At 70.7% G+C, this 57671-nt stretch carries 47 protein-coding genes (2 of these 47 only partly in view); 22 read left to right on the forward strand and 25 right to left on the reverse strand.

Translation table 11 applies throughout. From position 1 onward, the window contains the following. Both AB0K21_RS17390 and AB0K21_RS17395 read left to right on the forward strand, forming a co-directional pair. Positions 1-315 carry the end of a transglycosylase SLT domain-containing protein gene (locus tag AB0K21_RS17390; protein ID WP_343977691.1) on the forward strand. Its footprint begins 414 nt before the window's first position, so the window shows 315 of its 729 coding nt (coding positions 415-729); its start codon lies off the left edge, out of view; it ends in the stop codon at positions 313-315. Positions 316-375: 60 nt separating this feature from the next. Continuing rightward, complete coding sequence (locus AB0K21_RS17395) at positions 376-2352, forward strand: glycosyltransferase family 2 protein (RefSeq protein ID WP_343977688.1); 1977 nt, start codon at positions 376-378, stop codon at positions 2350-2352. A gap of 27 nt (positions 2353-2379) precedes the next feature. On the opposite strand, the gene AB0K21_RS17400 is transcribed toward AB0K21_RS17395, so the two are convergent. The 9 genes from AB0K21_RS17400 to AB0K21_RS17440 all read right to left on the reverse strand — a co-directional run bounded on the left by AB0K21_RS17400 (position 2380) and on the right by AB0K21_RS17440 (position 14577). Beyond that, positions 2380-3729, reverse strand: a complete 1350-nt coding sequence (locus AB0K21_RS17400) for a tannase/feruloyl esterase family alpha/beta hydrolase (protein WP_364150971.1) — start codon at positions 3727-3729, stop codon at positions 2380-2382. A gap of 8 nt (positions 3730-3737) precedes the next feature. Then, on the reverse strand, positions 3738-4760 hold the full coding sequence (locus AB0K21_RS17405; protein ID WP_343977682.1) for an alpha/beta hydrolase: 1023 nt from the start codon (positions 4758-4760) through the stop codon (positions 3738-3740). 20 nt (positions 4761-4780) lie between these two features. After that, on the reverse strand, positions 4781-6100 hold the full coding sequence (locus AB0K21_RS17410; RefSeq protein WP_343977679.1) for an MFS transporter: 1320 nt from the start codon (positions 6098-6100) through the stop codon (positions 4781-4783). A 279-nt stretch (positions 6101-6379) separates the two neighbouring features. Further along, complete coding sequence (locus AB0K21_RS17415) at positions 6380-8422, reverse strand: helix-turn-helix domain-containing protein (RefSeq protein ID WP_364150976.1); 2043 nt, start codon at positions 8420-8422, stop codon at positions 6380-6382. A gap of 272 nt (positions 8423-8694) precedes the next feature. Next, positions 8695-9438: a 3-hydroxybutyrate dehydrogenase gene (locus tag AB0K21_RS17420; protein WP_343977893.1), complete on the reverse strand. Its 744-nt coding sequence runs from the start codon at positions 9436-9438 to the stop codon at positions 8695-8697. Between the two features lie 173 nt (positions 9439-9611). After that, positions 9612-9998: a tautomerase family protein gene (locus tag AB0K21_RS17425; RefSeq protein ID WP_364150979.1), complete on the reverse strand. Its 387-nt coding sequence runs from the start codon at positions 9996-9998 to the stop codon at positions 9612-9614. Between the two features lie 205 nt (positions 9999-10203). After that, positions 10204-11595 carry a class II fumarate hydratase gene (locus AB0K21_RS17430; protein ID WP_364150982.1) on the reverse strand — a complete coding sequence of 464 codons (1392 nt, stop codon included), beginning with the start codon at positions 11593-11595 and terminating at the stop codon, positions 10204-10206. A gap of 64 nt (positions 11596-11659) precedes the next feature. Continuing rightward, on the reverse strand, positions 11660-13294 hold the full coding sequence (locus AB0K21_RS17435) for a protein kinase (protein WP_343977667.1): 1635 nt from the start codon (positions 13292-13294) through the stop codon (positions 11660-11662). Positions 13295-13329: 35 nt separating this feature from the next. Continuing rightward, the gene (locus AB0K21_RS17440; protein WP_343977664.1) at positions 13330-14577 is read right to left on the reverse strand and encodes a serine/threonine-protein kinase; all 1248 of its coding nucleotides are present in this window, start codon (positions 14575-14577) and stop codon (positions 13330-13332) included. A gap of 423 nt (positions 14578-15000) precedes the next feature. Between AB0K21_RS17440 and AB0K21_RS17445 the strand changes: the two genes are divergently transcribed. After that, positions 15001-16251: a PQQ-binding-like beta-propeller repeat protein gene (locus tag AB0K21_RS17445; protein WP_364150987.1), complete on the forward strand. Its 1251-nt coding sequence runs from the start codon at positions 15001-15003 to the stop codon at positions 16249-16251. Between the two features lie 332 nt (positions 16252-16583). On the opposite strand, the gene AB0K21_RS17450 is transcribed toward AB0K21_RS17445, so the two are convergent. Then, positions 16584-18236, reverse strand: a complete 1653-nt coding sequence (locus tag AB0K21_RS17450) for a fumarate hydratase (protein WP_343977658.1) — start codon at positions 18234-18236, stop codon at positions 16584-16586. A gap of 251 nt (positions 18237-18487) precedes the next feature. Between AB0K21_RS17450 and AB0K21_RS17455 the strand changes: the two genes are divergently transcribed. Then, positions 18488-18835 (forward strand): hypothetical protein, encoded by a 348-nt coding sequence (locus tag AB0K21_RS17455; protein WP_364150990.1) that lies wholly within the window; start codon positions 18488-18490, stop codon positions 18833-18835. Here AB0K21_RS17455 and AB0K21_RS17460 read toward each other — a convergent pair. Beyond that, a complete protein-coding gene (locus AB0K21_RS17460) occupies positions 18762-19691 on the reverse strand; it encodes a DMT family transporter (RefSeq protein ID WP_364150993.1) in 930 nt (309 codons plus the stop codon). The two genes, AB0K21_RS17455 and AB0K21_RS17460, sit on opposite strands and share 74 nt — an antisense overlap. A 67-nt stretch (positions 19692-19758) precedes the next feature. Between AB0K21_RS17460 and AB0K21_RS17465 the strand changes: the two genes are divergently transcribed. Continuing rightward, positions 19759-21288, forward strand: coding sequence for a PLP-dependent aminotransferase family protein (locus tag AB0K21_RS17465; protein WP_364150996.1), 1530 nt, complete (start codon positions 19759-19761; stop codon positions 21286-21288). Here AB0K21_RS17465 and AB0K21_RS17470 read toward each other — a convergent pair. After that, positions 21241-22377: an MFS transporter gene (locus AB0K21_RS17470; protein ID WP_364150999.1), complete on the reverse strand. Its 1137-nt coding sequence runs from the start codon at positions 22375-22377 to the stop codon at positions 21241-21243. The two genes, AB0K21_RS17465 and AB0K21_RS17470, sit on opposite strands and share 48 nt — an antisense overlap. Before the next feature lie 257 nt (positions 22378-22634). Here AB0K21_RS17470 and AB0K21_RS17475 point away from each other — a divergent pair, with 257 nt between their 5' ends. Continuing rightward, a complete protein-coding gene (locus AB0K21_RS17475) occupies positions 22635-23240 on the forward strand; it encodes a DUF1707 domain-containing protein (RefSeq protein WP_364151002.1) in 606 nt (201 codons plus the stop codon). Positions 23241-23308: 68 nt separating this feature from the next. Here AB0K21_RS17475 and glpX read toward each other — a convergent pair whose 3' ends face one another. Continuing rightward, positions 23309-24343, reverse strand: coding sequence for a class II fructose-bisphosphatase (gene glpX / locus AB0K21_RS17480; RefSeq protein ID WP_343977640.1), 1035 nt, complete (start codon positions 24341-24343; stop codon positions 23309-23311). An 82-nt stretch (positions 24344-24425) separates the two neighbouring features. On the opposite strand from glpX, the gene AB0K21_RS17485 reads away from it, so the two are divergent. Both AB0K21_RS17485 and AB0K21_RS17490 read left to right on the forward strand, forming a co-directional pair. Then, the gene (locus AB0K21_RS17485) at positions 24426-25031 is read left to right on the forward strand and encodes a TetR/AcrR family transcriptional regulator (protein WP_343977637.1); all 606 of its coding nucleotides are present in this window, start codon (positions 24426-24428) and stop codon (positions 25029-25031) included. 38 nt (positions 25032-25069) lie between these two features. Further along, positions 25070-25603, forward strand: a complete 534-nt coding sequence (locus AB0K21_RS17490; protein ID WP_343977634.1) for a DUF4245 domain-containing protein — start codon at positions 25070-25072, stop codon at positions 25601-25603. Positions 25604-25616: 13 nt separating this feature from the next. On the opposite strand, the gene AB0K21_RS17495 is transcribed toward AB0K21_RS17490, so the two are convergent. Continuing rightward, complete coding sequence (locus AB0K21_RS17495; RefSeq protein WP_030910800.1) at positions 25617-25847, reverse strand: exodeoxyribonuclease VII small subunit; 231 nt, start codon at positions 25845-25847, stop codon at positions 25617-25619. Between the two features lie 137 nt (positions 25848-25984). On the opposite strand from AB0K21_RS17495, the gene AB0K21_RS17500 reads away from it, so the two are divergent. Then, entirely contained in the window at positions 25985-26455 is a 471-nt protein-coding gene (locus AB0K21_RS17500) for a GNAT family N-acetyltransferase (RefSeq protein ID WP_364151008.1), read from the forward strand. Here the strand turns inward: AB0K21_RS17500 and xseA are convergent. Both xseA and AB0K21_RS17510 read right to left on the reverse strand, forming a co-directional pair. Further along, entirely contained in the window at positions 26433-27641 is a 1209-nt protein-coding gene (gene xseA / locus AB0K21_RS17505) for an exodeoxyribonuclease VII large subunit (RefSeq protein WP_343977625.1), read from the reverse strand. The two genes, AB0K21_RS17500 and xseA, sit on opposite strands and share 23 nt — an antisense overlap. Before the next feature lie 27 nt (positions 27642-27668). Next, positions 27669-28874, reverse strand: a complete 1206-nt coding sequence (locus tag AB0K21_RS17510) for a hypothetical protein (protein ID WP_364151012.1) — start codon at positions 28872-28874, stop codon at positions 27669-27671. A gap of 112 nt (positions 28875-28986) precedes the next feature. On the opposite strand from AB0K21_RS17510, the gene AB0K21_RS17515 reads away from it, so the two are divergent. Continuing rightward, the gene (locus AB0K21_RS17515; RefSeq protein WP_343977619.1) at positions 28987-29955 is read left to right on the forward strand and encodes a 4-hydroxy-3-methylbut-2-enyl diphosphate reductase; all 969 of its coding nucleotides are present in this window, start codon (positions 28987-28989) and stop codon (positions 29953-29955) included. A 79-nt stretch (positions 29956-30034) separates the two neighbouring features. Here AB0K21_RS17515 and AB0K21_RS17520 read toward each other — a convergent pair whose 3' ends face one another. Then, entirely contained in the window at positions 30035-30559 is a 525-nt protein-coding gene (locus tag AB0K21_RS17520) for a DUF6542 domain-containing protein (protein WP_343977617.1), read from the reverse strand. Positions 30560-30687: 128 nt separating this feature from the next. After that, a complete protein-coding gene (locus AB0K21_RS17525) occupies positions 30688-31992 on the reverse strand; it encodes a DNA recombination protein RmuC (RefSeq protein ID WP_343977889.1) in 1305 nt (434 codons plus the stop codon). 246 nt (positions 31993-32238) lie between these two features. Between AB0K21_RS17525 and ychF the strand changes: the two genes are divergently transcribed. The 11 genes from ychF (at position 32239) to AB0K21_RS17580 (ending at position 48934) form a co-directional block, all read left to right on the forward strand. Then, the gene (ychF, locus tag AB0K21_RS17530; RefSeq protein WP_343977614.1) at positions 32239-33327 is read left to right on the forward strand and encodes a redox-regulated ATPase YchF; all 1089 of its coding nucleotides are present in this window, start codon (positions 32239-32241) and stop codon (positions 33325-33327) included. A gap of 585 nt (positions 33328-33912) precedes the next feature. Next, positions 33913-34944 (forward strand): conjugal transfer protein, encoded by a 1032-nt coding sequence (locus AB0K21_RS17535; RefSeq protein WP_343977611.1) that lies wholly within the window; start codon positions 33913-33915, stop codon positions 34942-34944. A gap of 151 nt (positions 34945-35095) precedes the next feature. Then, positions 35096-35371 (forward strand): hypothetical protein, encoded by a 276-nt coding sequence (locus AB0K21_RS17540; RefSeq protein ID WP_037970213.1) that lies wholly within the window; start codon positions 35096-35098, stop codon positions 35369-35371. A 47-nt stretch (positions 35372-35418) separates the two neighbouring features. Next, positions 35419-37818, forward strand: coding sequence for a TcpE family conjugal transfer membrane protein (locus AB0K21_RS17545; protein ID WP_364151018.1), 2400 nt, complete (start codon positions 35419-35421; stop codon positions 37816-37818). 118 nt (positions 37819-37936) lie between these two features. Further along, positions 37937-40429, forward strand: a complete 2493-nt coding sequence (locus tag AB0K21_RS17550) for an ATP-binding protein (RefSeq protein ID WP_343963864.1) — start codon at positions 37937-37939, stop codon at positions 40427-40429. After that, positions 40426-42738: a type IV secretion system protein gene (locus tag AB0K21_RS17555; RefSeq protein WP_364151022.1), complete on the forward strand. Its 2313-nt coding sequence runs from the start codon at positions 40426-40428 to the stop codon at positions 42736-42738. Before AB0K21_RS17550 ends, AB0K21_RS17555 begins: the two co-directional genes overlap by 4 nt. A gap of 2 nt (positions 42739-42740) precedes the next feature. Beyond that, a complete protein-coding gene (locus AB0K21_RS17560; protein ID WP_343976157.1) occupies positions 42741-43406 on the forward strand; it encodes a hypothetical protein in 666 nt (221 codons plus the stop codon). A gap of 13 nt (positions 43407-43419) precedes the next feature. Continuing rightward, the gene (locus AB0K21_RS17565) at positions 43420-44517 is read left to right on the forward strand and encodes a bifunctional lytic transglycosylase/C40 family peptidase (protein ID WP_343976160.1); all 1098 of its coding nucleotides are present in this window, start codon (positions 43420-43422) and stop codon (positions 44515-44517) included. Positions 44518-44678: 161 nt separating this feature from the next. Beyond that, positions 44679-45077, forward strand: a complete 399-nt coding sequence (locus AB0K21_RS17570; RefSeq protein ID WP_343976163.1) for a (deoxy)nucleoside triphosphate pyrophosphohydrolase — start codon at positions 44679-44681, stop codon at positions 45075-45077. A gap of 107 nt (positions 45078-45184) precedes the next feature. Then, complete coding sequence (locus AB0K21_RS17575) at positions 45185-47305, forward strand: hypothetical protein (protein ID WP_364151027.1); 2121 nt, start codon at positions 45185-45187, stop codon at positions 47303-47305. A gap of 117 nt (positions 47306-47422) precedes the next feature. Next, positions 47423-48934, forward strand: coding sequence for a hypothetical protein (locus tag AB0K21_RS17580; protein ID WP_364151030.1), 1512 nt, complete (start codon positions 47423-47425; stop codon positions 48932-48934). Between the two features lie 166 nt (positions 48935-49100). On the opposite strand, the gene AB0K21_RS17585 is transcribed toward AB0K21_RS17580, so the two are convergent. The 7 genes from AB0K21_RS17585 to AB0K21_RS17615 form a co-directional block, all read right to left on the reverse strand. After that, complete coding sequence (locus AB0K21_RS17585; RefSeq protein WP_343976171.1) at positions 49101-49862, reverse strand: succinate dehydrogenase/fumarate reductase iron-sulfur subunit; 762 nt, start codon at positions 49860-49862, stop codon at positions 49101-49103. 2 nt (positions 49863-49864) lie between these two features. Continuing rightward, on the reverse strand, positions 49865-51757 hold the full coding sequence (locus tag AB0K21_RS17590) for a fumarate reductase/succinate dehydrogenase flavoprotein subunit (RefSeq protein WP_343976174.1): 1893 nt from the start codon (positions 51755-51757) through the stop codon (positions 49865-49867). 9 nt (positions 51758-51766) lie between these two features. Then, positions 51767-52552: a hypothetical protein gene (locus AB0K21_RS17595; RefSeq protein ID WP_343976177.1), complete on the reverse strand. Its 786-nt coding sequence runs from the start codon at positions 52550-52552 to the stop codon at positions 51767-51769. Between the two features lie 323 nt (positions 52553-52875). Next, the gene (locus tag AB0K21_RS17600; RefSeq protein WP_343976180.1) at positions 52876-53325 is read right to left on the reverse strand and encodes a response regulator; all 450 of its coding nucleotides are present in this window, start codon (positions 53323-53325) and stop codon (positions 52876-52878) included. After that, positions 53318-54931, reverse strand: coding sequence for an ATP-binding protein (locus AB0K21_RS17605; RefSeq protein ID WP_364151034.1), 1614 nt, complete (start codon positions 54929-54931; stop codon positions 53318-53320). The genes AB0K21_RS17600 and AB0K21_RS17605 overlap by 8 nt, the downstream gene beginning before the upstream one ends. Beyond that, positions 54928-56082 carry a SpoIIE family protein phosphatase gene (locus AB0K21_RS17610; RefSeq protein ID WP_343976186.1) on the reverse strand — a complete coding sequence of 385 codons (1155 nt, stop codon included), beginning with the start codon at positions 56080-56082 and terminating at the stop codon, positions 54928-54930. Before AB0K21_RS17610 ends, AB0K21_RS17605 begins: the two co-directional genes overlap by 4 nt. 157 nt (positions 56083-56239) lie before the next feature. Further along, the gene (locus AB0K21_RS17615; protein WP_343976189.1) at positions 56240-57172 is read right to left on the reverse strand and encodes a LysR family transcriptional regulator; all 933 of its coding nucleotides are present in this window, start codon (positions 57170-57172) and stop codon (positions 56240-56242) included. Positions 57173-57409: 237 nt separating this feature from the next. On the opposite strand from AB0K21_RS17615, the gene AB0K21_RS17620 reads away from it, so the two are divergent. Continuing rightward, positions 57410-57671 carry the 5' end (the start) of a succinate dehydrogenase cytochrome b subunit gene (locus AB0K21_RS17620; protein ID WP_364151231.1) on the forward strand. The gene runs 461 nt beyond the window's last position, so 262 of the gene's 723 nt are visible here — the first part of the coding sequence; the start codon lies at positions 57410-57412; the stop codon falls past the right edge of the window.

Here is a 57671-nt window from a genome sequence, read left to right on the forward strand (position 1 = left end):
CCGGGCACCGCCAACCCGACCGGCAACAGGGCACTGGGCAAGCAGATGCTGGAGTCCCGGGGCTGGGCCGACCAGTGGGGTTGCCTGGAGAAGCTCTGGATGAAGGAGAGCGGCTGGAACGAGCGCGCCATGAACACCTCCAGCGGCGCCTACGGCATCCCCCAGTCCCTCCCCGGCCACAAGATGGCCAGCTCGGGAAGCGACTGGCAGACCAACCCGGCCACCCAGATCGAGTGGGGGCTCACCTACATCAAGGGCCGCTACGGCACGCCCTGCGGGGCCTGGGCCCATTCCCAGGCCAAAGGCTGGTACTGAGAGACCAGGACTCGGCAAGTCTGACCGTCTCCCGGCCCCGGGCATCGCACCCTTGGCCGCATGGATGTGAAGGTCAGCGTGGTAGTGCCGGTGCACAACCCCGGTGATGGCGCCGACGCCTGTATCCGGTCGGTGCTGGAACAGTCGATGGCCTCCGACGACTACGAGGTGATCTTCGCCGACGACGGCTCCGACGACGGGATCCAGCAGCGCCTCGACGCCGTGGCCGCGGTGCGGTCGAACGTCAAGGTGCTCCACCTTGAGCGGACCGGCTCGCCGATGCGCGGCCGCAATGTCGCCCTCATGGTGGCCAGGGGCGAGTACGTCTACATGCTCGGCCAGACCGACCGCCTGGAACGGACGGCCCTGGAGCTGATGTACCGGCGTGCCGTGGAGACCGAGGCCGACATCCTCATCGGGCGGCTGGTCGACGACCGGAAGCCGCCCTCCCCGGTCTTCGACGTCAACCGTGAGCGCGCCGACGTGGTCAAGGACCGGCTGCTCACGCTGCTCACCCCGCACAAGCTGTTCCGCAGGGCCTTTCTCGACGACGAGGCGCTGAACTTCTCCGACCCCGGCGGGCGCCTGGCCGAACAGGCCTTCGTCGTCCGCGCCTACCTGCGGGCCAAGGTCGTCGTGGTCATGGCCGACCAGGTCTGCTGTCACGTCGCCGAGCGGCCCGAGCCGCAGGAGGACCCGTACGTCTGGGCCGCCGAGCTGCGCGAGCTGCTCGACATCATCGACGACGAGGTCCCCGAGGGCCGCAGACGCGACCGGATGTACGCCCAGTGGTTCCGTACCGCGGTGCTGCGGCGGCTCGGCGGGGGTGCGTTCGCCACCTCCTCCCTGGGCCGGGCGGCCACCTTCACGACCCTGCGCGAGCTGGTGGTCCAGCGCTTCCCCCCGCGCCTCGACCTGCTGCTGCCGGTGCAGTTGCGGGCTCGCGCCGCGCTGCTGCGGGCGGGCAGGCTCGACCAGCTCGTCATGCTGGCCGGAGCCAGCCAGGGCATCCACCTCCAGGCCGACCTGACGGACGTCGTCTGGGACGACGGCGTGCTCACCATGGGGCTGACCGTGGAGATCATGCAGTCCGACGGCACCCCGATGCGCTTCATCCCCTACGGGGAGGACGGCCTGCTCTGGGAGCCTCCGGTGCCCCTGGACGGGCTCCGCCTCCCCCCCGAGATGGCCGACGTCAGCCAGGCCGCGGCCAGGGCGCGGTTCGAGGTGTACATCAGACACGAGGAGACCGGGGTCGTCTACTTCCTGCCGGTGGAGTGCTCGATGATCCGCTGCCGGCACCGCAACGGGGTCAGGCTCCAGGTCACCGGCACGGCCCGGCTGGACGTCGACTCGGCGGCCGTGGACGGCCCGCTGCCGCCGGGGCTCTGGGAGATCCACGTACGCATGTACGGGGGGGCTCAGCAGGCCCGTACCCGGGTGACCGGGTCCCCGTTGAACTGCACCGGGGTGGTCGCCGACTACTCCAAGCGGCTGGTCGTCCCCTGGTGGTCGGACCGGGGGGAGCTGGGGATCTGCGTGGAGCCCCGCTCGTTCTCCGAGTCGATCGTCCTGGTCTCGCCGGGTACGACGGTCATCAGGCAGCGCAAGTACGTCTTCGTGGTCGTGCCCGTGCCGTACGTGCCGCCGAGCGGGGGGCCGCCCGTGGAACTGGTGCTCCGCCAGACCACCGGCAGGGAACGCGAGGTCGCCGCGCCCGCCCTGGTCGAGCCGGGTGTCCCCGGGCAGCTCGCCGGGAGGCTGATCGCCAAGATTCCGACCCGGCTGGCGTACCGGGAGGGGTTCCTCGCGCCGGGCGCCTGGGCGCCCTTCCTACGGGTGGACGGCAAGGAGACCGGGCTCCGCTTCAAGATGGAGATGAACCGCGGCGGGCGGGTGGAGATCCTCAAGTCCGCCGCGGCCCGGCCCCCCGAGCCCTGGTACCCGCTGCTGAAACGCCTCGCGCTGCGGATACCGGGGGTCAGGAACGCGGTCCGGGTCACCAAGACGGTGCAGCGCCGCTACATGCTCAGCTGAGACGGTGACCCGTACCGCACGGCCACGTCAGGCGCCGAGCCGGCACTCGTTGGGCAGGTCACCGCCGGAGGGCCTCGGCAGGGTCGCGCTCGGCGGCGGGTTCTGCCCGCGCTCCACCCAGCCCTCCATGGCCTCGAACGCGCTGCGGAAGCACGGCAGCAGCGGGCGAAGCCTGTCGGGGTAGGCGGCGTAGAGGCTGTCCACATGGGTTCCGTCGGTGATCCGGTAGTACCGGAACGGCCGGTGCCCGCCGACCATCTCCGCGTAGACGTCACCGGAGCGGGAGATCGGCAGCAGCGTGTCCAGCGTGCCGTGGATCGTGATCAGCGGCTTGCCGATCCGGCCGGTGAGCCCGATCTTCCGCACCGCCGCGTACGGCTTGCGCGCGTCGTAGTCGTAGTCGGCGTCGCAGGCGGGGGTGCCCGAGGCGCAGAACGGGGTGCCCGCCTCGGTGTCGCCGTCGAAGGCGGGGTCGAGCTCCTCACGGTAGACGCGCTGGGTCAGGTCCCAGTAGTACTGGTAGTGGAAGGGCCACAGGAACTCCGACCCGCGTGCGAACCCGGCGTCGTACATCGCCTGGGTGTCGCCCGCCGGGTAGGCCCGCAGCGCCGGAGGCAGGTAGTTGAGCAGGTTGTCGCCCTTGACCCGCCAGAGCGTGCCCTCCCAGTCGATCCCGCCGTCGTAGAGCCAGGCCCGGTTCTCCAGCTGCCAGCGGACCAGGTATCCGCCGTTGGAGATGCCCGCCGCGTAGGTCCGCTTCGGAAGCCTGCCGTAGCGCTGCGCGACGACGGCCTTGGCCGCGACCGCGACCTGCGTGACCCGGTCGTTCCACTCCGCGACCGCGTCGCCGGGCCTGCGGCCGTCCTGGTGGAAGGTGACGCCGACGTTGCCCTTGTCCGTCACGGCGTAGGCGTAGCCCCTGGCCAGTGCCCAGTCGGAGATGGTGAAGTCGTTCGCGTACTGCTCCCTGTTGCCGGGGGTGCCCGCGACCACCAGCCCGCCGTTCCAGTCGTCGGGCAGCCGGAGCACGAACTGCGAGTCGTGGTTCCAGCCGTGCGTCGTGTTGGAGGTCGAGGTGTCGGGGAAGTAGCCGTCGACCTGGATGCCGGGCACGCCGGTGGGGTTGACCGCCCCCGCCGGGTGTAGACCCGCCCAGTCGGCCGGGTCGGTGTGCCCGGAGGCGATCGTGCCGGCCGTCGTGAGGTCGTCCAGGCACGCCTTCACCTGGTGCTCGGCCCCCGGCACCAGCACCCGGTCCAACCGGGCGCAGTGCGCGGGAGAGGACCCCGCACTCGCCGCGGGACCGCCCGCCAGCAGGGCCGCGAACAGGGCGACGGCGAGTGCTCCAGCCCAACCGCGACGTGATGGTGCTGCCATGGACACTGTCAGCTCCGCTTCAGATGGTTCATGAGGGCGGTGCGGAACTCTTCGGGGCGCTCGATGTGGGGGCTGTGACCGGTGTCCAGGACGATCTCGGTGTACGGGCCGTACCGTTCCAGGACGGCGCGGGTCTGGGCGACCATCGGCTGCGCCGGGGTGCCGGGGGAGCCGGGGACGACCCCCAGGGCGCCCAGATGGGCCAGGTCGAACAGCGAGGTGTCGGAGACGATCACGTCGGCCTCGCCCCTGATCCACAGGATCGGCGGCTTCGGGTCGATCGTGTGCAGGTCGTCGAGCCGGAAGTTCGGCGGCGAGAAGGAGTTGAGCACGCCCCGCGTGCCGGGACGCACCCCCGGCCACTCCTCCGACGCCACCACGTCGCCCGGGTAGTGGTCGTCGCCGACCCTCGTGGAGAGCATCGACGCGACCAGGGCGTCTTCGTCCTTGATCACGGTGCCGGGCTTCACGTACGTGGTCCGCATCACGTTCCTCGGTGATGCCGGGGAGTCGTCGGAGGTGTCCCCCGCCGCGAGCAGCTTCACGAAGTCCGGGTTCGCCGACCCGCCGCCGGCGCCCGTGCCGTCGGGGTGGTTCAGCGCCCCGTCGAGGCCGTGCGTGCCGCCGAAGCCGTACGGGGAGACCGGGTTGACCAGCGTCACGCTCCGCACGCCGGCCGGCCGGTCCCGCAGCGCCTGCAGCACCACCCCGCCGCCCATGCTCCAGCCGACCAGGTGCACGTCGTCCAGCCCGAGGGCGTCGATGAGGGCGAGCACGTCGTCCGAGTAGTCCCGCAGGCCGCGGGTGGCGTCGACCGGGGCCGGCTCGGTGTCGCCGAAGCCCCGCAGGTCGACGGCGAGCGGCCGGTGGCCCGCCTCCGCCAGGGCGAGCAGCGTGTCCCGCCAGAAGGCGGAGCTCGACACGTTCCCGTGCACGAGCAGCACCGTCTCGCCACTCGCCGTTCCATCGGCGGCGGACAGCACGTTCTGGGTGATGCGGGCGGTGGGTACCCGCCGGTTCTCGATGCGCATCGGATGCCTCTCCATCATGTTCAGCGGGTGGTCGGGGCCTCGTCGCGGGCGCCGAGGGTGACGAGGTCACGTCCCCGGGTCTCACGTGAGACGTACACGGTGATCAGGGTGAGTACGGCGGCTCCGACCACGTACAGCATGACCGGCAGCGACGACTCGTAGGCGCTCAGCAGGGCCACCGCGATCAGCGGGGCCAGGCCGCCCGCGATGATCGAGGCGAGCTGCGAGCCGATCGACACGCCCGAGTAGCGCATCCTGGTGGCGAACAACTCGGAGAAGAACGCCGCCTGCGGGCCGTACATCGCACCGTGCAGGATCAGCCCGACGGTCACCGCCAGGGTGACCGCGGCGAAGTTCTTCGTGTCGATCAGAGGGAAGAAGGCGAAGGCCCACAGGCCCACTCCGGCGGCGCCGAGCAGGTAGACCGGGCGGCGGCCGAGCCGGTCGGAGAGCGCCCCCCACAGCGGGATCGAGACGAAGTGGACGGCCGACCCGATCAGCACCGCGTTGAGCACGACGGGCTTCGTCAGCCCCGCCGACGTCGTCGCGTAGACCAGCACGAACGCGGTGAGGATGTAGTAGGAGACGTTCTCCGCGAAACGGGCGCCGATCGCGGTGATCACGTCCCGCCAGTGGTGCCTGAACACCTCGACGATCGGCATGGACGGGGCGGGCTCGGCGTTGGCGACCGCCTGCTGGAAGACCGGCGACTCGCTGATGGACAGCCGGATCCACATGCCGACCAGTACCAGCACGCCGGAGAGCAGGAACGGCACCCGCCATCCCCAGCTCAGGAAGGTCTCGTCCGTCTGGATCGCGGCCAGCGCCGCCAGCACGGCGGTGGCCAGCAGGTTGCCGCCGGGGGCGCCCGCCTGCGGCCAGGAGGCCCAGAAGCCGCGGCGCTCCGCGTCGCCGTGCTCGGAGACGATGAGCACCGCGCCTCCCCACTCGCCCCCGAGGGCGAAGCCCTGGACGAGCCGGAGCAGGGTCAGCAGCAGCGGCGCCACCATGCCGATCGCGGCGTGGGTCGGCAGGCAGCCGATCAGGAAGGTGGCCCCGCCCATCAGCAGCAGGCTGAACACCAGCAGCTTCTTGCGGCCGACCCGGTCGCCGTAGTGCCCGAAGACCAGCGCGCCCAGCGGGCGGGCCACGAAGCCCACCGCGTAGGTCAGGAACGCCAGCAGGGTGCCGGTCAGCGGCTCCGACTCGGGGAAGAAGAGTTTCGGGAAGACCAGGGCGGCGGCGGAACCGTAAAGGAAGAAGTCGTACCACTCGATCGTGGTGCCGATGAGGCTGGCACCGACGATCTTTCCGATGGGGCTTCGGGTTTTCTCTGCCATCTCACTCACCAGGGGGAGTCGCTGTTGGGGGGATTCCGGCTACCGTACGTAGTGACCGGCGTCACTCCTATGGGGATGACAGCCATAGCCGACAAGCGTCCTATGTGGGTGTTCGGAGCCGCCGCGCGGTACACCCGGGACGGGCCACGACGCCGTACGGGCAGGGCCTGGCGCGGCCGTGGCCGACCATCGGGCCGAGGCCGGGGCCGGGATCGGGCAGGGCGTGACCGGGTGGCCGCCGGCCCGGTTTCGACCGCCGAGGTGGGTGCGGCCGCGGGATCAGCCGCTGAGGCGGTGCAGGCGGAGGGCGAGTTGGATCTCCAGGGCTCGGTCGGGGGCCTGCCAGTCGTCGCCGAGGAGCTGGCCGATCCGATCCAGGCGCTGGGTGACCGTGTTGACATGGATGTGCAGGGCCTCGCTCGTACGCGACAGCGAGCCGCCCACGCCGAAGTACGCGGCGAGCGTCCGCACCAGCGCGGTGCCCTTGCGGGCGTCGTAGTCGATCACCGGGCCGAGCGTCGAGGTGAGGAACGCCCCGATGTCGCGTCCCTCGCCGACCAGCAGTCCGACGAAGCCGAGCTCTCCGGCGTCGGCGCCGTCTCCGGCCCGCCCCAGGGCCACCAGGGCGTCGGCGCAGCGCTGGGCCTCCCGGTGCCCTGCGGCAACCTCCGCGGCGCCGCGTACCGGGCCTCCGGCGCCCGCCGTGGCCGGGTGGCCCAGCGAGGCGCTCAGTTCGGCCGCCACCCGCTTCGCCAGGGGGCCGGGCCGGTCCCCCGGCAGCAGCAGGACCACCTCGTCACCGCGCTGGGCGGCCAGGCCGTGGTGCAGGGCCGCCTGGGAGGACGCCCAGAACGCGGCCCGCTCCCGCCCGCCGCCGTGGCGGACCACGACCACCACGTGGTCGGCGTCCAGGTTCACCCCCACCCGCCGGGCACGGTCGGCCAGGCCGGCGAGGGCGGGCCGCGAGATCAGGTCGTCGAGCAGCTCGCCCCTGACCCGGCCCTCCGCCTCGGCCACCGTACGCCGGAACAGCAGCAGTAGCGCGGTGACCAGCGCGGCCCGCTCCAGGATGCGATGATCGGCGTCCGACATCCGCACGCCGTTGCGCAACACCAGCGTGCACAGCGGTTCCGTGCTCACCTCCACCGACGCGACCAGCAGGTTCCCCCGCCACACGGTGCGCCCGAGTGCCCTCGACGACCGTGCGGCGTCCGCGATCACATCCGCCGCCTTCCGCGGCGGCTGTCCGGCGCCCTCCTTGCGCCCGGCGCCGGACCTCCTGGCCGGCTTCCGCGCCGACCTCTGTGCGGATCTCTGCTCGGACTCCGCCCGGTCGAGCGTCTCCTCGTCCAGCGTGCCCTCCAGCACGCTCGCGTCCCCGGCGATCGGGCGTCCGGCGTCGTCGAGCACCGTCAGCGAGCCGCCGAGCACCTCCGTCACCACCGCCGCCACGTCCTCGACCCCGCCGCCGCGCAGCACCAGACCGGTCATCCGGTCGTGCGCGAGAGCAGCGCGTTCCACCGCCTGGCTGTGCGCGTTCACCTGCCGGCTGGCCTCGCTGAGCTCCTCCAGCGCGTTCCTGGTCTCCTGCAGCAGCCGGGCGTTGTCGATCGCCACCGCCGCGTGCGCGGCCAGCGAGCCCAGCAACACGACCTCGTCCTGGGTGAAGGGCCGCACGCTCCGGTTGGCCGCGAACAGCACTCCGATCACCCGCGTGCCCAGCTTGAGCGGCACGCCGAGGATGGCGACCAGCCCCTCCTCAAGCACCGCGTCGTCGATGTCGCTCTTGTGCCGGAAGCGCGCGTCGGCGAAGTAGTCGGCGGTCGAGTACGGGGTGGCGGTCTGGGCCACCAGCCCGCCGAGACCCGCGCCCATGGGCAGCCTCAGCGCCCGGAACTTCGCCGAGACCGATCCGTCGGTCACCCGCATCCAGGTGTCGCCCCGCTCGGGGTCGTGCAGCGTCATGTAGGCGGCATCGGTGCCGAGCAGCTGCCTGGCCCGGTGCACGATGGCCTCCAGGACGGCGTCCAGATCCCGCAGTCCCGCGAGGTCGCCGGCGGTGTCGAAGAGCGCGGACAACTCCGCCTCACGCTTCGCCCTGCGCCGCAGCAACGCCCGTACCTTCAACGCGGTGAGCTTGGCCTCCTCCAGCTCGGCCAGTGCCTCCGCGCCGATCCCGGCGCTCCTCGCCGCGAGAACGGGTCCCTCGAACTCGACCGCCGACGCCTCCCTGGCCAGCAGCTCAAGGAAGACGGTATTGAATGCGACGCTGGCGCGTCGCGGTTCGGACGCTCTTGTCTGGCTCCTTCCCTCGTCACTCATCCGCTTCGCTCTGTGTTGTCGGCGACGCTGCGCGTCGCGGTGAGGCCGCTCTTGTCCGGCTCCTTCCCTCGTCACTCATCCGCTTCGCTCCTTCGTTCCTCAGTCCAGTCCCCGGCGCGGCCTCACGGCTGGTCCCTTGGGAGCGGATCATTTGGCCCGTCCCTTATGTCGCGTTCTTGTGCGTTGTTTGCGACGCTAGCGCGTCGAGGTGAGGACGGTCTTACCTGGAACCCTTTTCTTCTCAGCCCGGTTCCGGCACGGTCTCATGGGGGTCAGCGGGCGGTCCAGCCGCCGTCCAGGGGGAGGGAGACGCCGGTTATGGAGGAGGCGTGCGGGCCGCAGAGGTAGGCGACGAGTTCGGCGACCTCCGCGGGTTCGATGAGCCGTTTGATGGCGGCGGGGGCGAGCATGATCTGCTCGACCACCTCGTCCCTGCCGATGCCGTGGGTTCCGGCCTGGGCGCCGATCTGGTTCTCCACCAGGGGGGTGCGGACGTAGGCGGGGCTGACACAGTTGGAGGTGACGCCGTGCGGGGCGCCCTCCAGGGCGATCACCTTGGACAGCCCCTCCAGGGCGTGCTTGGCGGTGACGTACGCGGACTTGTAGGGCGAGGCGCGGAGCCCGTGGACCGAGGAGATGTTGACGATCCGGCCCCAGCCGCGCTCGTACATTCCCGGCAGCGTCTCCCTGGCCAGCAGGAAGGGCGCCTCCACCATCACCTTGAGTATTTTGGAGAACACCTCGGGGGGGAACTTCTCGATCGGGGCGACGTGCTGGAATCCCGCGTTGTTCACCAGGATGTCCGTGCCGGACGGGATCGCCCGGGTGAAGTCCGGTGCCGACAGGTCCGCGACGACGGGTGTTCCCGAGATCTCCGCGGCGACCTTGGCCGCGGCCTCGGCGTCGATGTCGACCACCAGTACGTGTGCTCCGGCCGCGGCCAGCCGGTGCGCGCAGGCGCGCCCGATCCCGCTGCCCGCCCCGGTCACCACGGCTCGCCGACCCGCTAGGTCCATCATGCTGCCGAATCTAGGCAATGACCTGAATCCCAGCCCATGTCGCCCACCCCCACACTCCATTCCCGGTATATGTGGCCTGACTCCGTCTTCCCGCCCGGTTCGGGGAGATGCCGACGGGGGGCGGAGTACGAACCTCCCGGGGCGGCCACCGCCGAGGGGAGGGCGGCGTCTCAGATGGTGACCGGATACATGAGCGTCAGCTCGTCGCCGGGGAGACCGCGGATGCCCCAGTTGACCTTGGGCGACTCCAGGATCACGATCTCCAGGTCCTCGGCGGGGAGATCGAGTGCCTCCCCGGCCCTGGCGAACAGGGTGCGGATCAGCGCGCGCTTGGCCTCGTCCGACCGGCCGCCGAAACAGACGATCTCCACGATGAGGTACCGCTCGCTCCGCTGCGGGCAGACCAGGTCCTCGGCGTCCAGCAGCAGGAAGCGGTGGAACCGCTTGTCCTCGGGGAGTCGCCAGACGTCCACCAGGCAGCCGTGGACGGTGTCGGAGATCTCCTGACGCCGGCCGGACCACACGTCCCGGCGGCCGTAGAACTTGATCTGGGTCATGTTCCGCAGTCTCGCAGGTGACCGGGTGCACGGCGCAGGCCGGGTCGCGGCTCCGGGCGCCGTCCCGCGAATCCCGCCGTGGCGTGGGCCGGCCAGGCGGTGTCTCGCGAGGCGGGGAGGGAGCAGCGGCGTGCCGCGCCGACCCGCGTGACGCGGCGGGACGCGTCCGGGCGGCCGCGGCGAGCGGAGGCGCGGTGGGCGGGAGCTAGGACGGAGGCCGGGTCATGGACAGCACGTCGAGCAGGTCGTCGAGCCGTTCCTCGGTGAGGGCGCCGTTGGCGACGTGGCCGCGCTCGATGACGACCTCGCGGATGGTCTTGCGCTCGGCCAGGGCCTGCTTCGCTATCTTGGCGGCCTCCTCGTACCCGACGTAGGGGTTGAGCGGGGTGACGATCGACGGCGAGGACTCCGCGTACTCGCGCAGGCGGTCGACGTTGGCGGTTATGCCGTGCACGCACCGGTCGGCCAGTAGCCGGGAGGCGTTGGCGATCAGCCGGATGGACTCCAGGATGTTGCGCGCGATGACCGGGAGCATCACGTTGAGCTCGAAGGTGCCCGAGGCTCCGGAGAAGGCGATGGCCGCGTCGTTCCCGACGACCTGGGCGACGACCATGGTCACCGCCTCGGGGACGACCGGGTTGACCTTGCCCGGCATGATCGACGAACCGGGCTGGAGGTCGGGCAGGTTGATCTCGCCCAGTCCCGCCCGGGGGCCGGAGCCCATCCAGCGGAGATCGTTGGCGATCTTGTTGAGCGAGACCGCGACCGTACGGAGCTGGCCGGAGAGCTCCACGATGGCGTCCCGGGCCCCCTGGGCCTCGAAGTGGTCGGGAGCCTCGGAGAACGGCAACCCGGTGGCCTCGCGCAGCTTCTCGATGACCTTGGCCGCGAAGCCGGGAGGGGTGTTGACGCCGGTGCCCACCGCCGTACCGCCCAGGGGCAGCTGGGCGAGGTGCGGGAGCGCGCCGCGCACCCGCCCGATGGCGTTGTCGATCTGCGTGGCGTACCCGCCGAACTCCTGGCCCAGCGTGACCGGGGTGGCGTCCATCAGGTGCGTGCGCCCCGCCTTCACCACGCCGTCGAACTCCAGCGACTTGTCCCGCAGCGCGGTGGCCAGGTGCCTCAGGGAGGGGATCAGGTGGTACGACACCTCGGTCATGGCGGCGACGTGGATGGAGGTGGGAAACACGTCGTTGGACGACTGCGAGGCGTTCACGTGGTCGTTGGGGTGGACGGGGCGGCCCAGCCGCTCCTCGGCGAGGGTGGCGATCACCTCGTTGGCGTTCATGTTGGAGGAGGTGCCGGAGCCGGTCTGGAAGACGTCGACGGGGAACTCGCCGTCCCACTCGTTCTCCGCGACGTCGGTGGCGGCCTCGGCGATCGCCTGCGCCATCTCCTTGTCGAGCACCCCCAGCTCGGCGTTGACCTCGGCGGAGAGGGCCTTGATCAGGCCGAGTGCGGAGATGTGCGGAACCTCCAGCCCGCGCCCGGAGACGGGGAAGTTCTCCACCGCCCGCTGGGTCTGCGCCCGCCACTTCGCGCCCGCAGGCACCCGCACCTCGCCCATCGAGTCATGCTCGATCCGATACTCGCTCATACGTCCAGTCTGCGTCCCAGGGAGGGAATCAAACCGGCGGGTGCTGGTCCTTACCGGGGAGCACTCAGGAGAAGGCGGCCACCACCAGGATCATGATCACTACCAGTGCGATCGCGGCCACGCCCATGAGGACGAGGATGCCGATCGGGGGCTTTTTCGAGGGGGCCTGCCGCTCCCCGGGAGCACCGGGGGCACCGGGGATGCCGGGGACCTGCCGGCCGTTCTGACCCGCGATCGCGAACAGGTCGGTGCCCAGGCCGGGAGAGCGGCCGAAGGCGCCGTCGGCGGACTCGGGCCCCGGCGGGCGCCAGGGCTGCGAGAACATCGGGGCTCCCGGGTCGGCGGGTCGGTTGCCGGGGGGCGGGCCGTGTGGCGGGAGGGCGGCGGGGGCTTCCGGGCGTCCGGGGACGGGCGCCCCGAACTCCGGATCGACCGGGGGGAAGCCGTGCGGCGGGGTGGCGGAGAGATCAGGCTTTCCGTCGTCGAGGAATCCGTGCTCGTTTTCCTGCCGCCCGAAGGCGCCCGGGCCGCGACCGGCGACCGCGGGTCCCCGGGCGACCGGAGTCCCAAGACCGGGAGGGCCCTGCCGCCCCGGGGCCGGCCTGCCCGGCTCCGCGGGGGGCGGGCTGTCCGGGTAGGGCGAGGTGGTCGGGCGGCCGGGGGCCGCGGCGGAGGGAGGGGAGGCGGGAGGTTCCGCGGCGGGCGCCGTTCCGCCGGGGATGCGCAGGCCGCCCTTGGGACGGATGACCACCATGGTGCGGTCGGCGTCGAAGCCGTCGGCGTCGTCCTCCTCCGCGTCCGGTGCGAGGGGTGTCTCCGGGGCGGGAGGGGACGGTGCGGGGGCGGGGACGGCGGGGATGGAGTCCACGAGGTGCGAGGGGGTGTCCGCCACGGCCCGGAGCATCGCGCCCGCCTGAGCGGCCGTCAGCCGCGCCGTGTGGTCCTTCTCCAGCAGCTGTTCGAGCACCGGGCGCAGCGGCCCCGCCTGGGTCGGCGGGTCGACCTGCTCGCTCATCAGCGCGGCCAGGGTCTCCGCCACCGAGGCCCGCTCGTAGGCCGGGCGGCCCTCGACCGCGAAGTACAGCGTGGCGCCGAGGGACCACAGGTCCGACTCGGGGCCGTTGTGCTCGCCGCGGGCCCGCTCGGGCGCGGTGTATCCGGGAGAGCCGATCACCATGCCGGTCTTGGTGAGGCTCGTGTCGCCCTCGGCCTTGGCGATGCCGAAGTCGGTGAGAACCACCCGGCCGTTCTCGGTGATCAGCACGTTGCCGGGCTTGACGTCGCGGTGCAGCACTCCCTGGGCGTGGGCCGCGCGAAGCGCCCCCAGCAGGTCGGCCCCGATCTCGGCGACCAGGCGGGGCGGGAGCGGCCCCTCCTCCTCGATCACCTGTTCCAGGGAGCGTGCCTGCACGAGCTCCATGATGATCCAGGGGCTGCCGTCCTCGACGATGGCGTCGTGGACCGTGGCCACCGAGGGATGACTGATGCGGGCGGCCGTGCGACCCTCGCGGATCATCCGCTCCCGAAGTTCGGCGCGTTGCGCCTCGCTGAGGCCGGGCTCCTGACGGATCTCCTTGATCGCTACCTCACGGCCGAGGGAACGGTCATGGGCTTTCCAAACTGTGCCCATCGTGCCCCGGCCGAGCGGCGCGATCAGCTCGTAACGGTCCGCGAGCACGCGCATCTGCTGTTCCGGCATGAGAAGAAGATAGCCATTCCACCTTGAGAAGCGCTTTACCCGCGCTTACGGAGTTCCCTCGGCCAGAGAAGACGCGGGAGCATCAACCTTATAAGGGGTGTCATAAAACGGACAAATGGGCGATAGGTTGGCGAAACCTCCGCCGGCTTTCTGTGTACCCCCTCACCCGGGCGCCGGTGCGCGCGAGGCTGGGACACCGGTGCCGACATCGGTCCGGACGGCGGCGGGGCCGACATGGGAGACGAGAGCCGCGGCGCCGACGTCGGCGTCGGCACCGAGCCGAACCGGTGCAGCCCGCGGTGCTGGGAACGACGGCTGAACGGCGGAACCGGGGTCCCGCCGGACCCGCCCACGGGGGGCCTGCCGTCGGGGCGCCTGGCGGGCCTGATGTCGGGCCTGACGTCGGGCCGTGCGGGCCTGCCGTCGGGCCGGGCCGGAGGCATGGTGAAGGAGTCCTCGACCAGCCCGCCGGCCGCCACCCGGGCGAGCATCAACGAGGCCCGTCCCGTGTCGAGCCGGGCGTTCGGGTCGATCGTGAGGAGACCCCGCAGCACCGGCGTCAGCGGGCCCGCCCGCTCCATGGGGATCGGCTCGCCGCTGGTCAGCGCGGCGAGCGCGGCGGCGGCCGTACGGCGGCCGTGCAGGCCGCGGCCCTCGACGGCGGTGTAGAGGGTCGCGCCGAGTGACCACAGGTCGCCGGCCGGGCTGGCCTTGGCGCCCAGCACGCGCTCGGGGGCGATGTATCCGGCCGAGCCCAGCACGATGCCCGCCTGGGTGATCGACACGTCGCCTTCCAACGCGGCCAGGCCGAAGTCGGTGAGCACCGCCCGGTCGTCGGTCACCAGGACGTTGCTGGGCTTCACGTCGCGGTGCAGGATCCCCTTGGCGTGCACGGCGCGCAGCGCCCCCAGGACCTGACGGCCGATCTCCGCCACCTGGCGTGGCGGCAGCGGGCCGTGGTCCTGCAGGAGCTGCTCCAGCGACCTGGCACGGAGCAGCTCCATCACGATCCAGGGACGCTCGTCCTCGGTGACGACGTCGAAGACCGTGATGACCGAGGGGTGGGCGACCATCGCGGTCGCCCGTCCCTCGCGTTCGGTCCTGGCGCACAGCTCGGCGCGGAGATCCTCGTCGAGGATCAGCGGGAGGCGGACCTCCTTGACGGCCACCTCGCGGTTGAGCAACTCGTCGTGCGCGCGCCAGACAGTGCCCATGCCACCGCGCCCAACCGGTTCTGACAGCCGGTAGCGCGCTGCAAGAAGGTATCCGGGCGGCGCACGCATGTGGTGCAGCTTACCGATTTGCGTAATGAGACCAGTAGAGACCGGGCCGAATATTCTTGCCAACTTCAGTCAGATTTTCGCGCTCGTAACTGTTGGGAAACGCTGCGTGATATTTGGTGAATTGCCGCGGGACCCCTGCTTCTCCTGAAAATATGGACATGTGTAGTGATAGTGAAGGCAATAGGCATATTTCCGGCATCGAGGGCGGTGATGGGTGCCCGAGGTCGAGTCTGCGTAACCTGCTCATCTGGGCGGGGGGCATGCACACCGGGCAGGCGGTGAACATGACCGTCCCAGTGATCGACAAGTCGTTCTCCAGCGTCCGCATCTAGCGTCGTTCGGGGGCTTCGTGCCGGGCGCGACACAAAAGCCGGCTCCAGGCATGCGAGCACCTTAAGGAGAGACGGCGATGAGGTCCGGGAGATGAAGAGCGTGAGCCGGCGTCAGTGGAGCGGATGGCAGCGGGCGGTCACAGGACTGACGATCGGCGTACTGGTCGTTGCCTCCTGGTTGGCGTGGCGGGCGGTGACGGCGACCGCGCCCGTGATCCCCTCCTGGACCTACGACGTCGGCTTCGGATCCTCCACGCCGGCGGTGGCCGACGGTGTGGTGTACGTCCTCGGAGGCGAACTCGGCGAGAACAGGATGTACGCCCTGGACGCGGCCACCGGCAAGCAACGCTGGACCCGCAAACTTCCCAATGTTCCCTCAATCGGCTACTCCGATCCGGTGGTGGCCGGAGGTGTCGTGTACACCACCAGTGACGGCAGGATGTACGCCCTGGACGCGGCGACCGGTGAGCAACGCTGGACCTATGACACCCGTAACCGCGCCAAGGTCGACTTCAGCCCGGTGGTAACCGGCGATGCCGTGTACTTCAGTGACGATGCCGGCAGGGTGTACGTCCTGGACGCGGCGACCGGCAAGCGCCGCTGGAGCTACGAAAACCGTGACCTCGTCGACATCACCTCCAGTCCGGTGGTGGCCGGCGATGCCGTGTACTTCGGCGACGATGCCGGCAGGGTGCATGCCCTGGACGCGGCCACCGGCAAGCGCCGCTGGAGCTACGAAACCGGTTACCGCGCTGAGGTCGACTCCAGTCCGGTGGTGGCCGGCGATGCCGTGTACTTCGACGACGATGCCGGCAGGGTGTACGCCCTGGACGCGGTGACCGGCAAGCACCGCTGGACCTACAGGAAACACAGCCTCCTCGACACCATCTTCAGCCCGGTGGTGGCCGAGGGTGCCGTGTACTTCACCGCTAGCAGTATGCATGCCCTGGACGCGGCGACCGGCGAGCAACGCTGGATCGATGAGATTCGCGGCATCCCCTACTCCAGCGTGGTACTGGCCGACGGCGTGGTGTATGCCGTACATGCCCGCAAAGACGAGAAGAGGGTGTACGCCCTGGACGCGGCGACCGGCACCGAACGCTGGACCCACAAGTTTTCCGGAACTCTCGGAGGCAGGTACCTCGATCCGGTGGTGGCCGACGGTGTGGTGTACCTCTCCGATGACAAGGAGAACAGGGTGCACGCCCTGGACGCGGCCACCGGCGAGCACCGCTGGACCTATGAAACCGGCGACCGTACCTTCAGGCCGGTGGTGGCCGGCGGTGTCGTGTACATCTCCACCGGTCACACGGTGAGTGCCGTGAAAGCGCCGGCGGGATAGGGGCGACCAGGGGTTTCTGTCCACCGACCGGCGACATCTGCGACAGCGCCACCTCACGACCCGCGATCGGACCTACCGGCGGGCGGCGAGGATGGCATCGGCCCTGTCACGCCCCCCGGTTCCCGCACCGTCACCGGTCTCGGCATGGCCGCCGCCGGATCGTACCCCGCTGTGATCCGCGCCCCGGTCCGGCCGGGCGAGAAACGGCGGCCCGCGACTCGGCCGATACTCAGGGACGCGACCGGCCGGCACACAACGGTGTGACCGGCCGGTGTACCCGGACGCCGGATCGTCGCGACCTCGTGGACGATGCCTGAGAGAGCCGGGGATGGTCAGCGGCGGCCGATGCTCAGGACGGGCCCGGTCGTGTCCGTGAAGAAGTCCTCGCCCTTGTCGTCGACCACGATGAAGGCGGGGAAGTCCTCGACCTCGATCTTCCAGACGGCCTCCATGCCCAGCTCGGGGTATTCCAGCACCTCCACCTTCTTGATGCAGTCCTGGGCGAGGCGGGCGGCGGGGCCGCCGATGGAGCCGAGGTAGAAGCCGCCGTGGGTTTTGCAGGCGTCCGTGACCTGCTTGGAGCGGTTGCCCTTGGCGAGCATGATCTTGGAGCCGCCGGCCGCCTGGAAGCGTTCGACGTAGGAGTCCATCCGGCCCGCGGTGGTCGGGCCGAAGGAGCCGGAGGCGTAGCCCTCGGGGGTCTTGGCGGGGCCGGCGTAGTAGACCGCGTGGTCCTTGAGGTACTGCGGCATCTCGCCGCCGGCGTCCAGCAGCTCACCGATCTTGGCGTGCGCGATGTCACGGGCCACCACGAGCGGCCCGGTCAGCGACAGACGGGTCTTGACCGGGTACCTGGTCAGCTCGGCGAGGATCTCCTGCATCGGGCGGTTGAGGTCGATCTTCACCACGTCGTCCGACAGGTGCTCGTCCGTGGTCTCGGGCAGGAACCTGGCCGGGTCGGTCTCCAGCCGCTCCAGGAAGACCCCCTCGGGGGTGATCTTCGCCAGGGCCTGGCGGTCGGCGCTGCAGGAGACCGCGATGGCGACGGGGCAGGAGGCGCCGTGGCGGGGGAGGCGGATGACGCGGACATCGTGGCAGAAGTACTTGCCGCCGAACTGCGCGCCGATGCCGAGCTTCTGGGTGAGCTCGAAGACCTTGGCCTCCAGCTCGGTGTCGCGGAAGCCGTGGCCGGAGGGGGAGCCTTCGGTGGGGATGGAGTCCAGGTAGCGGGCGCTGGCGTACTTGGCGGTCTTCAGGGCGTACTCGGCGGATGTGCCGCCGACGACGATCGCCAGGTGGTACGGCGGGCAGGCGGCGGTGCCGAGGGAGCGGATCTTCTCCTCCAGGAACTGGAGCATCCGCCTCTCGTTGAGCACGGCCTTCGTCTCCTGGTACAGGAACGACTTGTTGGCGCTGCCGCCGCCCTTGGCCATGAACAGCAGCTTGTACTCGTCGGGGTGGCCGAGCGGGTCCTCGGCGTAGAGCTCGATCTGCGCGGGGAGGTTGGAGCCGGTGTTCTTCTCCTCCCACATGGTGATGGGGGCCATCTGGGAGTAGCGCAGGTTCAGCCGGGTGTAGGCGTCGTAGACGCCGCGGGAGATGTGTTCGGCGTCGGCGCCGTCGGTGAGCACGTGGCGGCCGCGCTTGCCCATCACGATCGCGGTGCCGGTGTCCTGGCACATCGGGAGTACGCCGCCCGCCGAGATCGAGGCGTTCTTCAGCAGGTCGAGGGCGACGAAGCGGTCGTTCCCACTCGACTCGGGATCCTCGATGATCTTGCGGAGCTGGGCCAGGTGGGACGACCGCAGGTAGTGGGAGATGTCGTGGACGGCGGTCTCGGTGAGCAGCCGCAGTGCCTCGGGTTCGACCTCCAGGAACCTGCGCCCCGCGGCCTCGACGACCCGCACCCCCTCGGTGGTGATCAGGCGGTACTCCGTCTCGTCCGGTCCCATGGGAAGCAGGTCGGTGTAGTCGAACTCGGGCATCGTGGTAGGTCCTCCGTGCGGGCGCCGTTTTCCTAGAGGGTACGGCCCTCGCGATCGGGCCCGACCTTCGCGGTCGGGTGGGAGCCGACTCTCCCTTTCTCCACGCGAGCGCCAGTGGACAGATCGTATGAAAACCACATATTTGGGACAAGCATTAATGGCATATGCGTCTTTTGTCCACACGTGTCCGAAGAAACGAGAGAAGCTGGAAGAGGGCCGGGCCGAGCGTCCGGTGGAGGTTGGGAGGCATCATGGACATTGGAAACACCCTTATGACCGGTGACATCGTCCTGCTGATCCTCGTGGCCGTCTTCGTGGTGGCAGGACTCGCCGTATCACTGATAGCCATCACGCTGACAAGTATCAAAGAGGGCGACGGGCGGACTCCCCAGTGGCCGGTGAGCTGGCCGGACTCCCAGCGGAGCGTCCCCAGGCAGCGGATCAGCGCCGAGTCCGGACAGATCGTCCTGCCACCGCACCAGGGGGCGGTCCCCCCGCAGCGGGACGGCAGCATCGCCGAGCGGGTCAGCCTGCCCCCGCAGGACGAGGAGCCTTCGCAGGAGGCGAACCTGCCCCGGCAGCGGGTGCACCGGCTCTGAGGCCGAGGACGATGCCGGCGACCACGAGCGCCGCGCCGAGCAGGTCGGGCGGCGAGGGCGCACCGAGGCCGAGGACCGCGCCGGTGGCGATGGCGCCGACCGGGATCAGCCCGGCGAACAGCCCCGCGGTCCCCGGGCCGAGTCGGGGCAGGGCGTCGTACCAGAGGAAGAACGCCACGGCGGTCACGACCAGCGACTGGTAGCCGAGGCCCGCGATCTCGGGTGCGGTCGGCACCCGGATCATCGCGGTGCCGTCCGCGAGCAGGCCCGCGACGACCAGCAGCGGTACGGCCAGTGACGCCGAATAGGCCGAGACGCGCACGGCGCCCAGCTTCGGCAGCAGCGGGATGGCCAGCAGGGAGAAGCAGATCTCGCAGCCCAGCGCGCCCAGCGACCAGAGCAGTCCGGCCGCCTCACCGCTGCCCAGCCCGGTGGCCACCGTCGCTCCGGTGACGACGACCGCCGCCGCCGACAGGAGCCGGGGCGAGGGGCGCCCGCCGAGCAGGGCCAGTGCCAGTGGCACGGTGCCGAGGACGGTGCCGACCAGGGCCGGGCCGCCGTGCCGGGTGGCCTCGATCACGCACACGTTGAAGATCACCAGCCCGGTCAGGGAGAGCGCCGCCAGCAGCGCCGTCTCACCAGGTGTGAGCCGCACGAACCGCAGCCCCGCCATCCGGGCGACCGCGAGAAGGACCACGGCCGCCAGCAGGTAGCGCATGGCCTGGCCGCCGTAGACCGGATAGTCCCCGATCACTCCGGAGACCCCCGCCAGGGTTCCCACCAGGAACATCGCTCCTGCGGCCTCACTCAGGCCGCGTAACTCCGGCCGGGAGACGGTACTGACATCCACCTTCATGTGCGGAATGCTAGGAAGCCAATGGCTCCCCTGTCGGGTCCAATGAAGCATCGGAACAGAGGACCAATTGGCCGATCTGCATCTCGTCGTCGACCGTGCGGCGGGCGGTGTCGCCGCCCAGATCGCCCGCGAGCTCCGCGAGGCGGTGCGGCGTGGACGGCTGGCGGCCGGGGTCCGGCTGCCCGCCAGCCGTGAGCTGGCCAGAGATCTCGGGCTCTCCCGGGGGGTGGTGGTCGAGGCGTACGAGCAGCTCGTGGCCGAGGGCTTCCTGATCTCCAGGACCGGGGTGGGCACCACGGTGGCTCCGGCCGCGAGCCACCAGGCAGTCCTTCCAGGGAGCCTTTCCCGGCCGCAGGACAGCGCGCCCTCGCCCGCCGGTCCCGGGATGACGAGCCCCGCGGAGGGCCGCGAGCCGTATCACGAGCGCCGCTCCACCGCGCCCGACCTGAGGGCGTTCCCCAGGGAGCGGTGGCTGGCCTCGATGCGGCGTACGCTCGCCGCGCTGCCCGTCGAGGCCCTGGACTACGGCGACCCCGGCGGTGTCCCCGCGCTCCGCGAGGAGCTGGCCGCCTACCTCGGGAGGGTCCGGGCGGCCGACGTGGTCCCGGACAACCTGGTGATCGTGGGCGGGGTCGCCCAGGGGCTGAGCCTCACGGTCCAGGCGCTCGCGGGGCGGCTTCCCCAGGTCCGGGCGCGCCCCGACCTCGACTGGTTCGTCCAGCGGGTCGAGTACCCCGTGCCCTCCCCGGGCCGGATCCTGCTGGCGGTCGAGGACCCGGCCGGGGTGCGCCAGCTCCCGCTGCTCCGCGCGGCGGGAGCCGACCTGGTCGCCGTCCCGGTGGACGACGAGGGCATCGATGTCGGGGCACTGGCCGAGACCGGGGCGCGGGCGGTGATGCTCACTCCCGCGCACCAGTACCCGACGGGGGTCGTGCTCTCGCCCCGCCGCCGTGCCGAGCTGATCGAGTGGGCCGTCGCGACCGGCGCGATGATCCTGGAGGACGACTACGACGCGGAGTTCCGCTTCGACCGCGACCCGGTGGGTTGTCTGCAGGGGCTGGCCGCCGACCGGGTGGTCCTGGTCGGGAGCGTCAGCAAGTCGCTGGCCCCCGGCCTCCGCCTGGGCTGGGCGGTCGCTCCGCCCCGGATCGCCGGGTCGCTGCGGCTGGCCCGCGGCGAGCTGGACATGGGGTCGCCCGTCCTGGAGCAGTACGTCCTGGCCGACTTCGTGGCCACCGGCGACTACGACCGGCACCTGAGGAGGATGCGCCGGCAGTACCGCGCCCGCCGCGACGCCCTGGTGCTGGCCCTCGGCGAGCACCTTCCCGAGATCACCGTGCGGGGCGTCTCCGCCGGGCTCAACCTGTTCGCCGAGCTGCCGTACGGCTGGGACGAGGCATCGGTGGTGGCCAGGGCAGAGGAGTGCGGGCTGGCGGTCGAGCCGGTGGAGCCGATGCGGCACGCCCCCGGTCCGCCCGCGCTGTTGATGGGCTTCGCCCGACTGCCCGGACACCGCGCCGGCCAGGCGGTCCGCGCCCTCGCGAGAGCCCTAGGGGCGCGCGGCGAGTTCCGGTTCCGGCTGGAAACCCCTGGCTAGGAACACGATCAGGGCCACCAGCACCACGGCGGGTACGAACGCCACGCGGACGTTCACCTCGTCGTTGAGGGTGCCGACCACGGCGGCACCGACCAGGAAGCCGACGTAGTTGAACATGTTGACCCGCGCGATCGCGGTCTCCGCCCCGGCACCGAGGCGCCCGGCGGCCGAGAACGACTGCGGGGCGATGATGGACAGGCCGACGCCGACCAGGCCGAACGACACGACGGCCAGCACGACGCCGGGCGCGACGACGACGCCCAGCGTGCCCACGGCCGCGATCACCGCGCCCGCGCGGACGACCGGCGCGGGTCCGTACCTGCGTACCGCGAGGTCACCGGGGACCCGTGCGAGAAGCATGGTCGCCTGGTAGACGAGGTAGGCGAACGGAACCAGCCAGCCGCTCGCCGCCAGCGCCTTCTCCATGTAGATCGTGCTGTAGTTGGAGACCGCCGCGTCACCGACGTACAGGAACGCCATCGCCAGGCAGAGCGGGATGATCGGCCGCCACGGCACCCTGGCCGCCACCTGCGCGGCCTGTTCGCCGGCCCGCTCCGCGTCCCGCCCGTAGAGGCGGGGGAGCATGACCACGGAGATCACCGCGCCGATCAGCACCGGGACGGAGAAGGACCAGCCCAGCTCGACGCCGAGCGCGCTGAAGGCGGAGTTGAATCCGGCGCCCAGCATCGAGCCGACACTCCACACGGCGTGGAAGCCGGTCAGCACGCTCATGCCGTACCGGCGCTCCACCGCGACCGCCTGCATGTTCATCGCCGCGTCCACCGCGCCGACGAACAGGCCGAACGCGGCGCTGAGCGCGTACAGCCCGGCGAGCTGATCGTTCCAGCCCGACAGCGCCACGATGACGCAGACGCCGACCTGGGAGACGCGCAGGATCGGGGCACTGCCGTACCGGCTCGCCAGCGGGCCCGCGATCGCGCTGCCGGCACCGGCGATCACCGGTACGAGCAGCAGGACCAGGGTGAGGTCGCCGTCGCTGAGCCCGAACCTGTGCTGGAGGTCGATCACATGGGTGAGCAGGGTGGCGAAGCAGAGGCCCTGGACGAAGAAGGCCGCCCAGGTCGCCACGCGCGCCTGTCTGTCACGCGGGAGGGGCACGACGGCCTCCGGAGAACATGAGGGGGGTTCAAGTTCTCGCCAGGCTAGGTGTGCCGCCCCCGGCGGTCAATGCCCTGTGCCGCTCGGGACCCGCGACCGGGCGGACGAGGCATGGCTCCACCGGTTCGCGGCAGAGGCCCCGGGGCCGCGCGGGCCGGGGCCGAGGAGCGGACGGCCGGGCGGTGCTGGGACGCTCGGGGCGGCCCAGCAGGGATTAGGGTCGAGGGGTGGAGAGTCCCCGCCCGCCCGCGAACCGCCGTCGCAATCGTGAACCTGCCCCCGCCGACCTACGGGCGGCGGACGCCGACCGCGAGAGGGTGGCCGCCGTGCTGGGCGACGCGCTCGCCGACGGGCGCCTGAACCACGACGAGTACGAGGAGCGCGTCGAGGCGGTCTACCGCGCCCGCACCCTGGGAGAGCTCTCCGCGCTCACCACGGACCTGCTGCCGCCCGAGGCGCAGCCGCTCCGCACCGACGTCCGTCCGGTGACGGCGTTCTTCGGCTCCGAGGAGCGTTCGGGCCGCTGGGTCGTGCCGACCCACTTCTCCGCCACCGCGATCTGCGCGAACGTCAAGCTCGACCTGTGCGAGGCGCTGCTCCAGTCCAGCCGGGTGACCCTGCAGGTCACCGTGATGGGCGGCACCCTCACCCTGATCGTCCCCGAGGGCGTGCGGATCGAGATGCCCGCCTCGTCCTTCATGGGGGGCAAGAAGAACCAGGTCCCCCCGGGCGCGCCCGACGGCCCGGTCATCGAGATCACCGGCGTCGTCACGCTCGGGAACATCGTGGCCAAGTCCCCCAAACGTCCTCGCCGACCCTGGTTCCGCCGCTGAGGTCACCTCCGGCTCCGGTTCCGATGCCGTTCCGGGATGCCGGACGACACCGGTTCCAGTGCCGGTCCTCAGCTGGCGCTGTCGAAGTTGATCGCGCTGTACGCCCGCAGCTTCCAGAGCTGGTGCTCGCTCTCGATCTTCCGGATCGTCCCGGAACGGCCGCGCATGACCAGGGAGTTGGTGATGGCCCGCCCCGCGCGGTAACGGACACCCTGCATCAGTTCGCCGTCGGTGATCCCGGTGGCCGCGAAGAACACGTCGTCGGACCTGACCAGGTCGTCGGTGCTCAGCGTGGCGTCGAGGTCGAGGCCCGCGTCCAGCGCCCGGCGGCGCTCGGCGTCGTCCTGCGGCCAGAGCCTGCCCTGGATGACGCCGCCCAGGCACTTGAGCGCGCACGCGGCGATGATGCCCTCCGGCGTGCCGCCGATGCCGAGCATCAGGTCGACACCGGTGCCCACCCGGGCCGCCATGATCGCACCGGCCACGTCGCCGTCGGTGATGAGCCTGATCCGGGCGCCGGTCTCCCGGATCTCCCGGATGATCTTTTCGTGGCGGGGCCGGTCGAGGATGACCACGGTCACGTCCGAGGGCTCGCCGCCCTTGGCGCGGGCCACCGCGGCGATGTTGTCGGCCACCGGTGCGTTGATGTCCACGGACGAGGCGGCCTCGGGACCGGTGACCAGCTTGTCCATGTAGAAGACGGCGGACGGGTCGTACATCGAGCCGCGCTCGCTGACCGCGATCACCGAGATCCCGTTGGGCATGCCGAGCGCGGTCAGCCGGGTGCCGTCGATCGGGTCGACGGCCACGTCGCACGCCGCGCCGCTGCCGTCACCCACCTGCTCGCCGTTGTAGAGCATCGGCGCGTTGTCCTTCTCGCCCTCGCCGATCACCACCACGCCGCGCATCGAGACCGTGTTGATCAACTGGCGCATCGCGTTGACCGCGGCGCCGTCGGCGCCGTTCTTGTCACCCCGCCCGACCCAGCGGGCCGCGGCCATCGCGGCCGCCTCCGTGACCCGGACCAACTCCAGGGCGAGGTTTCGATCAGGGGCGTGCTCGCCCGTGGCAAGGGCGGCAGGAACGGACGTCTGATCAGACATGGTGGGAAACCCCTCTCGTGGCTAATGCAACGATCGTAGTTGGCGCCCCTCTGACCGGTCGGCGGAGGATAATGTGCCCACCATGAGCAGCGACGCGGAACGGCTGGTGAAAGGCGTGGGTGCGCGGACCTCCGAGCGGGGGGCCGCCACGCGCGCCGCGTTGCTGTCCGCCGCCAGGGAGATTTTCGTCACAAGCGGATTCGCCGAGACCGGGGTCACCGACGTGGTCGCCCGCGCGGGGGCGAGCGTCGGAAGTCTTTACCATCATTTCTCCGGCAAGGCCGACCTCTACCTCACGCTCTTCGACGAGTTCCAGGCCCGGCAGACCCAGCGGACCAAGCAGGCGGTCGGCCAGGCCAGGGCGGCCGGCGAGAGCGACCCGATGCGGCTGTTCATCGCCGGGGCCCGCGCCTACCTGGAGGGTTGCCTGGCCGAGCGGGAGATCTCCGCGCTGTTCCTGCGCGGTGACGGGCCGCCGGGGTTCGAGGTCATCGTGCGCGACCGGCTCCGGCAGTGGGCCAAGCGCAACGCCGCCCTGTTCGAGGGTGACGAGGGAGCGCTGGTCGTGGTCCTCACCGGGGCGCTCGCCGCCGCGGTCTCCGAGGTCGCCCTGTCCGACGACGAGGACGCCTCACGGGCGCTCGTCGAGGACGTGCTGGCCATCATCGCCCAGATCCGCCGCCCCTGAGGGCGGACCACCTCCCTGAACGGATAGTGTCGACAGTCGTGCGAAGGTTCACTCAGGGCTTTTACGGCTATGTGGTCGCGATGGCGATCTGCCTGGCCGCCGTCGGCCTGTTCCTGCTGGTCACACCGCAGAGCAGGACCGAGCACATCCCCAGGGTCGACTACTCGATAGCGTTGGCCGATCTGCGCCGTACGGCGCCCTTCCAGATGTGGGCCCCCGAGCCCGTCGCCGCAGGGTGGATCCCGAACAGCTCCCGGAGCACCCGTGAGAACGGCGCCACCACCTGGAAGCTCGGTTTCGCCACCGCCAAGCGCTTCCACGCGATGCTCGCCCAGAGCGACGAGAAGCCCGCGGCCGAGTTCGCCGGCAGGCTCTCCAACACCTCCACGGTCACCGGTACCGTCCAGATCGACGGCGTGACCTGGGAGCAGCGCGTCCGCGAGGACAAGAACCAGCGCGCCCTCGTACGGTTCCTGCCCGACGTCACGATCGTCGTCACCGGCACCGCCCCCTGGGACGAGCTGTCCACCCTGGCGGGCTCCCTCAAGCAGCAGCCGAGGAACGACTCCTAGCGCGGGACAGGACCTAGAAGGGGGTCTCTCCGGCCGGGTCGGAGTGCCGCCGCTGGGCCATGGCGGCCGCGAGCTTCACCCGGGCACCCTGGAGCCACTCCTCGCAGACCGCGGCCAGCTTCTCGCCGCGCTCCCAGAGTTCGATCGACTGTTCCAGGGTGAGTCCGCCCGCCTCAAGACTGCGGACCACCTCGGTCAGCTCCTCGCGCGCCTGCTCGTACGACGGTCTCTTCTCATCGGCCACGCACCCCACCTTAGATCGTGACGCCCACCCGATGACGCCGTGCCGTACCGGGAGCCGAGGCGCCCCCCGCGACGGCGTGATCGACAAGGTGCCTCCCCGGTCGCTCCGCGGGGGAGCACGGCTGGGAGAATGCCCAGGTGAACGTTCGTGACGCGACCGCCGGGGACATCCCCGAGCTGGTGCGCCTTCGTGAGATCCTGGCCGACCGGATGGCAAGGGACGGCAACCTCCCCATCGAGACGGAGTGGCAGCAGACCTACGCCGAGAGCCTCGAAGAGCGGCTGGGCAGCCTCGACACCGCCGTCTACGTGGTGGACTCCCCGGAGAGGGGACTGGCGGCCTGCGGGATCGGCCTCATCTTCGAGCGGTTTCCCGGCCCCAGCCTTCCCGACGGCCGCTACGGCTACGTCCAGGGCATGACCACCGACCCGCGCCACCGGCGCAGGGGGCACGGCCGGGCCATCATGGGAGCCCTCCTGAAGTGGTACCGCGACAGCGGGGTCCGCAGGGTCGACCTGCACGCCACCTCGGACGCCGAGTCGCTCTACCGGCAGCTGGGGTTCGTCGACGACGGCTACCCCTCGCTCACCTGGCGGGATCACTCCTGACCCGCACCCGGTCGTCGGGGAAGCGCACGGTCAGCTCGTCGCCGGGGGAGACCTCGCTCGCGAGCCGTACGACATCGCCCGAGGGACGCTGCACGATCGCGTAGCCGCGCTCCAGTGTGGCGGCGGGAGAGAGCGAGACCAGCCGGGCGCGCAGGTGCTCCAGCGAATCGGCGGCGCGGTCCAGGGAACCGGTGAGGGAACGTCGGGCCCGGTCCCTGAGCTGCTCGGCCTGCTCGGCCCTGCGCTCGATCTCACGGACCGGGTCCGCGAGGGAGGGGCGGGAGCGGGCCGCGGCCAGCCAGGCCGTCTCGCGATCCAGCCAGCCGCCCACCACCCTGCGGCCCCGGTCCCTGAGCTGGCGGATCAGCGTCATCTGCTCGCCGACGTCCGGCACCACCTTCTTCGCCGCGTCCGTGGGCGTGGACGCGCGCACGTCGGCGACCAGGTCGAGCAGCGGGTTGTCCTGCTCGTGGCCGATCGCGCTGACCACGGGCGTGCGGCAGGCCGCGACCGCCCGGACGAGCGCCTCGTCGGAGAAGGGCAGCAGGTCCTCCATCGATCCGCCGCCCCGCGCGACCACGATGACGTCGACCTCGCTGTCGGCGTCGAACTTGCGCAGCGCCTCGATGACCTCGCCGACCGCGTACGGCCCCTGCACGGCCGCCGGCTCGACCTTGAACCGCACCGCCGGCCAGCGGCGCCGTGAGTTCTCCAGCACGTCGCGTTCGGCGGCCGAGTCCCGGCCGCAGATCAGGCCGACCGTGCCCGGCAGGAACGGCAGCCGGCGTTTCCTGTCGACGCCGAAGAGCCCCTCGGCGGCGAGCAACCGGCGCAACCGCTCCAGCCGCGCCAGCAGCTCGCCCACCCCGACCGGCCGCATCTCCAGCGCGGTGAACGCGAACGAGCCCTTGTTGACCCAGAAATCGGGCTTCAGGTGGGCCACGATCCTCGCGCCGTCGACCGGCCGGGGGACGGTCGCCTCGTAGACACCACGCGGGCAGGTGACCCGGGCGGACACGTTGGCCACCGGGTCACGCAACGTCAGGAACACCGTGCCGCCTCGGGCGGTCAGCTCGGTGATCTGCCCCTCGACCCAGACGGTGCCGAGCTTGCCGATCCAGCCGCCGACCATCTGCAACACCGTGCGAACCGGGAGCGGCTGCTCAGGGGTGGTGTTCGAACTCATGGCCGGGAGCCTACGCGCCGGAGGCGACTATTCCGCGGCCTCCAGCTTGGCCAGGCGGTTCTCGTACATCCGCACGACGGCCTCGCGGCCTGCGGTGGCGCGCTCGTAGGCGAGCAGCTCCTGGATCTGCTCGGACGTCCTGCCCCGCATCCGCGCCCGCAGCGACGCGACGGTCAGCCCCGCGTAGCCGGGCAGCGGCTCGGCCGTCTCGGGTGCCGCGACCCTGGTCTCCGTCACCTCGACCGCCGCGGCGTCGGTGCTCTCGGGCTTCGCGGTCTCGACCCGCTCGACCTCGACCTTCACCGCCGCGGGCGTCTCGACGGGGGCATCGCTCTCCGCCACCGGGGTCGCCGGGGCGGCGGTCTTGGCGGTCTTGCGTGCCCTGGTCGCCTTGGCCTTCGGGGCGGCCTTGGGGGCGGTGGCCTCGGACTCCACAGCCTCCACAGGCTCCACAGGCTCGGTGGCCTTGGGCTTGGCCCGGGTGGCCCTGGGCTTCTTCGCGGCGGGGGCCTCGGCGGCCGGGGTCTCCGCGGGCTTCTCCTCGGCGGCGGTTTCGGCGGCCTTCGCCTCGGCGGCGGGGGCCTTCGCGGCCTCCGGCTCGGCGGTGGCGGTTTCGGCGGCTTCCGGTTCGGCGGCGGCCGGGGTTTCCGCGGCCTTCGCCTCGGCGGCCGGGGTCTCCGCGGCCTTCGCCTCGGTGGTGGGGGCCTCCGCGGCCTCCGGCTCGGCGGCGGCCGGGGTCTCCGCGGGGATCGGGGCCTTGGCGGCCTGTGCCTCGGTGGTGGAGGGCTCCGCGCTGGGGGCCTCGGCGGGCTTGGTCTCGGCGGCCTCGGTGGCGGCCTCGGTGGGCGCCTCGGTGGCGGAGGGCTCCGCGGCCTTGGGCTTGGCGGGGCTGAAGATGACCGGCTCGCGGGTGGTCTTGGCGCCGTTGCTCTCGGCGGCGGTCGCCGTGTCCGCGGCCTTCTCCGGGCGCGGCGCGAAGATGACGGGTGCGCGGCGGGCGGGCTTCTCCACCTGCTCCGCGGCCTTCTCACCCGTCTCCGCCGACTGGCCGCCGAGCGTCTCGCGGGACTCGCCGGGCTCTTCTCCCTGGCCGGAGGTCCCCTTGATCTTGGACCGTACGCGGTCGCCGAGGAGCAGGGCCTGACCCATCCCGCTCAGTGCGGTCTGCAGCATGTGCAGCGGCAGATCTTTTGCCTTCTGCGTGACATTGCGGATCATGTCGGGGACTGACATATCGTCTCCCTGGGAGGTCTGTATCGAGAAAGGCTAGTGTGGCAAGACTGTGCCGCATGAGCTTGTGGGACGTATGGGCTGTCTCGCGGGCGTCTCCACGTAGCATAAGAGCATGACTTCCAAGACCTCCGCGACCCGACGCGTACTGGTGGCGAAGCCCCGCGGTTACTGCGCGGGGGTCGATCGTGCTGTTCAGGCCGTGGAGAAGGCGTTGGAGCAGTATGGTGCCCCGATCTACGTCCGCAAGCAGATCGTCCACAACACCCACGTGGTCAAGACGCTGGAGGCACGTGGAGCGATCTTCGTCGAGGAGACCGAGCAGGTGCCCGAGGGGGCCATCGTGGTCTTCTCCGCCCACGGCGTCTCTCCGGCGGTCCACCAGGAGGCCGCCCGGCGCAGCCTCAAGACGATCGACGCCACCTGCCCGCTGGTGACCAAGGTGCACAACGAGGCCAGGCGCTTCGCCTCCCAGGACTACGACATCCTCCTCATCGGCCACGAGGGTCACGAGGAGGTCGAGGGCACCGCGGGCGAGGCACCCGACCACATCCAGCTCGTCGACGGTCTGGAGTCGGTCGGCGCCGTGCGGGTCAAGGACCCCGAGCGGCTGGTCTGGCTGTCGCAGACCACGCTCTCCGTGGACGAGACGGTCGAGACGGTCTCCCGTCTCAAGGAGCGCTTCCCGAACCTGATCGACCCGCCGAGCGACGACATCTGCTATGCCACCCAGAACCGTCAGGTCGCCGTCAAGGAGATCGCCGCACAGGCGGAGCTGGTCATCGTGGTCGGCTCGGAGAACTCCTCCAACTCCAAGCGGCTGGTCGAGGTCGCCCTCGACCACGGGGCCGACGCCTCCTACCTCGTCGACGACGCCGCGTTCATCGAGGACGCCTGGCTCGACGGTGTCACCACGGTCGGCGTGACGAGCGGCGCCTCGGTGCCGGAGGAGCTCGTCACCGAAGTCCTGGCCCGCCTCGCCAGGCATGGCTTCGAGGACGTCGAGGAGGTCGAGTCCGTCCAGGAGAGCGTGCGCTTCGCGCTCCCGCACGAGCTGCGCAAGGACCTGCGCGTCACGGCCTGACCGTACCGCTGTTCGAGGGGTTCCGCCGCCGCTACGGGCACGGTGCCGCGCCCGGCCCGTCGCGGCAGGCCACAGCCGGTCAGGAGCCTTCGCGCGGTGTGCCGTACACCTTGGGCTCGAAGTACCCCTCGGGCTCGGGGGCGAAGGCGCCCTCGCCGCTCCTCGGCGCGGGAACGGAGGCCTTGCCGGCTCTGAGCTCGTCGCGCAGCTCACGGACGCAGTGGGTCAGACCGCGGCGCCAGGCGATGACCAGCACCAGGAGCGAGCCGCCGAACAACCACGGGGCACCCTGCGAGAGCGCGGTGTACATGCCCAGGCCGAAGGCCTGGACGGGCGTGGACGCGAACAGGGAACGGACCGCCTCGATGAGCACGGTGGTCACGAAGAAGACCAGGGGCGGAGAGACCACCAGCGTCAGCAGGTCCCTGCGGTTCACCAGCGCCGCCGCGGCCACGCAGCCGGCCACGAACGCCGCCCCGGTCAGCGCCGCCACCCCGAACAGCGCCTGCAGCACGCTGCCCACCAGCGTGGACGCCAGCACGAGGGCCAGCGCGCCCCGGACGGTCAGCCGGACGCCGCCGGTGGTCCGGCCAAGTTCACTCATACGATCACCCCGCCGGCCGGCTGTAGGCCGCCTCGCTCGTCCACCACTCGCTCCCCATGACCTCGGACCCCACGTCGTCAACCCCGTCGCCTCCAGTGTCCGGCCGTCGGCGCCTTGGGAGAACAGTTTCAGGGCAGGTCGTTGGCCAACCTACCGTTCAGGCGGGATACGAGAGGCGAGCTTGGCTCCTCTTCCGCGAGCAGTTCCGGCGAGGTCAGTGCGCGTGGCAGGTCCTCGACCGCCTGCGGCCTGTCCAGATCGGTCTCGACCAGTCCCAGATCGTTTAGTTTGCGCGCGCTCACCAGCACCCGGGTCTCCAGCGAGCCGACGGTCCTGTTGTACGACTCCACGGCCCGGTTCAGCGAGCGGCCCAGAGCGTCGACGTTACGTCCCATGCTGCTCAGCCGCTCGTACAGCTCCTTGCCGACCTCGAAGATCGCCCGTGCGTTCTCGCTGAGCGCGGCCTGCTGCCAGGCGTACTGCGCGGTGCGGAGCATGGTGATCAGCGTGGTGGGGGTGGCGATGTGGACCCGCCGCCGCATGGCGTATTCCAACAGGGCGGGGTCGCGCTCCAGCGCCGGGGCGAGGAACGCCTCGCCGGGGATGAACAGCACCATGAACTCCGGTGCCGGGTTGAACGCCTGCCAGTAGGTCTTGGCGGCCAGCCGGTCCACGTGCTCGCGCACGTGACGGGCGTGGGAGTCGAGCCGGGCCGACTGGTGGCCGGGGTCGGCGGACTCGGCGGCCTCCAGGTAGGCGGCGAGGGAGACCTTGGAGTCCACCACGATGTTCTTGCCGCCGGCCAGCCGTACCACCATGTCGGGCCGTAACACGCCGTCCGGCGTGGTGACGCTCACCTGCTCGTCGAAGTCGCAGAACCGCTGCATCCCGGCGATCTCGGCGACCCTGCGGAGCTGGAGCTCTCCCCACCGGCCCCGGGCCTCGGGGCGTTGCAGGGCCCGTACCAGGGAGCTCGTCTGGGCGCGGAGCTGCTCGTTGCTCTCGCGGACGACGTCGATGTGCTTGGCCAACTCCGCGTGGGCGGCCCGCTGGCCGGTCTGCGTGTCGCGCAGCTGCGTCTCGACGCGGGCCAGGGTGTCCTTCAACGGCTCGATCAGGTGCTCGACCGCCTGCTTGCGCTGCTCCAGCTCACCGGCCGCCTCGACCCGGTTGGCGGCCAGCCTCGTCTCGGCCAGCTCCAGGAACCGCAGGTTGTTGACATCGAGCGCCCGGCTCGACAGGGCCTGGAAGCGTTCGGAGAGCTGCTCCTCGATGTAGACGACCTTCTCCTCGGCGATCTTCGCGCGGGCCTCGGCGTCGGCCAGGCGCGCGATGACGTCGGCGGCTCCCGAGGAGGCGCGCGCCCGGCCCAGCAGGAAGCCGATCGCGAGCCCCGCGGCGAGGCCCACCGCGAGCTGGAAGGAGAGCGCCATGACGTCCACCCCGGCATGATTCCAGGCCCGATCACTTCTGGCGCGCCGACACGCCTTCCGAAGGCGCCCGGGGCCGGACCGGGAGCCGCGGCATCGTCTCCGAACCTGGCCGAACCGGGGAGAGTCGCCCGGACGGCCTCGATCGGTGCCGGACCACCGGCGGCGGGCGCCCGAAGAGGATGTCCACCACCCTGTGACCTGCCGGTGGCGGTTAGCAGTGGGGCATTCCGCGTAAACTCGGCTCACGTGAGCTTGAGCATCGGCATCGTCGGATTGCCCAACGTCGGCAAGTCAACGCTTTTCAACGCGCTGACGAAGACCGCCAACGCCCTGGCGGCGAACTACCCGTTCGCCACCATCGAGCCCAACGTGGGCATCGTCGGCGTTCCCGACCCGCGTCTTGAGAAGCTGGCCGAGATCTTCGGGTCCGCGAGGATCCTGCCGGCGAAGGTGGAGTTCGTGGACATCGCCGGGCTGGTCCGCGGTGCCTCGGAGGGACAGGGGCGGGGTAACCAGTTCCTCGCCAACATCCGCGACACCGATGCGATCTGCCAGGTCATCCGGGTCTTCGGCGACCCCGACGTGACCCATGTGGACGGCGACGTCGCCCCCGGGCGCGACATCGAGACGATCAACACCGAGCTGATCCTCGCCGACCTGCAGACCCTGGAGAAGGCGATTCCCCGCCTCCAGAAGGAGTCTCGGACCAACAAGGATCGTAGGTTCGCGCTTGACGCGGCGGAGGCGGCCTTCAAGCTCCTCGACGGCGGCACCACCCTGTACGCCGGCGCCAAGGGCGCGGGGATCGATCCGAAGGAGCTGCGCGAGCTGCACCTGCTGACCGCCAAGCCCTTCCTGTACGTCTTCAACCTCGACGCGGACGAGCTGACGGACTCCGAGCTCCGGGCCCGGCTCTCGGCGCTCGTCGCACCGGCCGAGGCCGTCTTCCTCGACGCGAAGATCGAGTCCGAGCTCGTCGAGCTCGACGACGCCGAGGCGCTGGAGCTCCTGCAGTCCGTCGGCCAGGAGGAGTCGGGCCTGGCCCAGCTGGCCAGGGTGGGCTTCGAGACCCTGGGCCTGCAGACCTACCTGACCGCCGGCCCCAAGGAGACCAGGGCCTGGACGATCCCCAAGGGCGCCACCGCCCCCGAGGCGGCCGGCGTCATCCACACCGACTTCCAGCGCGGCTTCATCAAGGCCGAGATCGTCTCCTTCGTCGAGTTGGTGGAGACCGGCTCCATCGCCGCCGCCCGCCAGGCCGGCAAGGCCCGCATCGAGGGCAAGGACTACGTCATGCGCGACGGCGACGTGGTGGAGTTCCGCTTCAACGTCTGACCGATCGCCCGGAAGGCCCCCGCTCGCCCGATCGAGCGGGGGCCTTCTCCTGTCGTACGAGGTTCGCCCGGCCGGCTCGGCCGAAAGCGGCCGCGTCACGTCCGCCCGGTCGTCCGCCGATGATCGTCAAAATGCCGGACCGGGGCGACGGCTTCCTCGGCCCGGCGGCATCGGAGGTCGCACCGAGCGGAAAGCCGACGCGCCGGTGGGCGCCCTCGCGGCCCGGTCGTTGTTCGGACCGGGGAACGAGGCCATTCCGTGGGGTTGTGACACTGGGTGACGTATTTCGGGTTAAATGCGCAGGTCGCGACAGTCCGGGAACCGTCCAGTTAGCAATGCGTGGCGTTTGAGTAATCGACCCATGCGTTGGCCAGGGGTAATGCACTTTTCATCGGGCATCGGCGGCATCGCCGGTCTCGACGGGGTTCCAGACCGGGTTTGCTCAGTCATCGCGATGCCTGCAGCATAGGCGTGGCTTTCCTGGAAGAATCGGCGGGGCGGCTAGAGTAAGTGCGTCACCATGGCCGACGGGATTGGCGGCGATACGACACCGTGCGGCCGAGGATTGACGCGAGCGGAGGCGTGATGGCTCGAAGGTCGACGGTCCAGCGTGATCCCCGGATCGCTGGCGACCCTGAGCTGTCGGCATACCCGGACTTTCCCGACGACCCCGATCTCGGCCGCGCCCCGGCGCGCGGGCGGGGCGCGTCGCGGGGCCGCTGGTCCGGTGGAGGCGGTCGCTGGCTGGTGTGGACCGGCCGCGCCGTGCTCTGGGCGCTGATAGTCGTCATCGTGGTGAACGGGGTCCGCGCGCCCTTCGAGCGTTTCACCCAGCAGAACGCCCCCTCGGGCGCGGCGCCCGCCTCCGACAGCGGGTTCCCCACCGCCCAGGGGTCCGCCTTCGCGACCCAGTTCGCCGAGGTCTACCTGAACTTCGACGGGGCCCGTCTTGAGGAGAGAAGGTCGCGGCTCGCCCCCTACCTGCCCGAAGGCACGGAGCCGCAGTTCGGCTGGGACGGTTTCGGCCGGATGAGCGCCGGCGCGGTGCAACCGTACGGGATCGAGGTCGTCGACGCGGACAACGCGGTCGTCACCGTCCTCTACCAGTCGGACAACCGCCGCCAGCTGCTGTCGGTGCCCGTCTACCACGACCGGTCCACGAAGAGGTTCGTCGTCGCGGGGCGTCCGGGCATCCTGCCGGCGCCGAAGGCGGCCGCCCTGCCGCCCAAGGCCGCACCCGAGCGTGACCGCGCCGCGGAGCAGGAGCTGCGCACCCCGATGGAGGACTTCTTCAAGGCCTACGCGGCGAGCGACACCGCCTCGCTGCAGCGTTACGCCGACGCCGGGATCACCCTGGAGGGATTCGGCGGCGCGTTCACCTTCCTGCAGCTCAAAGAACTCGCCGTGCCCCTCGGAGGGGGAGCCACCCGAGAGGTGACCGCGACGGTCCTGTGGGGTGTGCCGTCAAAGGCGAGGCAGTCCACCGACCCGGAACCCGCGGATCCCGGCCAGATGGAAGGCAAGCTCGAGCAGGCCTACCTGCTCACCGTGGTCAAGCAAGGCGACAAGTGGTTCGTCAAGGACATTCGTGGTGCGTATCGATCTGTGGCGAGGTAACGCATGATCGAATGGTGCCGGTCCACGGTGAGCAGACCCCCCCTGATCGACGAGCCGCCGGTTCGGGTTCGCGCGCGAGTGCGTCGCGGGCCCGTCGCCGCCCGGGGGCCGCGATCGTGAGTACGGAGGACAAGAAGTGATTATCAAGACCATGCTGCTGAGCGCCATGGAGTTCGCTCAGCCCACAGCCCCTCCGGCAGGCGTCAACACAGAAGGCCTCGCTGACTTCCTCCGCAGTTTCTTCGCACCGCTCTTCCTCGTCATCGTCTCGGTGGTGGCCCTCTTCTTCCTCTTCACCCGTGAGATCACCAGGTTCGTTCAGTTCATCATCCTGGCGATCGCCATCGGAGTGATCTTCTACGTGCCGAACATCATCGAGGTGACTGCCAAGGCGATCGCGGGCGCACTGGGCATCTCGGGGGGTTGAGACCGCCTCCAAACGGTCAAACAAGGAGAGGCGGAGAGGAGGATCACGTGGACCTGCCCACGTACACCAATATCTGGAGGATCGAGAAGCGGCTCTACAAGCTGTACGACCTACGGCTGCCGACGCCGCTCCCGATCGTCTGGATCGGTGGGTTCGTGGGAGTGCTGGCTCCGTGGTCGCTCCTGCTCTACCTGCTCGGCCTGCCCTTCGCGGCCCCCTGGCACGTGCTCTACCTGGTGCCGCCCGGTGTGGTCACCTGGCTCTCCACCCGGCCGGTGATCGAGAGCAAGCGGCTCACCGAGCTGCTCCAGTCGCAGATGCGCTACGTGGGCGAGCCGCGCACCTGGTGCCGGATGGCTCCCATCTCCGAGCCCGCCGAGATCGCGCTGAACGGCCGGATCTGGCGGGCCGCGCCGCGGCCCGCCTCGGTCCGGGTCAAGGCGTCGCGCAAGGCCCGCCACGCCCAGTCCAAGCGCGCCGCCGCACGCTCGCGCGAGGTGCGGCCTGCCGTGGCCGCGGCGGCGGCGGCCGCCGCCACCGCCCCGGTCGCCCGCGAGCGCGTCGCCTGGGGCGAGGCTCGCGCACTCCGTCAGGGCACCGCCCCGGCCCTCGCCCAGACCACGGCCGCCGAGCCGGCCCCGGTCGTCCCCGTCCTGTCCGCGGTGCCCCGCGCCTCACTGCCCGTCGTGTCACCGGAGCAGGCTCCGGCCGAGACCGTCACCTCCCCGCCGGACACGCCGGTCCCGGGTCCGCCCTCGCGGCCGATCGCCGACGCTCCCGCCGACCGGCCCGCGGCCCAGTGGGACCGTGCTCCCGCACGGGAGCACGCCGAGGGCACTCCGGCGACGCCCGGCACGCCGGACACGGCGGACACGGCGGAGGCTCCGGCCGCTCCGATCAGCACCGAGGCGCTGCGGCGGCTGCGCAGGCTCGCCGCCTCCGCCGAGGCTCAGCGCGCCGCCGCCCCGCCCACCCCACCCGAGCCCGAGGTGTCTCCGGAGATCTCCGTGCCCGCCTCGCGCTCTCCCGTCCGGGACCGTCCCGAGGCCCCGGCCGTGCCGCCGCCCTCACCCTCGGCTCCGGAGCCGGCCCGGGTGGAGACACCCGCCAAGGGCCGTACGGTGCCCGCCGAGAGGCCGGCCGTCGTGCCCGACCCCGTGGAGAAGCCCTCCGCCCCGGCCGTTCCGTCCTTCGTGCCCAGGTTCGTCGGACCGGCGCCGGCCGGACGCCGTGACGCTGAGGCGGCCGAACTCTCGCCGGACGACAGGAGCGCCCGGCGCCAGCACCGCAGAGGGCGGCCCACCCCGATCGGCCGGGCGGCCGACGCCTCGAAGGCATGGCCGCCCGAGCGGCCCGCCGGGACGCAGGCAGGTCCCGGCATCCCAGGGGACACCGGCGTCCAGACCGGTGCCGGCATGTCGATCCGCGCGGTCCCCTCGGGAACGGCGAAGGCCGATCCGGTGGCCCCCGTGGTGCCGGTGCCCACCTCCTCGGCCGGCGAGGCGGGGGCCAGGGTCCGCCGGGTGGAGTCGGTGGTCGGCAGGGACTCCTCGGGCGGCTGGCGGCGGCTGGCCCAGGTGGTGATCGGACCCGGGGGCGGCGGCCGTACGGACGGCTCGGAGATCGACGAGGCACGGGCCAGGGCGGTGTTCAGCGGCAGCCGCCGGGTGGTGGTGCTGGGCTGCACCGGCGGCGCCGGGCAGACCACGACCGCGCTCATGCTCGGCCACACCCTCGCCCGCTACCGGGAGGACCGGATTCTCGCGGTCGACGCCAGCACCGGCTCCCACGCCCTGTCCAGCCGGATCCAGGGCGAGTCGCCCGAGACCCTGAGCTCCCTGCTCGCCGGCCTCGACAACGTCCAGGGATACCTGGGCATGCGGGCCTACACCAGCCGTTGTGCCTCGGGGCTGGAGGTTCTCGCCGGGGACACCGACGCCGGTGCCGAGCAGCGCCTGTCCGACCGCACGCTCTTCTCCGACCGGCGGCTCGGCCAGACCATGGACACGCTCGACCGGTACTACAAGATGATCGTCATGGACCCGGCGGCGGCCCTGGCCGCGCGGGTGCTCCCCTACGCGGATCAGCTCGTCCTCGTCGTCCCGGCCAGTGAGGACGGGCCCGACGCGGTGGCCATGACCTACGAGTGGCTCGACGGGCACGGCTGCGCGGACCTCCGCCACCGGGCGGTCATGGTCGTCAACGGGGTGAGCCGCCGCAGTATGGAGGACGTGGAGCAGGCGGAGGCGGTCGCGCGGGGCAGGTGCCGGGCGATCGTCAGGGTCCCCTGGGAGGACGCGCTGGCTCCCGGCAGGGCCGATCGGGTGGAACCGTCCCACCTGAGGGCGCCGGGCCGCCGGGCGTACCTCGCCCTGGCGGGTGTCGTGGTGGCGGGCTTCGGAACGGTGCAGGCGGGTCGACCCAGCGAGGAGGAACTAGCTCAGTGATCCCCCGGGCGCGAGAAGACGTGGTGAACGGGCGTGACGAGGTGCGGGTGAGCGGGTGGGCCGGAGGCCGCACGGGCAGGCGTGCGGGCAGGGCCGTACGACCGGTGGGGGAGGGCCTGTGAGCCGTGCGTCCCGAGCGCGCAGCCGCCTCGCCGTCCGGTACTTCGACGACCGGATCCTGCTGACCGACTCGTCGGTCTGGGCCTATTTCAGGCTTCCCACCGTGAGCTACGAGTTCATCACTCCCGAGGAGCGGGAGGCGCTGGCCACCAACATCACGATCGCGCTGGCCGCCATCCGGATGCCGGACGCCGAGGTGCACCTGCGGGTGGCGCACCGCACCTACCCGGCCGCCGAATGGGCGATGGCGCTGAACGCCACCTCCGACGAGGGCCCCGGCTGGCGTGACTACCTGGAGGACATGTACCGGCACGTCTGGGCCAAGGACTTCTGGACCAAGGAGGTCTATCTCGGGGTGCGGCTCGGCACGCGCGGCAGGCAACTGGGCACCGGGGTCCTCTCCCAGCTCTTCGGCTTCTACCAGCGCAGCGAGAAGGCCCTGGGCATCGAGGACGACCATGTCCCCAAGGCGGAGATCGCCAAGTGGTCCGAGCAGGCGGAGCGGCTGGGCAGGGCACTGTCGGCCAGCGCCCTGTACGCCAGGCACGCCAGCTCCGTCGAGCTCGCCTGGCTGTTCCAGCACGCCACGACCGGCTCCCTCGGCGACCCTCCGGCCTCGGCCAGCCCCAAGCGGCGGTGGGGACAGGGGGAGATCGAGTCCCTGGTCGAGGGGCAGATCCACAACGGCAGGGCGCTGCTCCGGATCGAGCAGCCGCACGGTGACTCCTACGTGGCGCACATGTCCTTCGCCCGTTTCCCCGACCTGATGCCCTTCCCCGACGGCGAACCCTGGATGCACTTCGCCGACCAGCTGCCCTTCCCGGTGGAGATCAGTTCGAGGATGCGGCTGATCCCGCCGGTCAAGGCGAGCAAGGACGTGGCGCGCCAGCTCGCCCACGCCCGTGACATGGACATCCACATCCGCGAGGCCGGGGCGGAGGCGCCGCTGGCCCTGGCCGAGCAGATCGACGCGGCCCGGATGCTGGAGCACGGCATCACCAAGGAGCGCCTGCCGTTCGTGTACGGCTGGCACCGGCTGATCGTGTCGGCCCCGACCGAGGAGATCTGCGTGCAGCGGGTCGAGGCGGTCGTGGAGCACTACCGCGACATGGGCATCGACATCGTCAACTCCACCGGCGACCAGTTCTCGCTGTTCTGCGAGACGCTGCCGGGCGAGCGGGTCAGGGTCAACGCCTACGCGCAGCGGCAGCCGCTGCGCACCATCGCGGGCGGCATGGCCACCGCCACCGTCGACCTGGGTGACCGGACGGACGAGGGCGGCTCGGGCTGGATGGGCCCGTACGTAGGGGAGACCCTGGGCCGGGCGCGCAGCATCGTGCACTTCGACCCGCTGGTGGCGGCGACGCGCAACCGGCCTACGGCCATCGCCATCACCGGCGAACCCGGCGGCGGCAAGACCACGCTGGCGCTGTTGATGATCTACCAGATGGCGCTGCGCGGAGTGACGGTCGCGGTCATCGACCCCAAGGGCGACGCCGACTCGCTGGTCCAGCTACTGCGGAAGCGGGGTAGGAAGGCACGGATCATCCCGCTCGGCTCCGCGGCACCGGGCCTGCTCGACCCGTTCTCCTTCGGCGACGACCTCGCGGCCAAGAAGACGATGGCCACCGAGACCCTGCGCCTGCTGCTGCCGCGCATGTCGGAGGAGCGCGAGTCGGCGATGATCCAGGCGGTCGCCGCGGTCTCCAACGCCGAGGACCCGTCGCTGGGCAAGGTGGTCGACTTCCTGGAGCAGACGGACGACGCCGCCTCCAAGAACCTGGGCGCGGTGCTCCGCTCCATGTCCGACATGCATCTGGCCAGGCTCTGCTTCGACCCTTCGGGCGGCGACCAGATCGACACCGAGGGCTGGACCACCGTCTTCACCCTGGGCGGTCTGACGCTGCCCGACGCCTCCACCGGCCGCGACGACTACTCCTACGAGCAGCGGCTGTCGGTGGCGCTGCTCTACCTCGTCGCGCAGTTCGCGCGGGGTCTGATGAACGGCCTGGACCGGCGGACCCCCAAGGCGATCTTCCTGGACGAGGCATGGGCGATCACCTCCACTCCCGAGGGCGCCAAGCTGGTGCCCGAGGTCAGCAGGATGGGCCGCTCCCGCAACACGGCGCTGGTCCTGGTCTCGCAGAACGCCGGTGACCTGCTGAGCGAGCAGGTGACGAACTGCCTCTCCTCGGTGTTCGCGTTCCGTTCCACCGAGCGGGTCGAGGTGGAGCACGTGATGGCGCTGCTCGGTGTCGAGGCGTCCGAGGAGCACAAGGCGGTGCTGCGCTCGCTCGGTAACGGTGAGTGCGTCTTCCGGGATCTGGACGGCCGAGCAGGCCGTATCGGGGTGGACCTGATCTCGGACGAGCTGCTGCGCTGGCTGGATACGAACCCTACCCACGACAAACCCGACGAGAAAGTGCATGATCTCCCTGGGGGCGACAGAGTCGATGGGCCGGGGGCTGCGGCGCTGGAGGTGCGGTCATGAAGGGCTCTCGCAAGAGGGATTCCCGCAGGGGAAGGCTGGGCAGGCGGATCGCCATCGGGCTGGTGGCACTGGCCGCGTTCCTCGCGCTGCCAATGGTGTTCCCCGACGAGGCGTCCACGGCCGTCGCCGCCGCGCCCTGCGACATGTCACCCGACCTGTCCCCTGACATCGTCGCGGGAGGTGTGGACGGCCTGATCAAGCCGCCGGTCCCGGACCCCGCGCAGCCGGGTGCCCAGGCGGAGGTTCCCGCGGTTCAGGGCAACTACGCGACCTACGGCATGAGCGGCCAGTTCTGGCACACCCACCAGCTCGGCTGTGACGACATCGCGGCGGTGATGGGCAACGCGATGGCCAACACGGTCTTCCTGTGGGCCAAGGCGCTGGACCGGCTGACCATCACCACCTACCAGGCGGCCGCCACCGAGGGGCCGCTGGAGTCGATCAAGAATGTCGTCGACGACATCGTGGTCCGCCTGGCCGACGCCATGTACTGGCCGTACCTGCGGCCGCTGGTGATCCTCGGCGCGGTCTGGCTGGCCTGGTACGGGCTGATCCGCAAGCGCGCCACCACCACCGCCGAGGGCGTCATCTGGATGGTCCTCGCGGTCACCGTGGCCGTCTGGTTCTTCAGCCGCCCCGGAGACCTCACGGGGCTGGGCAAGGTCGTCACCGACAAGACCGGCGAGGTGGTCAACTCCGCCTTCTCCGGGCTGCCCGGTGCGGGCGGCACCTCCTGCCTGCCGGCCAAGGGCGACGCCAACCCGCAGGTCCAGGGCGGTGGATACGGCCAGAGCGGCGTGCCGGGAGTCGAGCAGAACTCCGACGCGCTCTGGTCCACCCTGGTCTGCAAGCCGTGGCTGATGGGCCAGTTCGGCACGGCCGACGCCGACGCCCCCGTCATCAAGGTGTTCGGCGCCAAACTGCTGGAGATCCAGACGATCGACGCGGCCGAGCTGAAGGCGCAGCAGGCGCCCGAAGCGGGCTTTCACCAGGCACGATACGAGACAGAGGTCGCCGACAAGCTGCAGAACACGCCGATCTTCCCCCTTTTCCAGGGCAAGGACTGGACGAACCGGCTGGGGGTCGCGATCGGCGCCTTCATGGCCGCGGTGGTCGCGGGGCTACTGATCTTCCTGGTGGCGGTCTCGCTGCTGGTGCTCAAGGTCGGGTTCCTGCTGCTGCTGATCCTCGCGCCGGTCTTCCTGCTGATCGGCGTCCATCCGGGGTCCGGGCGGATCATCGCCATGCGCTGGGTGGAGATGCTGATCGGCACACTGCTCAGACAGGCGGTGCTGGCCCTCGTCCTGGGCGTGCTCGTGTACGGCTACGCGCTGATCATCTCCACCGCGATGCCATGGGGTATGCAGGTCATGTTCATGGCGATCCTGACGATCGCCGTGTTCTTCTACCGGCGGCCCTTCCAGCACCTGTTCGCCTCGATGGACGGGCACACGCTCACCACCCGGATGCTCGGCGACGCGGCCACCGCGCCGACCCTGCAGCGGGCCGCGTCCGCGCTGCCGCCGGTCGCGGCGGCCAGGGTGGGCCGCTGGGGCATGCGCAAGGCGGAGCCGATGCTCCAGGCGGCCGCGATGGCCGGCGGAGCCTCCGTCGGCGCGGCGGCCGCCGCCACGGTCGCCCAGGGCAGGGGACGCGGCGAGGACGGCGCCACGCCGGCCACCCCGTCGGGCACCCGGGTCCCGGTCGGCGCGCAACCGGCGCCGCTTGACACCGACTCCCAGGCGGCGGGGCGGCGCAAGGGCACCGGACGCCCGGTCACCGCGGCACGCCCGGGCGCGGCGCCACCGCTCAACCTGTCCGGTGCCGGTACGGGCGGTGGCGCGCCCCCCACCAGGTCCGGAGGGTCCTCGGGACGTGGTTCCGGCGGCTGGTTCGGCGGCTCGTCGGGAGGCTGGGCGCCGCAGGGCGGCTCCTCGGGCAACGGGGCGTCCTCGGCGGGCAGATCGTCCGGCCCCTCGGCGGTCAGGCCCGCCGCGCCATCCTCGGGTGGCGGCCGGTCGGGCGGCAGCATCTTCGGCGGCTCCTCGCGAGGCGGCTCCGGCTCGGGGTCGCGTAACGGCAACTCCTCCCGCGGCTCTTCGGGCCCGAAGGGCTCGGGCGGTTCGAGGTCGGGCGAGAGCATCTTCGGCGGCTCGCGGAGTTCCTCCGGCGGTTCGCGGAACCGGGACGCCGGAGGCAGGTCGTCCGAGGCGCCACCGCTCTGGATCACCAGGCGAGCGGAGCGCGGTGGTGATGCCGGTGAGCCGCCGCCGTTCTGGCTCCGCCCGTCCAACCCGGACAGGGACTGACGTTGACCGAGGGAGGCAGCCGGCGGGGAGTCGTCTTCGCGGTGCTGGTCGCGGTGCTCGCAGCGGTCGGCGTCTACCTGACCATGTGGCCGGAGGGCGACGGGGTGGAGAACCTGACAGAGCCCGCGGGGGCCACCCGTACCGTGGCATCGGGACGGGAGCCGGTCGCGGAGCCGACGCGTCCGGAGGCGACGGCCAGCAACGCGCCCTTCGACGTCTACTCCTACCTGCCGATGACCAAGCAGGAGTTGGCGGCCGCCGCCGACTACGCGCAGCGCTTCACCGCCGAGTACGGCACGTTCAGCTACGACGAGGACCCGGCGGTCTACGGCGACCGCCTGAAGGGTTACACCACGGCCGAGTTCTCCGGGGTGCTGCTGCGCACGGTCACCTCGCCGGGCACCGTCGAGGCGAACAGGGCCGACGAGGTCGTCTCGGTCGGCGCGGCGCGGGTGAAGGAGATCCGGCAGATCAACAGCGCCTCGGTGGTGTTCGTGGTCGTCGGCACCCAGAACGTCACGGCCAAGAGCGGGGTGAACGAGAGGACCGCGGAGTACGCCGTCACGCTCATCCAGGTCGGTGCCGAGTGGCGGGTCCACGACCTCCAGCCGGCGGATTCCGGCCAGGAGGGAGACGAACAGCCTTCCGAGACCGGCGTGGCCGGATGAACGGCGGAATCTCATGAGGGAGAACAGACACCTCCGCCTCGCGCTGGTCCTCGGAGTCGCCGGACTCTGCATGATCACGCTGATCATGGCGCCGATGATGATGATCAGTGGTTTCCCCTCGTTCCCCTCCATCACCGGGCAGGCGCAACCCGACTGCGGGAAGAACGTCCAGACGGTGGGCGACGAGTCGGAGACCGCGACGTCCGACATCCCCGAGGAGTACCTGAAGCTCTACCGCGAGCACGGACAGAAGGTCGGCGTGCAGTGGAACGTGCTCGCCGGGGTCGGCAAGCGCGAGACCGACCACGGACGCTCCACGCTCCCCGGCGTGCGCAGCGGCGTCAACTACGCGGGCGCCGCCGGGCCGATGCAGTTTCTCATCAGCACCTGGGGCGGTAAGGCCAAGATCAAGATCCCGTCCACGTTCAACGGCTACGCCTCCGACGGCGACGGAGACGGCTGGGCCGACGTGTACAACCCGGCTGACGCCATCCTAGGCGCGGCGAAGATGCTGAAGCGGAACGGCGCGCCGGAGAACGTACGGCGTTCGCTGTTCGTCTACAACCGCGCCTGGTGGTACGTCGACCAGGTCATGGAGATCGCCGAGAAGTACGCCAAGGACGGCGAGGTCGCCACCCCGCCCGAGGCGGACGACAGCTGCGACGAACCCATGCTGGAGGCGGCGCCGACAGGTACGGTGGCCGCGATCCTGCAGTACGCGCTGGCCCAGCGCGGCAAGCCTTATATCTGGGGCGGCACCGGGCCCGCCGGCTACGACTGCTCGGGGATCATCTACATGGCCTACCGGAGCGTTGGCCTGACCATTCCGCGGACCACGTTCGGCCAGTGGCCGTTCGGTGTGCAGGTCTCCGCGGGGCAGGAACAGGCGGGTGATCTCGTCTTCTTCAACTCGGGTCCCGGCACCGGCCCCGACCGTCCCGGGCACGTGGGCCTGGTGGTGTCGCCGGGCAAGATGGTCGAGGCGAGATGCCGGCTCTGCGGGCCGATCAAGGTCACCACCTATCGGGAACGCACCGGGATCGTGGGGTTCACCCGACCGCTGCAACACCCCCAGATCCTGGAGCAACTCAAGTTGAGGGAGCAGGGCTGACAGAATCGGGGGCGTCATGTTCGGCGAGGGGACGGCCTGGCCTACCCGGCAGGTGAGTCGCTTCCTGTTACGGTTCCGGTGTTCTGACCATCGCCCAACTCGGCCGGGGGAGCGAGAAGCCGCTCTCCTCGGGGAGCGGAGGAGTCACGGAAAAGGTCGTTGTGGGCGCCGCCATCGTCGATGGCCAGGGCAGGCTGCTCGCCGCCCAGCGCGCCGATCCTCCCGAGCTGGCCGGTGGCTGGGAGCTGCCGGGAGGCAAGGTCGATCCCGGCGAGGATGAGCACACGGCGCTGGTCAGGGAGTGCCAGGAGGAGCTCGGCGTACTGATCGAGGTGGGCGAGCGGGTCGGCGGCGACTGGGCGCTCGCCGGCGGCTACGTCCTGCGGGTCTGGTTCGCGGTGATCGCCGAGGGCAGGCCGGAGACCAGGGAGCACCTGGATCTGCGCTGGCTGGAGATGGACGAGCTCTACGACGTGGCGTGGCTGCCCGCGGACCTTCCAATCGTGCGGGCGGTACAAGGTCGTCTCAACGATGGGCAAGGTCGGTTCAATAAGGATTGATCGTCTCCGCACCGTGACATAACTGCTACTGGACGTGGCGATGTCGCGTGTCCGTACCCGGGGAACGGAGATATGCGGTGACCGTATGGTGGCGTGGTACTCGGCTCGTGTCGGCGGTCGGAGCGGGGGTGCTCATCCTCGGCGGTGCCTCGGGGGTGTACGCCGCCCAGCCGGCCGAGCCGGCCGAGTCGCCCCTCGACCTGGCCGCCGCCCCCGGTACGTGGGCGCGGTGGAGCCGCGCCGACGAGGTGATCCGCTTCCGCATCCGCCTGCGAGGGCCGGGCACCGGCGCGCGGCTGGCGGTCGTGACGACCCCCGCCGACGCCCTCAGAGGCATCGAGTGTCCGGTGGCGACCGGGCCCGCGACCCCGCTTCCCAAGGGGACGGCGGTCTGCTCGGTCGGTGACCTGCCCGACGGCGGCGGGCTCGTCGACGTGCTGCTCGCCGCGCCGGAGCGTCCGCGGGACATCACGCTGACCGCGATGGCCCGGATGCGCGGACCCGCTGGGGAGACGGTGCAGCAGGGACAGGGCGCGCTCAAGGGGTCGGATGTGGTGACCCGGCAGGTGCGGGGCACCGTCGGAGGCACCGTCGGAGGCACTGCCGGGAGTCCGGGCGCGGTGACACCGCAGATCCGGGGCGCCGCCGGGAGCCCGGAGCTCGCCCGTGCCCAGAGGGAGATGCCCGGGTCCGTCTCCGGGGTGAGTGCCGGGGCGTCGCCCTCGCGTGGCGGCTCCGGTGCCCCGGAAATCTCCGGCCCTTCCAGGATCCATCTGGGAGATGCCCCGCCGGCCCGGCCCGCGGATCCGCGCGCGGGCGTGGAGGCGTTCGGTGGCGCCGACCTGGTTCTCAACGCTCCCCAGGCGGTCGGGGAGCGGGGCTGGGCTCCGAAGATCGCCCCCGGCGCGTCGGAGGCGGAGAAGGCCGAGCAGCGCACGCTGGCCTTCCTTTTCGACGTTCTGGAAAAGACGTCGGTCCCCGAGGCGCCGCGTTCGGTCGTGGCGGGTGTGGGCGGGAGCACGGCCGTGCCCTCGACCTCGGCTGCCCCCTCGGCCTCGGCTGCCCCCTCGACCTCGGCTGCCCCCTCGACCTCGGCTGCCCCCTCGGCCTCGGCTGCCCCCTCGGCCCCGGTGGATCCCTCGGCCCCGGTGGCTCCCGAGGGCTCGGTACGGCCGGGAACGCGGCTTCCCGCCGACGCCGCCGTTCCGGGCACCGCACCGGGGACGAACGGCGGTGTGGCCGGCCATGGCCCGGCCGACGCCGCACCGCAGCCGGTGAGAACACCTGAGCAACATCTCCTTCAGCGGCAAAACGGCCGGAACCATCCGGCCGTGGGGACTCACGCGGGACGCGGGGCGGCCGGGCGGAAGATGTCCGGGAAGCGGCGGGCGGCCTGCCGGTCCGGCGCGCGCCGCGAGGGGGCGGGCCGACCGATGCTCGCGCCCGTGGGACCCGGCTATCCGGCAGGCGGCCAGACGATGATCGGCAAGCCCGGAGCGCGCCGCCCGATGGTGGCGCCGATGGGGCCTGGTTACCCGGGGGCCGTTCAGTGGCCGGCCGGGCAACTCGTCCAGCCCGGTCAGGGCATGCCTGGCCGGCCGGGTAAGCCGGGCCAGGGCATGCTCGTCCCGCCTGGTCAGCTCGGTCAGGGCATGCTCGTCCCGCCCGGTCAGCTCGGCGCGCAGCCGCAGCCGATGCTTCCGGGCCATCCGGGGGCAGGCGGGCAGGGAAAGGCAGGCCGGCCTGGTGCGCCGCGACGGGAAGTGGGCGGGCCGGTCGGTCCCGGCTTCCCGGGGGCCGGTTTCCCGGGAGCGGGACAGCAGGTGCCCATGGCGCAGCCGCCGGGTGGCCAGGCACCGATGGTGCCGCAGCAGGTACCGCCGCTGCCCATGGGGCAGATGCCGGGCGTACCGCAGCAGGTGCCGCCGGGTTCCACGGGGATGGCGGGGGCGGGTCAGATGCCCGGTCTCGGGGCCGGGCCCCAGCTCCAGTTGCCGCCGGCGGGCCCCTTCCCCGCCGCCGCACAGGTCCCCGTACCGCAGGGTGCGCCTCTTCCGCAGGATCTCGACGGTCCGAACACCCAGGTCCGGGCGGTCGCCGAGTCAAGCCCGCTGCTGACGGGAGTGCGGGGCCTACCGGCGGTGGGAGCAGCGGTGGGAGCACTACTCGGCCTCCTCTGGCTGCAGCGGAGGATCCAGCGCCGCCGTCGTTCGCGACACGTTTTGTAAAAGGCGATTTACTGTTACTTTTGCCCAACTAGTATTTCTTTGACGTGTTCATGGTTGATTGCACGGAGGGCACCGGTGACGCGAGCACGGCTCAGGGCAGCTGTCTCCGCCGTTGTGATGTCTTTGGGGATCAGCGGTGCCTTCCTGGTCGTCGTGGCACCGCTCACCGATTCCTCCGTGGCCGGCGCGACGGTCAGGACGATGGTCGTCGACCCGTCGTCCATCCCCGGATGTGACGTCGATCCGGCGGGGCCCTGTGAGGAGCCCACGCCGATCGTCACGGTCACGGTCACCGAGGATCCCGGAGGCGGCGCGGAGGAGACCCCGGTCCCGCAGAAGACCGTGACCACCACGGTGACCGTACCGCCGACGACGAAGCCTCCGAAGGCCACGACCCCGCCACCCGCGCAGGAGTCGGCCGCTCCGCCGGCCCAGGAGAGCTCGGCCCCGATCGCTCCGCCGGAGACGGGGACGGAGACCGATCCCAGCCCTTCGGCGTCCGAGGAACAAGAGGTCCAGTTCCCGGCCAACACCCCGCTTCCCTCGGCCACACCCTCACCGGAAGAGAGCGCCACGTTCGACGAGAACGCCTCGGGCTCCTCGGTGTCCGAGATCCGCAACGCGAACGCCGAGTTCGACGGGGCCACGCTGAGCCGCCAGCTCGGCATCCCGGCGCTGATCCTGGTGCTGCTGGTGCTGTTCGCCGTTCTGATCTTCGAGGGCAGGCTGCGCCGCCTGGCCCACGCCGCGGCCATCCGCCGGGCCGGCCCCCGGGGGATGGGTCCCCGCGTCGATCCGATGGACCCGATGACCTATCACGGCGGTCCCGGCTACGCCGCCGGACCTGGTTTCGTTCCCGGCCCCTACCAGAGCGGCACGGCCTACGCGCCGATCATCAGCCTCGTCCCGATGCAGATGTACTCTCCGGTCTACCCGGAGGGTTACGTCCCCGGGCAGTACCCCTACGGCTACGAGCAGACGACGGCGTACATGCCCGCGCCCGGCTACGAGCAGCAGCCCACCGGCCACGGCGACCCGTACGGTCAGACCGTCCAGGAGCAGGTGCCCTACGGCCCGGCGGGGCAGGACGGCCCGGCGGCCGCGTTCCACGGTCCCCAGCCCTTCGGCCAGGAACCGCAGGATGATCGGAACCGGTCGGACCGCCCCCAGGGCGATTTCCGGCCTTTCGGACCCGAGCCGCAGGATGTTCCGGGGCAGCACGCTCCGGGTCAGGGAGTTCCAGGCCAGGGCGGGCCGGAGAACCCCGGAGCCCTTGGCCCCGAGCCTCGCGAGGGGCGTTCTCCGCAGGGGCAGCCGGAGTTCCCCGGGGCGCCGTTCCCGCAGGAGCCCGCCCGAGGTGGCCCCTTCGGCGGAGTTCACGGCATCGGTGGCCCGCCGGCTCAGGGCGGCCCCGAAGGATTCGGTGGTCCGGGGGCCCACGGCCCCATCGGTGGCCCGCCCGCTCACGGTGGTCCTGACGGTCCCGGTGGTCCGGGGACCCACGGCCCGGGTAACCGGCCGGATGCCGGCGAGCAGCCTCCCATGGGGCCGGCCTCGACGGCGGTCTACCCGCTCCCCGGTCAGGACGCCGGCAAGAAGAAGCGCGGTCTCTTCCGCCGCTCCACCTGACCTCCACCGGCCTCTGGAACCGGCCTCTGGAACCGTCCTCGTCCCTGATCGCGCCGCCGGCCTGAGACAGCGCGGAAGGTCACGAAGGTCCGAGCGGCTTGAACGTTGCGGAAACACGGCGGCGCCGCCCGGGGAGAGCCCCGTGGGCGGCGCCGCCGTACGGGGGTCAGCTCTTCGAGCTGGAACGCTTGAAGATCTTGTTGCCCAGCCAGACCAGCGGATCGTACTTACGGTCGGCGACGCGCTCCTTCATGGGAATCAGCGCGTTGTCAGTGATCTTGATGTGCTCGGGGCAGACCTCGGTGCAGCACTTGGTGATGTTGCAGTAGCCCAGGCCGTGCTCCTCCTGAGCGGAGTCCTTGCGGTCGGCCACGTCGTACGGGTGCATGTCCAGCTCGGCGATCCGCATCAGGAAGCGCGGACCGGCGAAGCCGGGCTTGTTCTCCTCGTGGTCACGGATGACGTGACAGACGTTGTTGCACATGAAGCACTCGATGCACTTGCGGAACTCCTGGGACCGCTCGACGTCGATCTGCTGCATGCGGTATTCGCCCGGCTTCACGTCGGCCGGATGAGTGAAGGACGGGATCTCCCTGGCCTTCTGGTAGTTGTACGAGACGTCCGTGACCAGGTCCTTGATCACTGGGAACGTCCGCATGGGCGTCACCGTGATCGTCTCCTCCTCGCTGAAGGTGGACATCCGGGTCATGCACCCGAGCTTCGGCCTGCCGTTGATCTCCATGGAGCACGAGCCGCACTTGCCGGCCTTGCAGTTCCAGCGGACGGCGAGGTCGGGGGCCTGGGTCGCCTGGAGCCGGTGGATGATGTCGAGAACGACCTCGCCCTCGTTCACCTCGACGGTGAAGTCCTCAAGCCTGCCCTCGCCGCCCTCGCCCCGCCAGACGCGGAACTTCGCCTTGTAACTCATGGTTACTCCTTGGCCAGCGCGTCAAAGGCGGCCAGCTCTTCCTCGGTGATGTACTTCTTCAGCTCGTCGCGGTCGAACAGCGTGATGAGGTCGTCCCGCATCGCGGTCTGGACCTGCTCCTCGACCGCGATGCCGGAGCCGTCCGGGGTGAGGGCGCAGCGCAGGATCTTGGTCCGCCACTCGGCGGACATGGCCGGGAAGTCGTCACGGGTGTGGCCGCCGCGGCTCTCCTCGCGCAGCAGCGCCGCCTTCGCCACGCACTCCGAGACCAGGAGCATGTTGCGCAGGTCGAGGGCGAGGTGCCAGCCCGGGTTGTAGATCCGGCTGCCGGCCGCGCCGACGTTCTGGGCCCGCTCCTTGAGCTTCTCCACCGCCTCCAGCGCCTCGGAGACCTCCTCGGACTTGCGGATGATGCCGACCAGCTCGTTCATCGTCCGCTGCAGCTCGTGGTGGACCTCGTACGGGTTCTCGCCCGAGCGCTCCAGCGGGGCCAGCGCCTCCATACTCGCCTTGGCCACGGACTCCTCGGAGACCTTCGGCCGGGCGGCCAGGCCGTCCACGTACGAGGCCGCTCCCATGCCCGCGCGGCGGCCGAACACCAGCAGGTCGGACAGCGAGTTGCCGCCCAGCCGATTGGAGCCGTGCATGCCGCCGGAGACCTCACCGGCCGCGAACAGGCCGGGTACGGCCGCCGCGCCGGTGTCGGCGTCGACCTCGACGCCGCCCATGATGTAGTGGCAGGTCGGGCCGACCTGCATGGCCTCCTTGGTGATGTCGACGTCGGCCAGCTCCTTGAACTGGTGGTGCATCGACGGCAGCCGCTTGATGATCTCGGCGGCCGGGAGGCGGGTGGAGACGTCGAGGTAGACGCCGCCCTGGGGTGATCCGCGTCCCGCCTTCACCTCGGAGTTGATGGCCCGCGCGACCTCGTCACGGGGGAGCAGCTCCGGAGGGCGGCGGTTGTTGGCCTGGTCGGTGTACCAGCGGTCGCCCTCCTCCTCGGAGGTGGCGTACTTGTCCTTGAACACGTCGGGGATGTAGTCGAACATGAAGCGCTTGCCCTCGGAGTTCCTCAGCACCCCGCCGTCACCGCGGACGGACTCGGTGACGAGGATGCCCCGGACCGAGGGCGGCCAGACCATCCCCGTGGGATGGAACTGGATGAACTCCATGTTGATCAGGTTCGCCCCGGCCAGCAGGGCCAGCGCGTGGCCGTCGCCGGTGTACTCCCACGAGTTGGACGTGACCACGTACGACTTGCCGATGCCGCCGGTGGCCAGCACGATCGCGGGGGCGTCGAACAGGATGAGCTTGCCGTTCTCCCGCCAGTAGCCGAAGGCGCCGGAGATGGCGTCGCCGTCCTTGAGCAGGCGGGTCACCGTGCATTCCTGGAAGACCTTGATGTACGCCTCGGCGTCACCGTGCAGCTTCTCGTCCTCCTGCTGGAGCGCGACCACCCGCTGCTGCAGGGTACGGATCAGCTCCAGGCCGGTGCGGTCGCCGACATGGGCCAGCCGCGGGTACTCGTGCCCGCCGAAGTTACGCTGGCTGATCTTGCCGTCCTTGGTGCGGTCGAACAGCGCGCCCCACGCCTCCAGCTCCCAGACCCGGTCGGGCGCCTCCTTGGCGTGCAGCTCGGCCATCCTCCAGTTGTTGAGGAACTTGCCGCCGCGCATGGTGTCGCGGAAGTGCACCATCCAGTTGTCGTCGCTGTTGACGTTGCCCATGGCCGCGGCGGCGCCGCCCTCGGCCATGACCGTGTGCGCCTTGCCGAACAGGGACTTGCAGACGATCGCCGTCCGCTTGCCCTGCTGGCGGGCCTCGATGGCCGCCCGCAGCCCCGCACCGCCGGCGCCGATGACGACGACGTCGTATTCGTGACGCTCGATTTCCACAGGTGATCCTTATACGAACGGGAAGGCGATGATGTTCTTGGCGACCAGGCGGACGTAGAGGTCGGCGCCCATGATGCTGAACATGGAGATCAGTGCGAGCTCCTGGTGCTTGGCGTTGAGCTTCGAGACGATGCCCCAGGCCCGGTAGCGGATCGGGTGCTTGGAGAAGTGGTTCAGGCGCCCGGCCGTGATGTGCCGGCAGGAGTGGCACGACAGCGTGTACAGGTTGATGAGGATCGCGTTGACGATCAGGATCCAGGTGCCCAGGCCGGTCGGCTTGGCGATCAGCGCCTTCACCGCGTCGTACGCCAGGATGAGGCCGATGACGATCGCCGCGTAGAAGAAGTAGCGGTGAATGTTCTGAAGAATCAACGGGAAGCGTGACTCACCAGTGTACTTCTTGTGCGGCTCGGCCACCCCGCACGCCGGCGGCGAGAGCCAGAAGCCCCGGTAGTAGGCCTTGCGGTAGTAGTAGCAGGTGAGACGGAAGCCCCCGGGAAAACCGAGGATCAGCAGGGCCGGGGGCAGCGCGTACCAGTCGCCGAACGGGGCGAGGCCGAACAGCCGCGCCTCCTCGGGACAGCTCGTCGCCAGGCAGGGCGATGTGAACGGTGCGTGATATGGGGACACGAAGTAACTCGCGTCGAAGATCGTCCACGTGGCGTAGACGACGAATACCGTGAAGATGATGAATGTGACCAGTGGATAGCGCCACCACGGGTCGGTTCGCAGGGTGCGCTCCTTGATCTGCGCACGTTGCCTTCTGGCCGGGCTCTCGGCCGTTGTCTGGGTCATCGAGACCTCTCCACCTCCCGCGAACCCCGCTCGCCTTGGGGTCCGGGTCGTTTCAGTTGTGCCGCGCGCTGGGCCATGGTCGCGCCGGCTCACACGTGCGCGCGCATGTTGGTGGGGGATACGTTACGACGGAGCCCGGGGGTTATGTGAGAGAGGTCACTGGTAATTTCACTAGCCAGGTGTGATTCCTGTCACGTTGGCGCGTGAGGGCACCCCGCCTGCGGCGTCTCAAGAGGTGGACGATCACAGGGAGGTCTCGGAGGCCGTGAGAACGGGCACCGGCTGGCGGGCGGGGAGACCCCGCCGCCGGGCGTGGCGTGCCGTCAGTAGTGCTGGCCGGAGCTGGGCAGCTTGACGACGGTCACGAAGAAGTCGTCGATCCGCCGGACCACGCTGATGAACTGGTCGAAGTCGACGGGCTTGGAGACGTAGGCGTTGGCGTGCAGGTTGTAGCTGCGCAGGATGTCCTCCTCGGACTCCGACGTGGTCAGCACGACCACCGGGATCCCGCGGAGCTTCTCGTCGGCCTTTATGTCCTGGAGCACCTCCCGGCCGTCCTTGCGGGGCAGGTTGAGGTCGAGCAGGATCAGGTCGGGCCGGGGCGCGTCGGCGTACTCGCCCTCCTTGCGAAGGAAGGACATGGCCTGCTCGCCGTCGTTGACCACGTGCAGCTTGTTGCGGACCTTGTTGAGCTCGAACGCCTCCCGCGTCAGCAGGACGTCACCCGGGTCGTCCTCGACCAGTAGGACGTCGATCCAGCGCAGGTCATTCATCAGCGGTTTCTCCTGAGGGAAAGGTCCATCGGAAGGTCGTACCGGTTCTGGTGGTGTTCTCGGGTTCGCTGTCCTCGGTGTCCACCCAGATGCGACCGCCGTGGTACTCGACGATTTTCTTGCAGAGAGCCAACCCGATGCCGGTGCCCGCGTAGACGTCCCGCCCGTGCAGACGCTGGAAAATCAGGAAGATGCGGTCAGTGTATTTACTGTCGATGCCGATGCCGTTGTCGGTGCAGGAGAACTCCCACATGTCCCCGTCGCGCCGCACCCCGATGTGGATCTCCGGCGGATCCGCCGAGCGGAACTTGATCGCGTTGCCGATGAGGTTCTGGAAGAGCTGGGTGAGCTGCACCCGGTTGCCGTGCACCTGGGGCAGCTCGTCGTAGGTCACCGTCGCGCCGGTGTCCTCGATCGGCGCGGCGAGGTTGTTCAGCGCGGCCCTCAGCGGCCCCTCGGCGTCGATGTCGGTGCGCTCGCCGCCCATCCTGCCGACCCGGGAGAAGTCGAGCAGGTCGTTGATCAGCATCTGCATGCGCTTGGCGCCGTCGACCGCGAAGGCGATGTACTGCTTGGCGCGGTCGTCGAGCTGGTCGCCGTAGCGCTGCTCCAGCATCTGGGTGAAGCTGGCCACCTTGCGCAGCGGCTCCTGTAGGTCGTGACTGGCCACGTAGGCGAACTGCTCCAGCTCGCTGTTGGAGCGCCTCAGCTCCGTCGCCTGGTCCTCCAGCTTGCGCTGCGTCTCCGAGGACCGGTGCCACTCGGCGAGGATACGGTGACGCATCGCGTCGACGTGGCCGGACAGCTCGGCCAGCTCGGCGGGGTGCTCGACCCTGAGCCTGTGGTCGAAGTCTCCCTGGGCGACCGCGCGGACCTGCTCGTTCAGCTCCGCCAGCGGGCGGAGCACCACGTGGCGCACGATGAGGACCGAGACGATCACGGCCGCGACCAGTGCTCCGGCGACTCCGATGAGCGCGACGTAGAGGGCCTGCCAGCCGCGGTCGAGCTGCACGCTGCCGATCTCGTGCAGCCGGTTCAGATGGTTCTGCAGCTCTTCGAGGGACTGGCGGATCTCGGTGGACCGGGTGGCGTTGATCGCGGCGTTCTGCCGGGCGGCGTCGGTCTTCAGCGTCGGCACCAAGGCGATGACCCGCTCCGCGTAGTCGCGCCGCCAGGCCTCCCCCCTGGCCTTCAGGTTGGCCACCTCGACGCTGATCCTCTGTCGCTCCGGTATCCGGGGGATCAGCGCGGTGAGCGCGTCCAGCGCCCGGTGCTCCGCGGCGAGCGCCTCCCGGTACTCCCGCAGGGAGGTCTCCTCGTTGGTCCTGCCGTACGTCCGCATCGAGCTCTCCTGCGCGGTCAGCGCGTTGGAGATCTCCAGGGTGCGCAGCGTCGCCGGGTCGATGACGTCGACCAGGGTCTCCCTGGCCTGGCGGGCGTCCTCGATCGACCTGATCGTGACGACGGCCGAGATCATGAAGACCAGCGCGATGCCCACCCCGGCGAACATGAACCAGCGGCCCACCGGGAACCTCCCGAAACCCTTCGCGGGGGTGGGTGCGGGCAGGGGATGCGGGCTGGTGCCGCGATCCGGGCGGTCGGTCATCGTCTTCCGTTCCGTGAGATGAGCACGGTCGCCAGGTCGTCGCTGAGCGCGTCACGGTTCAGCTCGATGACGCGTTCGATGAGGCGATCGAGTTCGATCCCGCCCTGCTCCTGGACGAGCCTGAGCAGGCCCTCGGTGCCGAGCAGGTCGGGTCCACCGCCCACGGTGGCCTCGATCAGCCCGTCGGTGTAGAGCAGCAGCGACCAGTCGTCGCCGAGCGCGACGTCGATCTCCGACCAGTGCACGTCCTGGAAGATGCCCAGTGGCGGCCCCGAGGGGGTACCCGGCACCACGCCGATCGCGCCATCGCGGATCAGCAGCGGCGGCGGGTGGCCGACCACGTACATCCGCGCGTGGCTGAGCGCGGGGTCGATCGTGGCGATGCACAGGGTGGTGAAGATCTCCGCGGACTTGCGTTCCAGGCGGAGCACCGACTCCAGCGTGCCGAGCAGTTCGTTGCCGGTGTGCCCGGCCAGGACCAGGGTCCGCCAGGCGATTCTGAGCGCGACTCCCAGCGCGGCCTCGTCGGGGCCGTGCCCGCACACGTCGCCGACCACCACGTGGACGGCGCCGTCGGGGCTCTGCACGGTGTCCCAGAAGTCACCGGCGAGCAGGGCGCGCCTGCGTCCTGGCAGGTAGCGGGCGTGGTGTTCGAGGATCTCGGTGGACAGCAGCGGGACCGGGAGGAGCCCGCGTTCGAGGCGGGAGTTCTCCTTGGTGAGCAGTTCGGCCTCGACCAGCCTGCGCTGGGCCAGGTCGGCTCGCTTGCGTTCCATCGCGTAGCGGATCGCCCGTGCCAGCAGGCGACCCTCCACGTCCTGCTTGACCAGGAAGTCCTGGGCGCCGGCGGCGACCGCCTCCACGCCGACGTGGGCGTCGTTCAGGCCGGTCAGCACGAGCACGGCGGCATGCGGTGCCATCGAGAGCACCTGCTCCAGCGCCTCCAGGCCGGTCGCGTCGGGCAGGGAGAGGTCGACGAGCACGCACTGCACCTCGGAGGTCAGCCGGACCCTGCTCTCGGCCAGGCTCCGCACCCAGATGATCTTCGGTGGATTGTCCGCCTCGCCGAGCAACTCCTCCACGAGGAAGGCATCGCCCGCGTCGTCTTCGATGAGAAGAAGCGTGAGCGTTTCATTGGCGGGGGCGGTCACTGACGCCTCTTCATGAGCTCGGGAGAACCTGTCAACGCTACGTAGAATAGTGCGACACGTCAGGTACCGGGACGCCGATGCGATGTGATTCACCGCCCGTCGGACACCGGGGGAGGCACGGATCGGCGCGAGGCGCCGACGGTCTCCTCGCCGGTGGTCAACCCTGGATGATCAGGTCCAATCCCTGGGGAAGGCTGCCCTCGTGGGCGGCCTCGGCGAGGAAGAGGAGCAGGGTCGCGCGGAAGGCCTGGGCCGCGCGGGTGGGCTCGACGTCCTTGCGGTGCGCGATGGCGATGGTGCGGCGCAGCCCGGGGGGAGCCAGGGGTGTCCCGGAAAGTCCCGGGCGGCCGTCCAGGACCATCGAGGGGACCAGCGCGACCCCCAGCCCGGCCTCCACGAAGCGCAGCACGGCGTCCATCTCGCCGCCCTCCACCGCGAACCTGGGCTCGAACCCGGCCTGCCGGCAGGCGTTGAGCGTGGCCTCCCGCAGGTCGTATCCGCGCCTGAACATCACCATCGGCCGCCGCCGCAACTCCTCGATGCGCACGTACGGCTTGCGGGCGCGAGTGGTCGAGGGGGAGGCGACGACGAGGTTCTCCCGCAGGACCTCCTCGGTGACGAGGGCGGGGTCGTCGCTGTGCAGCGGCATGATGATCAGCGCCAGGTCGAGCTGGCCCCGGGCGAGGGTGCGGACCAGGTCGCGGGAGCCGCCCTCCTCCACGAACAGCTCGATGCCGGGGTAGGCGTGGTGGAACCTGGCCAGCGCGTCGGCGAGCAGCCCCGCGCAGAGCGAGGGCGTGGCGCCCAGCCGGACCCGGCCGCGGCGCAGCCCGGCCAGCTCGCCGACCTCGCTCCTGGCGGTCTCGGCGTCGGCCAGCATGCGGCGGGCCAGCGGCAGCAACGCCTCGCCCGCGGGGGTCAGCGTGACGTTTCCCCGGGCACGGCTGAACAGCGGTGCGCCGAGCTCGGCCTCCAGGGCCTTGATCTGCTTGCTCAGCGAGGGCTGGGCTACGCGCATCCGCTCGGCGGCCTGGGTGAAGTGCCGGGCCTCGGCGACCGCCACGAAATAGGCGAGTTGCTGGAGCTGCACGTTTCCCTAGCGTACGGACCCCCCGACCGCGGATTCGGGGCGGGTGGTGGTGGGGGAGACAATGTGAGATTGCTCGCACCGCGTCGGAGGGCGCGGCGCTGGAAGCGACAGCGACGCAGAGGTAATAGCCGCAGGCTATGGAAACCACATCCACGATGACTTGGACTTGGATAAAACCCCTTACCTAGCGTCACGAGGGTGACTGCCACGATTGAGCGCGGATCCGCCACCGCGTCTGTGAACCCCCCCGCGGATACCGCGAAGACCGCGAAGCCCAGGCGGAGAAGCGGCTTCCTGGGCTCCTCGAACGGCAAGAAGGCCGTGATGGCCATCACGGGTGCCGTGATGGTGATCTTCCTCGTCGGCCACATGGCCGGAAACCTCAAGAGCTTCGCCGGTGCCGAGTCGTTCAACACCTACGCGGCCTTCCTGCGGACCATGGGCGAGCCGATGCTCCCGTACCGGGTCCTGCTGACCGTCGTCGAGGTCGTGATGGTCG

The sequence above is a fragment of the Streptosporangium sp. NPDC049248 genome (assembly GCF_040678965.1).
In the GTDB taxonomy this organism is placed as follows: domain Bacteria; phylum Actinomycetota; class Actinomycetes; order Streptosporangiales; family Streptosporangiaceae; genus Streptosporangium; species Streptosporangium fukuiense.

Excerpts from the sequence above, each read along its gene's own strand:
- AB0K21_RS17410 (WP_343977679.1), bottom strand. The coding sequence starts at position 6,100 with ATGGCAGAGAAAACCCGAAGCCCCATCGGAAAGATCGTCGGTGCCAGC.
- AB0K21_RS17510 (WP_364151012.1), bottom strand. The coding sequence starts at position 28,874 with ATGTCAGTCCCCGACATGATCCGCAATGTCACGCAGAAGGCAAAAGAT.
- AB0K21_RS17585 (WP_343976171.1), bottom strand. The coding sequence starts at position 49,862 with ATGAGTTACAAGGCGAAGTTCCGCGTCTGGCGGGGCGAGGGCGGCGAG.
- AB0K21_RS17420 (WP_343977893.1), bottom strand. The coding sequence starts at position 9,438 with ATGGACCTAGCGGGTCGGCGAGCCGTGGTGACCGGGGCGGGCAGCGGG.
- AB0K21_RS17555 (WP_364151022.1), top strand. The coding sequence starts at position 40,426 with ATGAAGGGCTCTCGCAAGAGGGATTCCCGCAGGGGAAGGCTGGGCAGG.
- AB0K21_RS17400 (WP_364150971.1), bottom strand. The coding sequence starts at position 3,729 with ATGGCAGCACCATCACGTCGCGGTTGGGCTGGAGCACTCGCCGTCGCC.
- AB0K21_RS17455 (WP_364150990.1), top strand. The coding sequence starts at position 18,488 with ATGGACATTGGAAACACCCTTATGACCGGTGACATCGTCCTGCTGATC.
- xseA (WP_343977625.1), bottom strand. The coding sequence starts at position 27,641 with ATGAGTTCGAACACCACCCCTGAGCAGCCGCTCCCGGTTCGCACGGTG.
- AB0K21_RS17395 (WP_343977688.1), top strand. The coding sequence starts at position 376 with ATGGATGTGAAGGTCAGCGTGGTAGTGCCGGTGCACAACCCCGGTGAT.
- AB0K21_RS17605 (WP_364151034.1), bottom strand. The coding sequence starts at position 54,931 with ATGACCGACCGCCCGGATCGCGGCACCAGCCCGCATCCCCTGCCCGCA.
- AB0K21_RS17440 (WP_343977664.1), bottom strand. The coding sequence starts at position 14,577 with ATGCGTGCGCCGCCCGGATACCTTCTTGCAGCGCGCTACCGGCTGTCA.
- AB0K21_RS17515 (WP_343977619.1), top strand. The coding sequence starts at position 28,987 with ATGACTTCCAAGACCTCCGCGACCCGACGCGTACTGGTGGCGAAGCCC.
- AB0K21_RS17445 (WP_364150987.1), top strand. The coding sequence starts at position 15,001 with ATGAAGAGCGTGAGCCGGCGTCAGTGGAGCGGATGGCAGCGGGCGGTC.
- AB0K21_RS17595 (WP_343976177.1), bottom strand. The coding sequence starts at position 52,552 with ATGACCCAGACAACGGCCGAGAGCCCGGCCAGAAGGCAACGTGCGCAG.
- AB0K21_RS17430 (WP_364150982.1), bottom strand. The coding sequence starts at position 11,595 with ATGAGCGAGTATCGGATCGAGCATGACTCGATGGGCGAGGTGCGGGTG.
- AB0K21_RS17600 (WP_343976180.1), bottom strand. The coding sequence starts at position 53,325 with ATGAATGACCTGCGCTGGATCGACGTCCTACTGGTCGAGGACGACCCG.
- AB0K21_RS17580 (WP_364151030.1), top strand. The coding sequence starts at position 47,423 with ATGTCTTTGGGGATCAGCGGTGCCTTCCTGGTCGTCGTGGCACCGCTC.
- AB0K21_RS17535 (WP_343977611.1), top strand. The coding sequence starts at position 33,913 with ATGGCTCGAAGGTCGACGGTCCAGCGTGATCCCCGGATCGCTGGCGAC.
- AB0K21_RS17460 (WP_364150993.1), bottom strand. The coding sequence starts at position 19,691 with ATGAAGGTGGATGTCAGTACCGTCTCCCGGCCGGAGTTACGCGGCCTG.
- AB0K21_RS17540 (WP_037970213.1), top strand. The coding sequence starts at position 35,096 with ATGCTGCTGAGCGCCATGGAGTTCGCTCAGCCCACAGCCCCTCCGGCA.
- glpX (WP_343977640.1), bottom strand. The coding sequence starts at position 24,343 with ATGTCTGATCAGACGTCCGTTCCTGCCGCCCTTGCCACGGGCGAGCAC.
- AB0K21_RS17415 (WP_364150976.1), bottom strand. The coding sequence starts at position 8,422 with ATGAGTGACGAGGGAAGGAGCCAGACAAGAGCGTCCGAACCGCGACGC.
- AB0K21_RS17435 (WP_343977667.1), bottom strand. The coding sequence starts at position 13,294 with ATGCCGGAACAGCAGATGCGCGTGCTCGCGGACCGTTACGAGCTGATC.
- AB0K21_RS17520 (WP_343977617.1), bottom strand. The coding sequence starts at position 30,559 with ATGAGTGAACTTGGCCGGACCACCGGCGGCGTCCGGCTGACCGTCCGG.
- AB0K21_RS17425 (WP_364150979.1), bottom strand. The coding sequence starts at position 9,998 with ATGACCCAGATCAAGTTCTACGGCCGCCGGGACGTGTGGTCCGGCCGG.
- AB0K21_RS17485 (WP_343977637.1), top strand. The coding sequence starts at position 24,426 with ATGAGCAGCGACGCGGAACGGCTGGTGAAAGGCGTGGGTGCGCGGACC.
- AB0K21_RS17405 (WP_343977682.1), bottom strand. The coding sequence starts at position 4,760 with ATGCGCATCGAGAACCGGCGGGTACCCACCGCCCGCATCACCCAGAAC.
- AB0K21_RS17450 (WP_343977658.1), bottom strand. The coding sequence starts at position 18,236 with ATGCCCGAGTTCGACTACACCGACCTGCTTCCCATGGGACCGGACGAG.
- AB0K21_RS17525 (WP_343977889.1), bottom strand. The coding sequence starts at position 31,992 with ATGGCGCTCTCCTTCCAGCTCGCGGTGGGCCTCGCCGCGGGGCTCGCG.
- AB0K21_RS17565 (WP_343976160.1), top strand. The coding sequence starts at position 43,420 with ATGAGGGAGAACAGACACCTCCGCCTCGCGCTGGTCCTCGGAGTCGCC.